At 65.9% G+C, this 57,671-nt stretch carries 44 protein-coding genes and 1 pseudogene (1 of these 45 running past the window's edge); 18 read left to right on the forward strand and 27 right to left on the reverse strand.

What is annotated here, in order from left to right; genetic code table 11:
* The 11 genes and pseudogenes from NJF35_RS10945 to tssB form a co-directional block, all read right to left on the reverse strand.
* Positions 1-217, reverse strand: a pseudogene (locus NJF35_RS10945) (type VI secretion system tip protein VgrG); the annotation flags it as partial.
* A 73-nt stretch (positions 218-290) separates the two neighbouring features.
* A complete protein-coding gene (locus NJF35_RS10950) occupies positions 291-806 on the reverse strand; it encodes an Hcp family type VI secretion system effector (RefSeq protein ID WP_225789118.1) in 516 nt (171 codons plus the stop codon).
* A 133-nt stretch (positions 807-939) separates the two neighbouring features.
* Complete coding sequence (gene icmH, locus NJF35_RS10955; RefSeq protein WP_253101602.1) at positions 940-1,788, reverse strand: type IVB secretion system protein IcmH/DotU; 849 nt, start codon at positions 1,786-1,788, stop codon at positions 940-942.
* A 1-nt stretch (position 1,789) separates the two neighbouring features.
* Complete coding sequence (tssK, locus tag NJF35_RS10960) at positions 1,790-3,127, reverse strand: type VI secretion system baseplate subunit TssK (RefSeq protein ID WP_225789119.1); 1,338 nt, start codon at positions 3,125-3,127, stop codon at positions 1,790-1,792.
* 55 nt (positions 3,128-3,182) lie between these two features.
* Positions 3,183-3,989: a type VI secretion system lipoprotein TssJ gene (gene tssJ / locus NJF35_RS10965; protein WP_225789120.1), complete on the reverse strand. Its 807-nt coding sequence runs from the start codon at positions 3,987-3,989 to the stop codon at positions 3,183-3,185.
* On the reverse strand, positions 3,986-4,555 hold the full coding sequence (locus tag NJF35_RS10970) for an FHA domain-containing protein (RefSeq protein ID WP_253091027.1): 570 nt from the start codon (positions 4,553-4,555) through the stop codon (positions 3,986-3,988). Before NJF35_RS10970 ends, tssJ begins: the two co-directional genes overlap by 4 nt.
* On the reverse strand, positions 4,552-5,568 hold the full coding sequence (tssG, locus tag NJF35_RS10975; RefSeq protein WP_225789122.1) for a type VI secretion system baseplate subunit TssG: 1,017 nt from the start codon (positions 5,566-5,568) through the stop codon (positions 4,552-4,554). The genes NJF35_RS10970 and tssG overlap by 4 nt, the downstream gene beginning before the upstream one ends.
* Positions 5,532-7,298: a type VI secretion system baseplate subunit TssF gene (gene tssF / locus NJF35_RS10980; protein ID WP_253091028.1), complete on the reverse strand. Its 1,767-nt coding sequence runs from the start codon at positions 7,296-7,298 to the stop codon at positions 5,532-5,534. Before tssF ends, tssG begins: the two co-directional genes overlap by 37 nt.
* 2 nt (positions 7,299-7,300) lie before the next feature.
* Positions 7,301-7,711 (reverse strand): type VI secretion system baseplate subunit TssE, encoded by a 411-nt coding sequence (gene tssE, locus NJF35_RS10985; RefSeq protein WP_225789124.1) that lies wholly within the window; start codon positions 7,709-7,711, stop codon positions 7,301-7,303.
* Entirely contained in the window at positions 7,708-9,198 is a 1,491-nt protein-coding gene (gene tssC, locus NJF35_RS10990; protein WP_225789125.1) for a type VI secretion system contractile sheath large subunit, read from the reverse strand. Before tssC ends, tssE begins: the two co-directional genes overlap by 4 nt.
* A gap of 50 nt (positions 9,199-9,248) precedes the next feature.
* Positions 9,249-9,752, reverse strand: coding sequence for a type VI secretion system contractile sheath small subunit (gene tssB, locus NJF35_RS10995; RefSeq protein WP_225789126.1), 504 nt, complete (start codon positions 9,750-9,752; stop codon positions 9,249-9,251).
* A gap of 332 nt (positions 9,753-10,084) precedes the next feature.
* On the opposite strand from tssB, the gene vasI reads away from it, so the two are divergent.
* From vasI to tssM, 3 genes are read left to right on the forward strand one after another with little or no spacing between them, the layout of a single operon-like run.
* Entirely contained in the window at positions 10,085-10,735 is a 651-nt protein-coding gene (gene vasI, locus NJF35_RS11000) for a type VI secretion system-associated protein VasI (protein ID WP_253091029.1), read from the forward strand.
* Positions 10,723-12,177, forward strand: a complete 1,455-nt coding sequence (gene tssA, locus NJF35_RS11005; RefSeq protein WP_225789128.1) for a type VI secretion system protein TssA — start codon at positions 10,723-10,725, stop codon at positions 12,175-12,177. The genes vasI and tssA overlap by 13 nt, the downstream gene beginning before the upstream one ends.
* A gap of 8 nt (positions 12,178-12,185) precedes the next feature.
* Positions 12,186-15,776 (forward strand): type VI secretion system membrane subunit TssM, encoded by a 3,591-nt coding sequence (tssM, locus tag NJF35_RS11010; protein WP_253091030.1) that lies wholly within the window; start codon positions 12,186-12,188, stop codon positions 15,774-15,776.
* 75 nt (positions 15,777-15,851) lie between these two features.
* Here tssM and NJF35_RS11015 read toward each other — a convergent pair whose 3' ends face one another.
* The 9 genes from NJF35_RS11015 to NJF35_RS11055 form a co-directional block, all read right to left on the reverse strand.
* Positions 15,852-16,931, reverse strand: a complete 1,080-nt coding sequence (locus NJF35_RS11015) for an autotransporter outer membrane beta-barrel domain-containing protein (protein ID WP_253091031.1) — start codon at positions 16,929-16,931, stop codon at positions 15,852-15,854.
* 316 nt (positions 16,932-17,247) lie between these two features.
* Positions 17,248-18,042 carry an endonuclease/exonuclease/phosphatase family protein gene (locus NJF35_RS11020; RefSeq protein WP_225789131.1) on the reverse strand — a complete coding sequence of 265 codons (795 nt, stop codon included), beginning with the start codon at positions 18,040-18,042 and terminating at the stop codon, positions 17,248-17,250.
* A gap of 96 nt (positions 18,043-18,138) precedes the next feature.
* The gene (glgX, locus tag NJF35_RS11025; protein ID WP_225789132.1) at positions 18,139-20,292 is read right to left on the reverse strand and encodes a glycogen debranching protein GlgX; all 2,154 of its coding nucleotides are present in this window, start codon (positions 20,290-20,292) and stop codon (positions 18,139-18,141) included.
* Between the two features lie 189 nt (positions 20,293-20,481).
* On the reverse strand, positions 20,482-20,748 hold the full coding sequence (locus NJF35_RS11030; RefSeq protein WP_225789133.1) for a DUF2934 domain-containing protein: 267 nt from the start codon (positions 20,746-20,748) through the stop codon (positions 20,482-20,484).
* Positions 20,749-20,762: 14 nt separating this feature from the next.
* The gene (locus NJF35_RS11035) at positions 20,763-23,537 is read right to left on the reverse strand and encodes a malto-oligosyltrehalose synthase (protein WP_253091032.1); all 2,775 of its coding nucleotides are present in this window, start codon (positions 23,535-23,537) and stop codon (positions 20,763-20,765) included.
* Positions 23,534-25,603 (reverse strand): 4-alpha-glucanotransferase, encoded by a 2,070-nt coding sequence (malQ, locus tag NJF35_RS11040; RefSeq protein WP_253091033.1) that lies wholly within the window; start codon positions 25,601-25,603, stop codon positions 23,534-23,536. Before malQ ends, NJF35_RS11035 begins: the two co-directional genes overlap by 4 nt.
* Positions 25,600-27,342 (reverse strand): malto-oligosyltrehalose trehalohydrolase, encoded by a 1,743-nt coding sequence (gene treZ, locus NJF35_RS11045; protein WP_225789136.1) that lies wholly within the window; start codon positions 27,340-27,342, stop codon positions 25,600-25,602. The genes malQ and treZ overlap by 4 nt, the downstream gene beginning before the upstream one ends.
* A gap of 15 nt (positions 27,343-27,357) precedes the next feature.
* Positions 27,358-28,917 carry a glycogen synthase GlgA gene (glgA, locus tag NJF35_RS11050; RefSeq protein WP_253091034.1) on the reverse strand — a complete coding sequence of 520 codons (1,560 nt, stop codon included), beginning with the start codon at positions 28,915-28,917 and terminating at the stop codon, positions 27,358-27,360.
* A gap of 501 nt (positions 28,918-29,418) precedes the next feature.
* Positions 29,419-29,586, reverse strand: a complete 168-nt coding sequence (locus NJF35_RS11055) for a DUF6026 family protein (RefSeq protein WP_225789242.1) — start codon at positions 29,584-29,586, stop codon at positions 29,419-29,421.
* A gap of 201 nt (positions 29,587-29,787) precedes the next feature.
* Here NJF35_RS11055 and gnd point away from each other — a divergent pair, with 201 nt between their 5' ends.
* From gnd to NJF35_RS11075, 4 genes are all read left to right on the forward strand, one after another.
* Positions 29,788-30,768 (forward strand): phosphogluconate dehydrogenase (NAD(+)-dependent, decarboxylating), encoded by a 981-nt coding sequence (gene gnd, locus NJF35_RS11060; protein WP_225789138.1) that lies wholly within the window; start codon positions 29,788-29,790, stop codon positions 30,766-30,768.
* The gene (zwf, locus tag NJF35_RS11065; RefSeq protein WP_225789139.1) at positions 30,765-32,273 is read left to right on the forward strand and encodes a glucose-6-phosphate dehydrogenase; all 1,509 of its coding nucleotides are present in this window, start codon (positions 30,765-30,767) and stop codon (positions 32,271-32,273) included. Before gnd ends, zwf begins: the two co-directional genes overlap by 4 nt.
* 109 nt (positions 32,274-32,382) lie before the next feature.
* Entirely contained in the window at positions 32,383-34,179 is a 1,797-nt protein-coding gene (locus tag NJF35_RS11070; RefSeq protein ID WP_253091035.1) for a glycoside hydrolase family 15 protein, read from the forward strand.
* A 117-nt stretch (positions 34,180-34,296) separates the two neighbouring features.
* Positions 34,297-36,492: an OsmC domain/YcaO domain-containing protein gene (locus NJF35_RS11075; protein ID WP_253091036.1), complete on the forward strand. Its 2,196-nt coding sequence runs from the start codon at positions 34,297-34,299 to the stop codon at positions 36,490-36,492.
* A gap of 27 nt (positions 36,493-36,519) precedes the next feature.
* Here NJF35_RS11075 and NJF35_RS11080 read toward each other — a convergent pair whose 3' ends face one another.
* The 3 genes from NJF35_RS11080 to NJF35_RS11090 all read right to left on the reverse strand — a co-directional run bounded on the left by NJF35_RS11080 (position 36,520) and on the right by NJF35_RS11090 (position 39,342).
* Complete coding sequence (locus NJF35_RS11080) at positions 36,520-37,224, reverse strand: SDR family oxidoreductase (RefSeq protein ID WP_253081446.1); 705 nt, start codon at positions 37,222-37,224, stop codon at positions 36,520-36,522.
* Between the two features lie 112 nt (positions 37,225-37,336).
* On the reverse strand, positions 37,337-38,224 hold the full coding sequence (locus NJF35_RS11085) for a LysR substrate-binding domain-containing protein (protein WP_225789143.1): 888 nt from the start codon (positions 38,222-38,224) through the stop codon (positions 37,337-37,339).
* Between the two features lie 209 nt (positions 38,225-38,433).
* The gene (locus tag NJF35_RS11090; RefSeq protein ID WP_225789144.1) at positions 38,434-39,342 is read right to left on the reverse strand and encodes a LysR family transcriptional regulator; all 909 of its coding nucleotides are present in this window, start codon (positions 39,340-39,342) and stop codon (positions 38,434-38,436) included.
* A gap of 366 nt (positions 39,343-39,708) precedes the next feature.
* On the opposite strand from NJF35_RS11090, the gene NJF35_RS11095 reads away from it, so the two are divergent.
* Genes NJF35_RS11095 through NJF35_RS11105 form a run of 3 tightly spaced genes read left to right on the forward strand, consistent with a single transcriptional unit; the run spans position 39,709 to position 43,307 of the window.
* A complete protein-coding gene (locus NJF35_RS11095; RefSeq protein WP_225789145.1) occupies positions 39,709-41,013 on the forward strand; it encodes an MFS transporter in 1,305 nt (434 codons plus the stop codon).
* 30 nt (positions 41,014-41,043) lie between these two features.
* Positions 41,044-42,285, forward strand: coding sequence for a Zn-dependent hydrolase (locus NJF35_RS11100; RefSeq protein WP_253091037.1), 1,242 nt, complete (start codon positions 41,044-41,046; stop codon positions 42,283-42,285).
* Positions 42,285-43,307: a histone deacetylase family protein gene (locus NJF35_RS11105; protein WP_253091038.1), complete on the forward strand. Its 1,023-nt coding sequence runs from the start codon at positions 42,285-42,287 to the stop codon at positions 43,305-43,307. The genes NJF35_RS11100 and NJF35_RS11105 overlap by 1 nt, the downstream gene beginning before the upstream one ends.
* A gap of 197 nt (positions 43,308-43,504) precedes the next feature.
* On the opposite strand, the gene NJF35_RS11110 is transcribed toward NJF35_RS11105, so the two are convergent.
* Positions 43,505-44,929, reverse strand: a complete 1,425-nt coding sequence (locus tag NJF35_RS11110) for a PLP-dependent aminotransferase family protein (protein WP_253081739.1) — start codon at positions 44,927-44,929, stop codon at positions 43,505-43,507.
* Positions 44,930-45,313: 384 nt separating this feature from the next.
* On the opposite strand from NJF35_RS11110, the gene NJF35_RS11115 reads away from it, so the two are divergent.
* Positions 45,314-46,726, forward strand: a complete 1,413-nt coding sequence (locus tag NJF35_RS11115) for an amino acid permease (RefSeq protein ID WP_225789149.1) — start codon at positions 45,314-45,316, stop codon at positions 46,724-46,726.
* 157 nt (positions 46,727-46,883) lie between these two features.
* Positions 46,884-47,660, forward strand: a complete 777-nt coding sequence (gene tam / locus NJF35_RS11120) for a trans-aconitate 2-methyltransferase (protein WP_253091039.1) — start codon at positions 46,884-46,886, stop codon at positions 47,658-47,660.
* On the opposite strand, the gene NJF35_RS11125 is transcribed toward tam, so the two are convergent.
* Positions 47,650-48,021 (reverse strand): DUF2784 domain-containing protein, encoded by a 372-nt coding sequence (locus tag NJF35_RS11125; protein WP_225789151.1) that lies wholly within the window; start codon positions 48,019-48,021, stop codon positions 47,650-47,652. The genes tam and NJF35_RS11125 overlap by 11 nt on opposite strands.
* A 121-nt stretch (positions 48,022-48,142) precedes the next feature.
* Complete coding sequence (locus NJF35_RS11130; RefSeq protein ID WP_225789152.1) at positions 48,143-49,012, reverse strand: LysR substrate-binding domain-containing protein; 870 nt, start codon at positions 49,010-49,012, stop codon at positions 48,143-48,145.
* Positions 49,013-49,271: 259 nt separating this feature from the next.
* On the opposite strand from NJF35_RS11130, the gene NJF35_RS11135 reads away from it, so the two are divergent.
* From NJF35_RS11135 to NJF35_RS11155, 5 genes are all read left to right on the forward strand, one after another.
* On the forward strand, positions 49,272-50,588 hold the full coding sequence (locus NJF35_RS11135) for an MFS transporter (RefSeq protein ID WP_225789153.1): 1,317 nt from the start codon (positions 49,272-49,274) through the stop codon (positions 50,586-50,588).
* Between the two features lie 14 nt (positions 50,589-50,602).
* A complete protein-coding gene (locus tag NJF35_RS11140; RefSeq protein ID WP_225789154.1) occupies positions 50,603-51,994 on the forward strand; it encodes an FAD-dependent oxidoreductase in 1,392 nt (463 codons plus the stop codon).
* Between the two features lie 163 nt (positions 51,995-52,157).
* Complete coding sequence (locus NJF35_RS11145; protein ID WP_225789155.1) at positions 52,158-52,862, forward strand: YebC/PmpR family DNA-binding transcriptional regulator; 705 nt, start codon at positions 52,158-52,160, stop codon at positions 52,860-52,862.
* Between the two features lie 222 nt (positions 52,863-53,084).
* Positions 53,085-54,029 (forward strand): LysR family transcriptional regulator, encoded by a 945-nt coding sequence (locus NJF35_RS11150; protein WP_253091040.1) that lies wholly within the window; start codon positions 53,085-53,087, stop codon positions 54,027-54,029.
* Between the two features lie 173 nt (positions 54,030-54,202).
* A complete protein-coding gene (locus NJF35_RS11155) occupies positions 54,203-55,615 on the forward strand; it encodes a DOPA decarboxylase (protein ID WP_253091041.1) in 1,413 nt (470 codons plus the stop codon).
* A 131-nt stretch (positions 55,616-55,746) separates the two neighbouring features.
* Here the strand turns inward: NJF35_RS11155 and NJF35_RS11160 are convergent, their stop codons facing one another.
* Positions 55,747-57,120, reverse strand: a complete 1,374-nt coding sequence (locus NJF35_RS11160) for an MFS transporter (RefSeq protein ID WP_225789158.1) — start codon at positions 57,118-57,120, stop codon at positions 55,747-55,749.
* Positions 57,121-57,619: 499 nt separating this feature from the next.
* Between NJF35_RS11160 and quiC the strand changes: the two genes are divergently transcribed.
* A protein-coding gene (gene quiC, locus NJF35_RS11165) for a 3-dehydroshikimate dehydratase QuiC (RefSeq protein ID WP_225789159.1) crosses the window boundary here: on the forward strand, positions 57,620-57,671 show its 5' portion. Its footprint extends 1,856 nt past the window's final position; 52 of the gene's 1,908 nt are visible here — the first part of the coding sequence; it begins with the start codon at positions 57,620-57,622; the stop codon falls past the right edge of the window.

Below are 57,671 nucleotides of genomic sequence, written 5' to 3' on the forward strand. Positions count from 1 at the left end.
GCACGTAGCGCAACGGGCGTTCGCCGCGCCAGAGGGTGAACAGGACGGGTTTGTCGAGCAGTTCGCCGAAGGCGACATCGTCGTCGAAGCTGACCAGCTCCAGGTGCAACGTGAAGGGTGTGCTGAGGGCTTCGTGGAGCTTGAACGACACCACCTCGAACAAGGCGTTGCCAACAAGGGGTTGGAAGCTGTAACGCAGATCGGATTGGCTTGGCATACGCATTCCTTGTCTGCCGTCTGTGAGATAGAAAGCCAGGCAGGACGAGCCTGCCTGGGGCATTTCTGCTAGGTCAGACGATTGGTTTGCGCCAGTCGTCGGATCCCTCGGTACCCGCCGTGACATGGGTCCAGGAAATCTTGCGGTACGACATCGACACCTCGATCAATTGGGTAAAGTTCTCGTTTTCCTTGTTTTGTGCGTGCGGCAGGACGGTATTGATCTCCACGATGGTCGCGTCCTCAAGCTTGGTGGTGAAGAAGTGTTCCTGTTTGCCCTCCACAGAGGTGCGGTACCAGTTGACTTCAACGGTCGGCAGCATTTCGCCAGCGGCTAGCGCCTGATACATGAGCGGCGTGGCCTTGTTCAGCGCGCTGGTGAAGATAAAGGGCTTGTGCACACGTTGGCCTGATGGCTGGCCGCTTTGTGGGTCGGTCGGAACGGTTACCTGGTGCTTGATTTCCTGCACCAGGATCTCGTCTTCATGGCCCTCGACAAACACATTGCCGACGGAGTCGGAGGTGAAGGCACCGGCGGTGATCTTGCCTTGGGTTTGGCCTTCGATACTGATATAAGCGGGTGTTGGCATGGCAGATACTCCTGCGTCCAGGTGGATAAACACGCACACCATCGGCGGCGCGGCCATCGGAAACGATGGGCTTTCTGGCGAGGCGTGAACCTCGCGGATTCTTTGGGTTCAGTGATGTCAGGCCACGTGCGCGCTACTGCTGCAAAATGCCGTTCAGCGACTCCAGCACCTCGGTGGTGATCAGGTGCAGGCGATAGCTGTACACCCCGTAGATCACCGCCATGACCACCGCGGAAATCACCAATGGGCTCCACCACGGCCATTGCCGGTGCATGCGGTAGTTGCGTGGGGCGACATTGCTGAGTGGGTCGCAGAGCTGCTCCGGCACCGGGCCGCGAAGTTCGCGGATGACCCCATACAGTTTGTTGATAAGGGCCTGCAGCGCTTCGTCGCCCTTGGGCGCGATGGCGTACTTGCCTTTCAGGCCAAGGCAAAGGCACAAGTACATGAACTCCAGAACGTCCTGGTAACGCTGTGGCTCCTGCATCAATCGCGAGAGCACCGTGAAGAACTTCTCTCCACCCCAGGTCTCGTGATGGAAGATGCTGAGCAGCGGTTCATGGCTCCAACAGGAGTTCTTGCCCCAGGGGCGGTGCATCACCGCTTCGTCCAGGTACAGGCACAGGGCATAGGAATAGGCCAGCAGATGCGCGGGCTCATAGGCGTGCTGGCGCATTTCTTCCAGGATGTTGGTGATCTGGTTGCGCACTTGCTTGTGCACGTCATCGATATTGGGCAGCGCATCGAGCGTGCGCAGGCGCATCACCAAGCCGAACAGCGGCATCGCGGCATCGACCATCGGGTTGGCATAGCCGCCGCGCAATCGGAACTCCGGGTCGGCGGGGTAGCCTTTTTTGAACAGGGGATCGATTTTGGGCTCTGCTTGATCCGTGGAAGGCTGTTCGCTGCCCTGCGTCCCTTGAAGTCGCGTCAGCAAGGGACCCTCGGTCGCGCCCTCGATAGTGTTCCGCGTGTTTTCCATTTCATTCGCTCCTGATCGCCCAGAACTGCAGTTCAAGGCCTGGGAAGTCGCCGGCAATATGGAAGCCAAACCCGTTGCTGCCCTGCATGGCCTGCCAGGCGGGGTTGCGCCGGTCCAGCTCGAAGTAGCTGAAGCCGGCATGGAAGGGCAGCTCCCGTGGTGCCACCGGCAATGGCAGCAGCGGGATACCAGGCAGTTGCAGCGGCACGAGGTCGTTCAGCGCTTGCAGCGAGGTGACCTTGGCCTTTTGCACGAACTGCTGGCGCAAGGTGTCCGGTGGCAGGCTGGCGCGCACGGCGAGGATGAAGTCCGCTTCATCGATCAAGCGCCGGTCTTCCAATGTGCTGGTCATGACGCCGAACTCGAGTGACTCCAGCGCCAGTGAGATCGCGCGAGGCTGCAACACCGTGCTCAGGGCGCGGCGCAGGGTCTGCTCCAACGGTTTGAAAGAGGTGTGCAGGGCGCTGTGGTGGTACGCCGGATAGTCCTGCGGCAGCCGGTTTTCATCGGTGAAGGTCACCAGTTCGCCGCAGGCCTGGCTCAGGCTGAGGTAGAGCTGCTCGGGGTGGGTATGGGGCTGGCGTGCCAGGTGTTGAAAGCACGGCCACCAGCGATTCATGGCTTGCAGCAGATTGAAGTCGCGAATGTCGGCGACACCGGACTGGCCTGACGCTCCCATGCGCGCCGCGAGGTTGCGGGCGCGTTCGCGTAGGGTGTTGGTGATCTCGTCGAGAAAGCGCTTGAGTGCCGGCACCGCCTGGAGCGAAACACTGGTGGGGTAGAAGGCTTCGTCCAGTTGCAGGCTGCCGTCTGGGCGCTTTTCCCGGATACGAGCCAGGGCCAGGCGGGTATAGGCGCTGCTGTCCTCGGCCTTGCGCTTGAGTTGCAGGTTGGGCACGGCCAGGTCCACGTGCACCAAGTCACCGTCGGCGGTGTGGGTGTCCTTGATTTCCTGCGCCTGGGCGACATAGCGAAAGTTGGCGGCATTGTCTGGCCAGCTCACCTCGCGGCCACCTTCGGTACGCAACGGCAGGCACAGGTACACCTCGCTGTCCTGTGTCGCGTCGTCGTCGATTTCCAGCGGCGCAGGTGGTGGCAGATCACCAGGAATGTCGAACACCGTGCCATCCGGCATGATGCCCCGTGCCCGTGTGATCGCGATCCTGCCCAGGCTCAGGTACTCGTCGTTCAACTGCAGTTCGCTGAAGCCGTAGAAGGCGGCATTGAGGCTGCTCAGGCGCTGGTGGAACGCCGCTTCGCTGGCCCGCGCCGCTTGTTGGAAATGCTGCGGCTTGACGAACAGGCCTTCAGGCCAGATGACGGGGTTGCGTGAACTCATGGGCGCTCCGGGTTTGCAGAGGAAAGGGGGGAGGGGCAGGTGCAAGGAGAGCGCATCAGTCTTGCTCCTTGAGTACGATCTGCGTGTCGTTGACCAGCACCGAGAGGACGATCTGGCGGCCGCGCGGTGCGATGCGCAGCACCTGCTGCCAAGTGGCGTTCTCCTGGCTTGCGTAGTCGCCGATCACCGCGATGAAACGGGTGTCGGCGTGGAGAGGCTCGAAGGGCACGAACTTGAACTGGCCAGGGAACAGCAGGTAGTCGTCGTCGCGGATATAGGTGCTGCGCAGTGTCTTGGCCGGGTCTTGCGCGAGCAGTTGATACACGCTGTTGCGCAGCAGGGAGTCATCGCGCAGCTGCAAAATCTTGATGGCGATGGGCGTGGCGATCTGCTCTGCCGCTACCGGGGCAGGATTCGGCAGGTCGAGTATGACCGTGGGGTCGTCGTAGCTACCGGGCGCGCGTTCCTCCATGGGCGAGCGAGCCAAGGCCTGCGCTGCATCCTCGTCCTCCGGCAGGTCCTGCAGGGGGGACATGGCCGGAAACTGCGCTTGCAGGTATTCGAGCAAGGTCCCGACCTTCTCGGTCAGCGCGTAGGGATCGCCTGCGGCGAGACTCACCGCGTAGGGGCTGGGCTCCAGGGTGCCGGCTTTTTCAACCGTGGTATCGAGGCTGTTGGGGTTGCCGTTGAGCGTAGGGCTGGCGTTCATGCTGAAGGCGACTTCGGTTGGCTGATCGTTCGGGGCTCCGACAGGCACGGAAGGGTCCATGAGCACCTTGCCCACCTTGCCCAAGGCCGTGCAGCCAGAAGCACCAACGAGTGCAAGCGACAGTGCGACGGTCATCAATGGCCGACGTTTCATGACGGCTCTCCGGTGATGAGGCGTTGCACGGCGTTCTCGTCGGCGGTCGCTGTTCGATGCAGCGCATCCAGTGCCGCTAAAGGGTCGTGTCCGATGCCTGGCTCGAACGCCTCGCGGATATCGGCTACAGGTGAGCCCGCCAGGTCGGGTTCGTCATGCCAGGTACTGGCCGCATCGGCCAGCAAGGCGTCGAGCACCTGCTGCCCAGGGGTGAACAACGCCTCCAGGGAGCGTCGGCTGTCCGGGTCGTGTTGCAGGTGAACCTGCACCCGGTAGGCCCCGATCCGTAGGCAGCTCCCTTCCGGCAGGCGCACAGGCGGGCGTTGTCCCAGGCTCAGCGGGCTGTCATTGAGAAAGGTCTGGTTGCAATGGTCGATGACGCAGAAGCTGCCCTCGATCCAGCGAATTTCACAGTGGATCGGCTGGATGCCTCGGGCACGGTCCCAGAGCAGCCAGTCGGCACCTTGGCTGCCGATGGTGCCGCCGTTGCAGTCGAACCGATGACGGGCGGTGACGCCGTGCTCCAGCTGTTCGAGGTTGCCGATGCTCAGGGTCAATGTGCTCATGAGCGCCCTCGGATACGGACGACGGGGCTTTTGGTGCCATGCCTGTCGTCGATGAAGCTGGTCCAGCCCAGGTGGGCGCCTTGGCTGCGGTGCAGACAGAAGGGCGAGAGCGCGTTGTGCTTCAGGCGCAGCTCCAGGTCGTAGGCCAGGCCGTCTCGCAGAAGGAAGTCGATCAGTGCGCGCAAGCGGCCAAAGTTGACGCCGCTCGGCAGCAAGTCGCGCAACTGCGCCTGGTCGAGGTCGCTGATCATGAGGGTGAACTTGCTGCTACGGGTGCGTGTGCGGCTGCCGACCACGAAGGTGCTGCCCAGGCAGCCATTGGCAAGGCCCAGGCTCACGCGCTGCGGGGCGGCGGTGGGCACCGAGCGGGCCTCGAACTCGCGGATGTGCACACTTTCCAGGTCGAAACAATGGGCGATGATGCCGGCCACCGTACCGGGCGCACGGCTGCGGCTGGCGATCACACCGGCAAAGCTGAGCAGGCGGCTCCAGGGCAGTGCCGTGTCGCCTCGCAGATGCTTGTCATTGAGGCCGATCAGGGCGAAGACGTACTGCGAGAACTCGTCGCGGGCGCCTGTCTGGAAGCGGATGTAATAGCGGTACTTGCGCCAGATGCGGTGCAGCAGGCTGAGCAGGTAGTGGTTGAAGAAGTCGAAGAATGCCGGGCGTACACCGAGGCCTTGCGCATGCTCGTAGGCCAGTTGTTCGAGGTAGTAGGTGGGCAGCGGCGAGTCGGTGCCGTGCAGGCCCATGAACGTGGTGCAGACGCGATAACGCGCGTCCTGGCCTGGGAGGCGTTGCGCGTTCAGCACGTCCGAGGCTGGAAAAGCCAGCCGTGGATCGCTGGCAAGCCGCACCCGCAGCCGTGTGCGCTCATCCGGCCAGCGTGGCTCCAGGTCGTCACCATGCAAGCCATGCAGCCTCTCCAGCAACTGGAAGAAGTTGTGCCGGTGCGCCTCGGCGAGCAGCGTGTCGGCTAGATCACAGGTTGTTTGCCGGTCAGCAATGGCCATGTGTAGTGCTCGTTGTTGGTGGTGTTGATCACTTCCAGTTGGTGGAAGGCGTTGATGCTGGCGTACAGGGCGAAGAAGCGAGAGAGCACGCAACTGAACAGGTAGAGATCGCCCTCGCAGAGGAAGGCGTCCTGGTCGAGCTTCAGTCGGGTGCGCAGGCCACGAATGGGCAAGCCCTTGATCAGCCAGTCCAGCGGTTCGGTGCGTACCTCGCTGATCCCGTTCAGGCGCTTGCGGGTGGCGCGCGCTTGCTGGATGTCATGCAAGGCAGCGAAGTCATAGGCACCGATGAGTGCCTTGAGGGGTTCTGCCGACAGCAGCGACAGGTAGTTGAGCGACAGGTTGGAGATCAGTACCCATTGCAGTTGGCCATCCAGCACCGGTCGATAGGGGCGGGTAGGGCGGTAGATGTTGCGGTAGCTGGCCAGGGGCGGCGTGACTTCGGTGATCACGCTGATATCGCCGATGCCCAGGGCCAGCGGCAGATCCCGATTGGTGCAGGTCAGGTCGATGGAGGCTGTCTCCAGCTCGCCGATATAGGCACTCTCGTCGGCGCGGACGAAGGCTATGCGGTGAAGGACGCCATCACCGCGCAACGAGTTCTCGATCTGGCACTGGTAGTACAGCGTGGTGCGGCCCTGGACATGCTCGATCTCATGGGCGAACGACTCGAAGGGGCGGAATGCCCGCAGCGGTTCACCGGGGCTGCCATCTGCCGTCGTTCGGGTGCTGATCACCTGGTCGACGCTGAATATTTCGTAGGCATGCGATGGCTTGCCGCTGGGTTTCAACTGAACCTGGGCGTCATGGCCAGACAGGTCGATAGGCTCGGCGCTGTGCTTGAACAGGTTGACCGCGGGCGTGCAGAACAGGCTGAAGTCGTCTTTGCCGACCCGTATCGAGTCGGGCAGCTGGCGGGTGAAGTGGAACGCGATGCAGACGTTCTGGCTGCTCTGGTCGGGCCAGAGCCGGCCCAGGCCCGTCAGGCTGAAGAAGTGGAAACGCTGCGGGAAAACGAAGTACTCCTGCAGGATCCGGTAGCCATCGAAGACATTCGGCGGATAGGGCAACAGCGCTTCGTCTGGGCTGAAACCGGGAAAGGCCACGCTGCTGGCCGGCAGCCGGCGAACCTCGCCGTCGATGGTCACGCTGATGTGCTCGAGGTAGTGCGACAGCCACAGGTAGAGCGTGCGGGCGCAGCGGTCCTCGCCGCTCAGGTGAATGTCCAGGCTGTCGCATCCCAAGGTGTTCAAGGGGCGCTCAACCAGCGGATTGAGTTCGAGGCGAACGATCGAACTGTCCAGTGTCTGGGTCGCGTCCGCGCCGCAGATGGCGAACGGGTACAGTTTCACCTCGGTACAGGTGCGGTATTCGCAGGCGATGCCGTCCACGGGGTGGGAGAACAGCCGCGAACCCTTGGGCACGCTGTGCGACTGGCTGAGCGACTGCTCCAGCGGGGTGAACTGGATGATCGTGGCGCTGGGTAGCGGGCGCAGGTAGTTGGGCCAGAGCAACTGCAGCATGGGGTGCGTCAGCTCTGGCAGGTCGTCCTCGAGCTTGAGCCGCAGCTTGGCGGTCAGGAAGGCAAAACCTTCCAGCAGGCGCTCGACGTCGGGGTCGCTGCTGTCCTTGCCGAGAAAGCGGGCAAGCTGTGGGTTGTCCTTTGCGAAATCTGTCCCTAGCTCGCGCAGGTAGCGAAGTTCTTCGCTGAATCGGTCCTTTAACGACATGGCTACCTTACTCGGGTGTAACGGTTGTGGCCATTGACCAGCAGCTCGATCTGCAACTGCTCCATGCGGTCGTTCACCTGCACCTGGCAGTCCAGCCGCAAATGCAGCTCCAGCGGGGCATGGGCATCAGGCACGGCCTTCAGCGCACATACTTGGATGCGCGGCTCAAAGCGCAGAATGGTGCGGCGAATGTCGGCGCTCACCTGCTGCAGCAAGTCGCCGCTGTTCAGGGCATGCCCGTTGAAGTCGCGCAGGCCCAGGTCAGGGCTGCTCTGCGAGCAACCCTGGCGGGTGTTGAGCAGCGTTTCGAGGTGGCGCTTGATCACCTCGAACCGGTGCCCAGCCGGTTCCTGTCGGGCGTGGCTCCGGCAGGTCGGCGCCTGCGCTGTCAGGCGGTCGAAGAGGCCCGTCATGGCGTGTCGAGGCGGCCGACCAGGGAGATTTCGAAGTTCGCGCCCATGTACTTGAAGTGGGGCCGCACGGCGAGCGAGACCTGGTACCAGCCCGGGTCACCTGCCACGTCCGACACTTCGACCCTGGCGGCTCGCAAGGGACGGCGGCTGCGTACATCGGCCGAGGGGTTTTCCTGGTCGGCGACGTACTGCTTGATCCACTTGTTGAGTTCGGACTCCAGGTCGCGCCGTTCCTTCCAGCTGCCGATCTGCTCGCGCTGCAGCACCTTGATGTAGTGGGCCAGCCGGTTGACGATGAACAGGTAGGGCAACTGGGTGCCGAGCTTGTGGTTGGTCTGGGCCTGCAGACCTTCGGGCGTCTTGGGGAAGGTCTTGGGTTTTTGCACCGAGTTGGCGGAGAAGAACGCGGCGTTGTCGCTGTCCTTGCGCATGGTCAGGGCAATGAAGCCTTCCTCGGCCAGTTCGAACTCCTTGCGGTCGGAGATCAGCACTTCGGTCGGGATCTTCGCTTGCAGTTGCCCCAGCGACTCGTACAGGTGGACGGGCAAGTCCTCTACGGCGCCGCCCGACTGCGGGCCAATGATGTTCGGGCACCAGCGGTAGCGGGCAAAGCTGTCGTTGATGCAACTGGCCAGCAGGAATGCGGAATTGCCCCACAGGTAGTTCTGATGCTGGCCGTCGATGTTCTCGTCATAGTTGAAGCTGTCGATCGGCTGCTGCTGATGGTGGTAAGCGGATCGGAGCATGAAACGAGGCCCGACCAGTGCGATATGACGGGCATCTTCGCTGTCGCGCAAGGCGCGCCACTTGGCATGCCGTGGGCCGGCGAAGATGTCTTTGATCTCCTTCAGGTTGGGCAGGTCTTCGAAGCTGCTCAGGTTGAAGAACTCAGGTGCGGGCGCGCTCAGGAAGGGCGCATGGGACATGGCGCCTACCGACGCCATGTAGCTCAGTAGTTTGATGTCGGGAGAAGAGGGGCCGAAACTGTAGTTGCCCACCATGGCCGCGACCGGCTCGCCACCGAACTGGCCATAGCCGGCGGTATAGACATGTTTGTAAAGTCCACTGCAGGTGATATCGGCGGCATTCTCGAAGTCGTCGAGCAAGTCTTCTTTGCTGGCATGCAGGACTTCAAGCTTGATGTTCTCGCGAAAGTCCGTACGGTCGACCAAAAGTTTGAGGCTGCGCCAGGCGGCTTCAAGTTTCTGGAAATCAGGCTGGTGCAGAATGGCGTCCATCTGCTTGCCGAGCACCCGGTCGACTTCGGCAATCATTTGATCGACGCGATGTTTGTTGATGCGTTGATCGGGGTCATCACTCTTGAGTATTTCCGTGATGAAGGCTGCCACGCCTTGCCGGGCAACTTGATAGCCTTCTTGAGTCGGCACCAGCATTGTTTCGGCCATGAGCTGGTCGAGCAATGTGGTGTTGCTTGAAGCCTCGGTTACAACGTCAGTTGCAAGGGGTGTGCTGTTCTGGGTTGGCATCGGGGGGCGCTCCGTTGTCTTGCTCGACCCTGTGTGGGGCCACGTTTGGTTCAGGCTTCTTTCGGCGCTTCAAGCACCCGTTCCAGTTCGTGCGCAAGCTGTCGACGGGCGCCTTCATCGTTCAGGAGCTGCTGTAACCGTTTGCGGAAGGTGGGGACGTTGCCCAGCGGGCCCTTCAGGGCCACCAGCGCTTCGCGCAGCTCCAGCAGCTTGTTCAGCTCCGGTACCTGGCGCGCGATGTGATCCGGCCCAAAGTCGTCGATCGACTTGAACTGCAGGTTGATCGCCAGTTCGCTGTCGGCGGCTGGGTCGAGCATGGAGGGGACCGACAGGCACAGGCCGACACCTGCGTCTCTCAACACATCGTTGAAAGTGTGCTTGTCGATGCGCATGACCGGGCGGTCTTCGAGCGCGCGGGCGTCATCCAGCCCGAAGTCGCCCAGGGCCAGCATCTTGTGAGGCAGCTCTATTTCGGCCTGCACGTCTCCTGCGGCCGGTACATATTTGATGTTGATGCGCTCTTTAGGCGCGACGGAACTTGTACTTCTGGACATCGGCGCGTAACTCCCCGTTTTGTGTAGGACGTTTCGCGCAAGGCATATTAACTTGGGTTATTAGTTTGTAGGAATTTTCCCAAGTTTCTTTCTTGTCATAATCGTTATGTTGGGTTGCTTGTCGTTGCTCTAAAAAACCATGCATGGAAATATGGCGTCTGGTCGAGTTTAAAAATGTAAGGGAATATTTATTTGTATGCGCTTGGGTCTGTGTAATAGTCTCGTGCCCATTCTGCCGGGCTTCTTTGATCGCTGTCGTGGCGCATGAGTGTCGGAGAACACTTTCGCCCTATGTAGGGCATTTGTACTTTTGGGAAAAGAGTGAACTTACGATGATTACCCGCTATGTCTATGGCGCTGGTCTTTCGTTGCTGTTTTGTATTGGGCCCGTGCTGGCGGGCACGGCGCGGGATTGCCCTACGATCGTGTCCAACCTCGAGCGTTTGGCTTGCTTCGATCAGGCCGCCGGGACGCCGGTGCGCCTGCCGAGGTCGACTTGGTCTGCACCTGAGCAGGATTCGCCGACCTTGCGCCGCGTGATGGCCAACGAGGCCCAGCGAGCGTCAGACGACCTGACGTTCCGCCTGAGCGCCGAGGACGAAGGGCTGGCAGGGCATAGGCGGGTATTGATCTCGGCGCCCGCGATAGCCTCCCCCGAGCCGCGCCCCTACCTCGCTATCAGCTGTGTGCAGAACATCTCGAGATTGCAGTTGATCGTCGGGCAACCCCTCGAGGCCAAGTGGGTAAAGGTGCAGTTGCAAGGTGAGCGAGGGGCGACGAACGCGACGCCCTGGCAGGTGATGGAGAATGGCCAGGTACTCGATGCGGGCAGGGGATTGCCGGCCATCGAGCAGATCAAGCCGGTGATCGGCGCGCACCGTATCCATGTCGTCAGCGATCATCCCGTCGTCGACGGGCTGAGCTTCGACGCCCAGGGCCTGGACCCGCTGATCGAGCAGGCGCGTCAAGCATGTCGCTGGTAGCGCAGGTCTCGGCGCAGGAAATCGCCCTGCTGCTGGCGCCCATCGACCCAGAGGCGCCTGCGGGCCTGTTCGATGTCGAGGATGAAACCTACCAGGCGATCGACCAGGAGATGGTCAAGCTGGGTGGCCTGCAGGAGGCCTCCATCGACTGGTCCTACATCGAGGAAGCCTCCCGCCAGTACTTGAGCCAGCAGTGCAAGCACCTGCGGATCGTCGGGCATTTGAGTGTCGCCTGGTTGCGCAGCGGTTGCTGGGAGCGTTGGGGGTTCACCCTGGAACTGCTGGCTGGAATGGTCGAACGCTACTGGGAGTCCGCTCACCCAAAGCCAGGCCCCAAGGGGTTCTTGGCCAAGCGCAAGTGGGTGGGCTTGGTCACCGGTCGCTTGGCCGAAGCGTTGCCCCGGCTGGACCGCTTTACCTACACGCCGGCCCACGCGGCGGCCGCCCAGCGCGCATTGACGCGCCTGCAGCAGCAGGCGGATACGGCGCAGCTCGACTCGGCTGCCTTGGGCGAGCTGGAGCGCTCGCTGCTCGCGCAGGTGACGCTCGCCAACGGCAGTGTGCAGGCCTGCACGGCCAAGACGGCAACGCCCAAGGCCGAGTCGGCACCCCTGGTCGATGCCTTCGCCCCGGCCAAGACCAGCATCTCCCTGGGCAACGAGCGCGAGACGCGCCGAGCCGTGTTGAGCATGGCCGAGTTCATCAACCAGCAAGACCCATACGACCCCACCGGCTACCAACTGCGCCGTTTCGGTTTGTGGGCCCATATCCAGGCGGCGCCGATGGCCAGGCACGAGCACCGCACGGAGCTGATGGCGGTGCCGGCGGATATCGCCCTGGGCTACGAAGAGGCGATTACCGGCACGGCGATCGACCCCGCCTTGCTGCTGCGCATCGAAAAGAGCGTGACCGCCTCGCCGTACTGGATTCGCGGCAGCTTCCTGGCGGCAACCGTCGCTACCCGTTTGGCGATGGGTGAGGTGGCCGAAGCCATTCGTAGTACCTGCGCCCGGTTCGTGCAGCGCTTGCCCGCGCTGCAGCAGTTGCGCTTCAGCGATGGCACGGCCTTCGTCGATGACCAAAGCCTTGCGTGGCTCGCAGGTGGGCAGGCCCAGGCTGGCCAAGGGGCGCCTTCGCACGCGTTCGGCGGCCTGCGCGAGGAACTGTTCAGCCAGCTGGAATCTGGCGGTGTGGAACCCGTGCTGCTGCGGCTACAGGGCATGCAAGCGGACTTTCGCGCGCCTCGCGAGCGCTGCCACAGCACGGTGATCGCCGCCGACCTGCTCGCCGCGCGGGGCCTCTCGTGGCTCGCCCAGGACCTGTGCGCCAGCGTTGCCCGGACCATGCAGCAAACGACCGCCGATGCGTGGGAGCCGGAGGTCTTCCAACGGCTCCAGCAATACAGCGCCGCTTCGGTGTTGATCGATCAGGACAAGGACTAGGAGCCCTCATGAATCGACTCTGGACATCATTCAAACGTTGGGGCTTGCCGCTGGCCACGCGCATCGGCGTGGCGATGCCGCTGCTGCTCGGGGTGGGGGCCTTGCTGATGCTGGTCGCCATCTGGTGGCTTGGCCCGCACTGGACCTGGCGTGGGCAACAGCTACTGGCGAACGTGGCGCAGCGCAGCGTGGCCAGCCTGGTGCTCGTCCTGGTAGCGCTGCTGTGCTGGTCGCTCGTTCTGCGCGTGCGGTTTCGTCGGCTGCAAGCGGAGCGTCGGCAGGCGCTCGCGGCCGAGGCCGATCCTTGCCTGCCGTTCGTCATGGCCCAGGAGCAGGCACTGAACCGGGGGCTGGCGAACTACCTCGAGCATGCGGGTGGGCGTCGGGCGCTGTATCGGCTGCCTTGGTACCTGCTGCTGGGCGAAGAGCAGGCCGGCAAGAGCCGTTTCATCGAGCACTCGAACCAGTGTTTTTCCCTGACCCGTATCGACCAGGCCCAGGCCCGTGGCCGCCACGCCGAAGACGTCCCCTATCCGGTGCAGTGGTGGATCGGCAATGAGGCCGTCATTCTCGACCCGCCAGGCGAATTCCTCACCCAGGCCTCCTTGGGGAATCACGTGCCCGGTGGGGCAGGCGACACACAACCTGCAGTGCCAGCCGCTACTCCATCCAAGCTCTGGAACCACTTGCTGGGCTGGTTGGTGCGCAACCGAAGCCGCAGGGCCCTCAATGGCCTGCTGCTGGTCGTCGATCTGTCATCGCTGTTGCACGCCACGCCCGCCCAACGCACCGCGCTCGCCCATGTGCTGCGCACGCGCTTGCATGAAGTGAGCAGCCAGCTGGGTTCACGCCTGCCGCTTTACGTGGTGATGAGCAAGGTCGACTTGCTGGACGGTTTCGAGCCGTTCTTCGCTCGCCTTTCGGACTCGCAACGCGAGCAAATGCTGGGGTTCACCTTCAAGCTGGAGACCATTGGCACGTTCGACGCCTGGTTGGACGAGTTCGCCGATCATTACGATCAACTGATCGTCCGGCTGTATGAGCAGATGCTGGAGCACCTGTGTGTGTTGGGCTGCCCGCGACAGCGCGAGGGCCTCACGTCGTTGCACGCGCAGTTGATGGGCCTGCGCCCGACCTTGCTGAACTTTCTGCGCGAGGTGCTGGCGAGCGACCGCTTCACCACGCCGGCATTGGTGCGAGGGGTGTACTGGTCCTCGGTGCTTCAGCAAGGCGAAACGCGCAATGCGTTCGTCCGCGAGGCGGCACAGCCCTACGTGGCCGATCCCCCCTTGCGCGAAGGCAAGCCGCAGGGCAAGGCATCGGTCTATTTCACCCAGCAGGTCTTCCAGCGCGTCATCTATCAAGAAGCGGGCCTTGCCGGCGACAACGTGAAAGTGGCACGCCACAAGCGCCGCCTGTTGTGGGTCGGTTCGGGGGTAGGCGCCCTGGCGATCGCCATTGCCGTCGCCAACTGGCAGCGCTACTTCGATATCAACGGGGCCAAGGCGACCAGCGTGCTGGCCAAGAGCCAGGCATTCAGCCTCCAGCATGTGGACCAGCAGGTGGACCCGACCGGGCGGAACCTGTTGGCGCCGTTGGATCAGATTCGCGATGCGGTTTCCGTATTCGGTGACTACCGTTCGGCATGGCCGGGCGTGGCCGATTTCGGCCTTTATCAAGGGCGTGACATTGGGCCAAGGGTCGATGAAGCTTACCTGAGCCTGTTGTCGCGACGCTTCCTGCCGGCCATTGCCAGTGGTGTCGTCGATGCCATGAGTGCCGCCCCCGAGGGCAGCGAACGACAGATGGCTGCGCTCAGGGTCTATCGAATGATCGAGGAGCGCCAGAACCGTCGCCCTGGCTGGGTGGAGGACTGGATGGCCCGGCAGTGGCAGCTCGCGTTCCCTGGGCAAGGGCAACTGCAGCGAGACTTGATGCGCCACCTGGAGTACGCCTTGGCCTATGCCGATGCCGACTTGTCGCAGTATCGCCAGCGCGTCAGTGAAACCCAGCAATCGCTGCGCAAGGTCCCGCTGCCGCAGCGCGTGTACGCCAGCCTCAAGCAGCAGGCGCGGGAGCGGTTGCACACTGGCCTGGACCTGCGCAACCAGGTCGGGCCGGCATTCGATATCGTCTACCAGCCGGCCGCCGGTGCCGCGCACGGGTACGACGGCATCCGGCTGGCCCCGCTGCTGACGGCCAAAGGCTTGAAGGACTACTTCGAGCCACGCAGCCAACAGCTCACCGAGATGGCGATGATCGACCAGTGGGCGTTGGGTGAGCGCGACCAGGCGCACTACACCGATGCCGACCGCGAAGCCTTGACCGAACGCATTGGCAACCTGTACAGCAGCGACTACATCGACAGCTGGCGGCGGGCCTTGAATGCCTTCGCGGTGGCGGACTTCCATGACCTGAACCATGGCGTCTCGATACTCGAACAACTGACGGGGCCTGCGGCGCCGTTGCAGCGGCTGCTGGAAACCGTGCGGGACAATACCGTCCTGTCCTCGGCGCCGGCTGCAGCAGAGCAGGGCGAGGCCGCCGTGCTCAAGCGTGTCGGTGGTGCATTCGAGCAACAGCAGGCCATGGGGATTCAGCGGGCGTTCGCGGGCTTGAATGCCCTGTTGCAGCCAAAAGGAGAGAGCCCGAGCTACTACGATGAAACGCTCGACGCCATCATCGCCGTCCACGGCTACGCGAAAGCGGTGCAGGACAGCCCGGACCGAGGCAAGGCCGCATTGCACGCGGTACTCCAGCGCTTCTCGATGACGGCGCCCGACCCGATCGGCAACCTGCAACGCATCGCCACCGGGCTGCCCGAGCCCATCAAGCAACAGGTCAGGAAAGTCGCCGAGCAAACCGCCTACGTACTGAATGTCGAGGCACTGCGCGAGTTGGAACGGCGTTGGGATGCCGAGGTGTACAGCTTCTTCCAGCAGCGGCTGGCGGGGCGCTATCCCTTCGTCGTTCGGGCGCCCGATGCTTCGCTGGATGACTTCGAGGCGTTCTTCGGGCCCAAGGGGCGCTTGCAGCAGTTCCAGGACCAGTACCTCAAGGTCTTCCTGAAGGACAATCTCGAGGCGCTGCAGCCTGGCCAGCACGGTGAGTCGCTGATCCGTAGCGACCTGATCGAGCAATTGGCAGCGGCAGACCGCATCCGCGAGACCTTCTTCGATCAACGCGGCAACCTCAGCGTGCAGTTCAGCATCGAGCCGCTGGGGCTCAGCGCGAACCAGCGCACCAGCCTGCTGGACCTGGATGGCCAATTGATTTCCTACACCCACGGCCCGAGCCAGATCACGGGTGTGGTTTGGCCCAATACCCTGGGGCAGCAGGTGCGCAGCAACCTCACATTGCTCAGGCGCAATGGCAACAGCAGCAGCCTGGAGTATCGCGGCCCCTGGTCGATGTTCCGCCTGCTCAGCCGGGGTGCGCTCAATGGCCGGACCGCGACCAGCGTGGACCTCGGTTTCAAAACGGGGGATGGCGTGATGCGCTATCGGCTGAGCGCCGAAAAAGCGTTCAACCCCATTACCCAGCAGCCCTTCAAGGGCTTCAGGCTGCCGCGTACCCTGCTTGGGCAGGTCCATCCCTGAGGGTGATGAAGCCCGCTTGATGAGTCGATCGTACCGGCCCCTTGGCGGCGAACCGCGCGAAGGGGCCGGTACAGGCTACCAACGCATCCTGACCCCGAGGCTGCCGATCAGCCCATTGAGGTCATTGTCATCCACATCGCTGCTGTAGTCGGCACTGACGAACAACGCCACCTTGGGCGTGACCCGCGCCACCAGCCCCAACCCCAGCTCGACGGTGGTGGAATTGCGCGAGCTGGAGATCTTGTCCACCTGGTCCAGCTTCACCGGCTCGGCATTGTTGAAGTCATACCAGACGTTGGTTCGCACATAGGGCTCGATGGGCATGCCGCGCACTTCGTAGCGCCCCGACAGCCTGGCGCCCACCCGGCCGCTCCAGCTCGGTTGGCTGTCGAAGGCCTGCAGGGTTTCTTCCTGTACCTGGTTGCCAGGGAAGAACTGCTGGTTGATCAACTGTGCCTGGGGCTCGATCACCCAGCCGCCACCCAGACCGATGGGGTAGCCGCCTTCTACCGAGAAGGTCATCGCATGGCCGCTGTCGTTCAGGCGCTGGCCGCTCTCGCCGCGGCCATTGACGTCGATGCGCGTGCCCATGGCCACGGCATCGAGGTGCCAGCCTTGCTCGTGAGTCATGCTCCAGTACACCCCCAAGCTCTCGCCGCTGAGGTTGACGGCGTTCTTCTGCTTGTCGCCCAGCAGCCTGCGCGTGCCGTTTAAGCTGCTTTGCAGGTTGTTGTGGCCGACGAATATCCCCGCGCGATGGACATTGCCACTGGCGGTTTCACGCACGAACAGGTCCGGGCCGATCATCAGTTGCTGGCTGGGCGCCTCCAGTTGCTCCGGCGCCTGCGCACCGAGGCGGGGGCTGCCGGGAAAGAACTGCGCCCATTGGCTGGTGACCAGGTCCGGGGCTGCCTGCCCGTGGCGCTCGACCATCTGCTCGGAGAAGGCGTACAAAGCGCTCAGGCCCAGGCCGCTGGCGCTGACCGGGTCCAGGGACAGTTGCGGCATCGTCGGCTGCTGCAGCAGGGCGGCGAAGGGCGCCTCCTCCTCCTGCAGGTCGAGCGCGAAGGTTTCCACCGGGGTTGCCAGGAGCAGCGACGTGGAAACCGCGCAGAAAATGCAGTCGAAACGCACAGGATTCGAGGTTCTTTTCATGGCGGATCTCCTCTGTTGTGTGTACAGCCCAAGGACCTGGCCTGATGTCACGAGCTGTACGACCGAACAGAGGGCGACTCAAACCAGCACGCAAGCCGGCCCGAGCGCGCACGAAAGGCGCGAGCTAGAGGCCCGGCGCGAGTTTTTCACGACTGGTGATAACGTTCAGCTAAGGAGAGGTCGGCGCCTGCGTCAAGAAAACGTGGAAACGCCGACAAGGTGGCAGGACAAGGTGCAACTCATTGAATACATGAGTAAATGATGCGTCTATAGCGAGGAAGGTTCTTTGCCGCTGCCCGGCTATGCCGAATCATTGCTAGAGCCGGACTTCCACCGCCAGCGGCAGGTGATCGGAGAGGTGTGTCCAGGGCCTGTGGCCGAGGATCTTCGGGGCGTGGCTCTCGGCGTTGCGCAGGTAGACGCGGTCCAGGCGCAGCAGCGGCAGGCGCGCCGGGTAGGTGCGGGCGAGCAGGCCATGGTGGCGTTCGAAGGCCTCGTGCAGGCCGCGCTCGCGGCCCAGGGTGCGGTTGCCGCGCAACTGCCAGTCGTTGAAGTCGCCGGCGATGATCACCGGGGCATCCGCCGGCAAGGCGTCGAGCAGCTTGCGCAGCAGGCGCAGCTGCTTCTGCCGGTGACGCTCGAGCAATGACAGGTGCACGCAGATCGCATGCACCTGGCGCTGCCCGGGCACATCGAGGATGCAGTGCAACAGGCCACGGCGCTCGGGGCCGGTGATCGACACGTCGAGGTTGCGGTGCTCGATGATCGGGTATTTCGACAGCAGGGCGTTGCCGTGGTGGCCATCGGGGTAGACGGCGTTGCGCCCGTAGGCGAAGTCGCTCCACATGCTGTCGGCGAGGAACTCGTACTGGGAGGTCTGCGGCCAGCCGGGGTAGCGTGCGGCGTGGCGGTCGTGGCTGCCGAGCACTTCCTGGAGGAAGACGATGTCGGCCTGGGTGCTGCGCACCGCTTCGCGCAGTTCCGGCAGGATGAAGCGCCGGTTGAAGGCGGTGAAACCCTTGTGCGTGTTGACCGTCAGGACCCGTACCCGGTGTACGGCCGGGGCCTGGCTGACGGTGGCGAAACCTGGACTGCCGGCTTCGAGGTTCACGGTGGCTCCTGGTATCCATCTGCGACGAGAAGCATCGCCACCCCTGTGGGCGCGGCGGCCGATCTACAGTCTAGGACCGAACCATGCCGCTCGGGTTCACTCCTCCTCGCGTTGCAACACCATCAGCAGCAGCGAGCGCCCCTTGACCTCGAACTGGGTGTCGAACGCCAGGTGCTGCGGCTTGCGCATCTGTGGCCGGTCGGTGTCGACCAGGCAGCTCCAGTAGTCGCCTTCCGGCACCGTCGGCAACTGGAAGGGCACGGTGTCGTGGTAGGCATTGACGATCAGCAGCAGGGTAGCCTCGCCCCCGGGGCGGGCGATGCCGCTGACCTGGGCACGGCCGTCCATGAGCATTCCCAGGCAGCGGCCATGGGGATCCTCCCATTGCTCCACGGTCATCTCGCTGCCATCGGGCGCCAGCCAGGTGACGTCCTTGACGCCGATCGCCTCGTTGTAGTCGCCGACCAGAAAGCGCGAGCGCCGCAGCACCGGGTAGGCCAGGCGCAGGCGGGTCAGGCGCTTGACGAAGGCCAAAAGCTCGGCGCCGTCCTGGTCCAGGTCCCAGTTGATCCAGCCGATCTCGCTGTCCTGGCAGTAGGCATTGTTGTTGCCATGCTGGGTGCGGCTGAACTCGTCGCCGGCGACGATCATCGGCGTGCCCTGGGCCAGCAGCAGGGTGGCGAAGAAGTTGCGCATCTGGCGCATGCGCAGGGCATTGACCTGTGGGTCGTCGGTGGGGCCCTCGACGCCGCAGTTCCACGACAGGTTGTTGTCGGTGCCGTCCTGGTTGTTCTCGTCGTTGTCCTCGTTGTGCTTGTCGTTGTACGAGACCAGGTCGCGCAGGGTGAAGCCATCGTGGGCGGTGACGAAGTTGACCGAACTGTAGGGGCGCCGGCCCCGGTTGTTGAACAGGTCGCCCGAGGCGGTCATGCGCGCGGCGAAGTCTGCCAGTTGGCCTTCGTCGCCTTTCCAGAACGCCCGCACGGTGTCGCGGAAACGGTCGTTCCACTCGGCCCAGCCGGGGGCGAAGTTGCCGACCTGGTAGCCGCCCGGGCCGCAGTCCCAGGGTTCGGCGATCAGTTTGACCTGGCGCAGCAGCGGGTCCTGGCGGCAGGTCACGAGGAAGCTGTGGCGCTCGCTGTAGCCGTCATGGTAGCGGCCGAGGATGGTCGCCAGGTCGAAGCGAAAGCCATCCACGTGCATCTCCCCGGCCCAGTAGCGCAGCGAGTCGGTGACCAGTTGCAGCACGCAAGGGTGGCTCAGATCGAGGGTGTTGCCGGTGCCCGAGTCGTTGATGTAGTAGCGTCGGTCGTCGGGCATCAGGCGGTAGTAGGAGGCGTTGTCGATGCCGCGCATGGACAGGGTCGGGCCCAGCTCGTTGCCCTCGGCGGTATGGTTGTAGACCACGTCGAGGATCAGTTCGAGCCCGGCGTCATGCAGGTGCGCGACCATCTCCTTGAATTCGGCGATCTTGCCACTGGCCAGGTAGCGCGGGTGCGGGGCGAAGAAGGCGATGCTGTTGTAGCCCCAGTAGTTGTTCAGGCCCTTGTCCAGCAGGTGCTGGTCGTTGACGAAGGCGTGGATCGGCAGCAGTTCGATGGACGAGACGCCCAGCTCCTTGATGTGCTTGAGCAGCTCGTCGTTGGCCAACCCGGCGAAGGTGCCGCGATGGGCTTCGGGCACCGCCGGGTGGCGCATGCTGATGCCGCGGGTGTGGGCCTCGTAGAGGATGGTGCGCTCCCAGGGGATCTGTACCCGCTGGTCACGGCCCCAGGTGAACGCCGGGTCGATCACCTTGCACTTGGGTACGAAGGGCGCGCTGTCGCGTTCGTCGAAGGAGAGGTCGCCGTCGGGGTGGCCGATGGTGTAGCCGAACAGCGCCTCGGACCATTTCAGCCCGCCCACCAGTTGCTTGGCGTAAGGGTCGATCAGCAGCTTGTTGGGGTTGAAGCGGTGGCCGTTCTCCGGCTCGTAGGGGCCGTGGACGCGGTAGCCGTAGACCAGCCCCGGGTGCGCGTCGGGCAGGTAGCCGTGGTAGATCTCGTCGGTGTATTCGGGCAGTTCGATGCGTTCGAGCTCTTGCTCGCCGCTGGAGTCGAACAGGCACAGCTCGACCTTGGTGGCGTTGGCCGAGAACAGGGCGAAGTTGACCCCCAGGCCGTCCCAGGTGGCGCCCAGGGGGAAGGGCAAGCCTTCGCGGATGCGCGAGGGGGCGACGGAGCGGGTTTTCTTCGGAGTGCGGGGGCTCATGGTAGTCCTCGTATGGCCGGGTCAAAGGGGCATGGGGGCTGCTGTGCAGCCCGTCGCCGGCAAGCCAACGCCCACGGTGTCCTTTGCATGACACCTGCTTCGGGGGCACCGCAGCCCCCTGTGGGAGCCGGCTTGCCGGCGATGGGCCGCACAGCGGCCGCAGAGGCGGCTGGACGATTACGCAGGGCCTCAGCCCGCCGTCGGCTTCTTCACCGCACGTGGCTTTTTCGCCGCCGCCGGTTTCGCCACCGGTGCGGCCACGGCCTTGGGTTCGGCCGTCGCCTTCGGCTTGGCCGGCGCCCGCTTGCGCGGGGCCGCCTTGGGGGCCAGGGCCTCGGCTTCGGCGAGCTTGCGTGCCATGTCCCAGTGACGCTCTTGCTGGCCTACGGGTTTGCCTTCCGATTCCCAGATCTGGTAGGCGAATTCGCGAATACGCTTTTCATCGACACTCATCATGACGCTCCTGATGCTCAAGATTGTTGTATCAACACGTTGACCGGAAATTGCGCCAGCACGGTGCTCAACATCAGCTCCCTTGAAGGGCTGACAGCACCGCCGGCGAAAAGTCCCGAGCACGTGGCAGACGACAAGGCAAACGGCAGGATCAGCCGGGTATCGTCCCAGTTCTGCGCCGGGATCAGGGGTAGGGGGGCGGTGCCGAGCAATTCACTGGCCAGGCGCGGCACCACGACGATGGCGCGCGCCTGGTCGCCGAGGCGGGCGAAGGCCAGCACCTTGTCGGCATGGCGCCCCAGCACGGTCAGCGGCAGGTAGGCGCCGCGGCCGAACAGCTCCGGGTGGGCCTGGCGGCAGTCCAGCATGCGGGCGATCAGCGCCTGCTTGACGCGGCCATCGCGCCAGTGCTCCAGCAGCTCGGCCAGCGGTGCGTTGTCGTCCAGGCTGGCCCGCCTCACAGCGTAGTCCACCGGGCGGCGGTTGTCTGGGTCGACCAGGCTCAGGTCCCAGTATTCGTTGCCCTGGTACAGGTCTGGCACGCCGGGCGTGGTCATGCGCAGCAGGCACTGGACCAGGCCATTGAGCGCGCCGGGGCAGGCGATCCGTTGCGCGGCGGCGTGCAGGGAGTGGCGCAGTTGCTGGTGCTCGCGGGCCAGCAGCAGGCCGTCCACGTAGGCCGCGCAGGCCGCCTCGAACGCCTCGTTGGGCGCGCTCCAGGTACTGCGCAGCTTGGCCTCGCGCAGGGCCTTGCACTGCCATTGGCGGATGCGCCCGGCGTAGTGGCGCAGGGCCGTTTCGTCGTCCGGGTCGAGGTCCAGGGGCCAGCTGCCGAGCAGGGTCTGGTACAGCAGCAGTTCGTCGCCGGGGCCAGGCGCCAGGCCATCGTCCAGTGGCTGGCGCAGCGGTGCGGCCAGTTCGCGCCAGTGTTCGACCCGGCTGGCCAGCCAGGGGCCGCGCTCGCTGAGCACCGCCAGGCGCGCGCGGCAGTCCTCGCCACGCTTGTGGTCGTGGGTGGCGGTGGCCAGCAGGTTGTCGGGGAAGTCCCGCAGGCGGCGCTGGGCCTCGTTGTGGAAGTGCTCGGGCGGGGCGCTGAAACGCTCGGCGTCGAAGCCTACGTCGTTGCGCGACAGCAGCCGTGCCGAGCGGTAGAAGGCCGTGTCCTCGACGGCCTTGGCCGCACTCGGCGCGGTCAGTTGCTGGAAGCGCACGCAGGCGTGGCGCAGGTGCTTGCGCGGTCGCCCCGGCGGCAGCTGACGCCAGGGCTGGCCACCGAGCCAGCGCTGCAGGTGATCGAGCAGTGGCCAGTCGGCTTCGCCCAGGCGCTGCCGTGCACCGGCCAGGGCCTGCTGGAAGAACCCTTCGTCTTCGACCGGGCGGCCGCAGGCATTGATGTAGGTGCGGTACACCGGGTAGTGCTCGACCAGCGCCTGCAACGCACGGCGGATCGCACCGAGGGTCAGGTCGCGGGTCATCAGGTCGTCGCGCGCCACCTGCAGCAGCGCCTGGGCCACCGACTCGCAGTCGCCGGCCAGGCTGGCGTTGAGCACCAGGTGACGGGCCTGGCACACCTCCTCGGGGAAAGGCGGGCGTTCGCTGAGGCTACTCCACAGTTCGGTCAACGGCGCCTCGCCGGCAGGGTCGTGCTGCAGCAGCGAGACCTGGTTCATGAACTCGTAGCCGGTGGTGCCGTCGGTGAGCCAGTCGCGGTGCAGTTGCTCGCCGGCACCGAGGATCTTCTCCACGTAGATCGGGAAATGCTCGATGCCAGCCTGCAGCGGCCGCTTCGCCAGCAGGCCATCGACCCGCCTGCGCAGCTTGCGGCAGTAGCGGCGTGGGTCGGCCAGGCCGTCGATATGGTCGATGCGCAGGCCATCGACCAGGCCGCGCTCGATCAGCTCGAACAGTTTGGCGTGGGTGGCCTCGAACACCACCGCGCGCTCGACCCGCAAGCCACCGAGTTCGTTGATGTCGAAGAAGCGCCGCCAATTGATGTCGTCCGCCGCGGTGCGCCAGCTGGCCAGGCGGTAGGTCTGGCGCTCCAGCAGCAGGTGCAGGCGCTTGAAACCGGCCTCTGTGCGGCTGTCGAAGGCGGCCAGGGCCTCGTCCAGGCGGGCACCGCCCCGGGCCAGGCGTGCCAGTTCCGCGTGCAGGGGCAGGGCATCGGCCAGCGGCTCGGCAGACTCGTGCAGGGCGCTGAAGTGCTGGGCCAGGGCGCGCAGCGCCGGGTCTTCGCTCTGGCCAAGGATGCGCCCATAGTCCAGCGGGCAGATCGGGAAACGGTGTTCGTAGTGGGCGATCTGCAGCAGGCCTTGGCCTGCATCGAAGGTCAGCGGGATCTCGCCGTTGCGCAGCGCCACGCCATAGTCGTTGGCCAGGAACGGCAGCAGCAACTGGCCGGCCAGCAGCGGGTCGCTGGAATGCCACTGGATATCGAAGAACTCGGCATAGGGGCTGCGCCGCCCCCAGGCCAGCAGGCTCTGCCACCAGGGGTTGTCGGCGCCGCCCACGGCCATGTGGTTGGACACGGTGTCGAGGATCAGCCCCATGCCATGCTGGCGCAGGGCAGCCACCAGGCGCTCCAGCGCCGCCTCGCCGCCCAGTTCCGGGTTGACGCAGGAAGGGTCGACCACATCGTAGCCATGCCGCGACCCTGCGCGGGCCTTGAGAATCGGCGAGGCGTACAGGTGGCTCACCCCCAGGCGGGCGAAGTAGGGCACCAGCGGCACCGCGTCGTCGAGGGTGAAGTCACTGTGCAATTGCAGGCGCACGGTGGCGGTCAAGGGCTTCATCGATCACGCTCCCAGGCTTGTTCGCGGGCCTGGGCCAGCAGTTCCAGGCGCCGTGCGGCATCGTCGTCGTCGAGCAGTTCGCGCACCGGCCGGGCGAAGCGCCGACGCCAGTTGGGGTGGCCATCGGTGGTGCCAGGCAGGTTGGGCTGTTCGTCGCAGCCGAGCAAGTCTTCCAGGGGGATCAGCACCAGCGGCGAGCGGGTGTGGCCGACGTAGCGGATCGCTGCATCGATCAGGGCGTTGTCGTCGTGCAGCGGGCCGTAGTTGTGTTCCAGGGTGCGGCGCAGGCCTTCGCGCTCCCGCTGGCGGGTGTGCCGCCAGTGCAGCTCGGCGGCCGCGTCGATCAGCTTCAGGCGGTGGCTCCAGTCGATGTCACGGGCCTGCAGCCAGCCGGCCAGGGGCGCCAGGTCATGGGTGCCGGTGGTGGCCAGGGCGTCGTCCGGCCAGTCGAGGATCGGCTTGAAATGCCCGGGCGGGTCTTGTTCGAAGGGCAGCACGCGCATGCCCAGCACGGCCCTGTCCGCCAGGCGCTCGCGCAGGCCCTCGGGCACGGTGCCCAGGTCTTCGCCGAGGATCAGCGCCTGGTGGCGTACCGACTCCAGGGCCAGCAGGCGCAGCAGGTCTTCCAGCGGGTAGTGCAGGTAGGCGCCTTCGCTGGGCCTGGCTCCGCGCGGGATCAGCCACAGCCGGCGCAGGCCCATCACATGGTCGATGCGCAGGCCGCCGGCATGCGCCAGGTTGGCCCGCAGCATCTCGATGAAGGCGCGGTAGCCGTTGCGCCGCAGGCCCTCCGGGGAGAAGGCGCAGATCCCCCAGTCTTGCCCGGAGCGGTTGAGGATGTCGGGGGGCGCGCCGACCGTGAGTTCGGCCAGCAGCTCGTCCTGGCGGCTCCAGGCCTGGCTGCCGGCACCGTCGGCGCCCACCGCCAGGTCGGCGATCAGGCCCACCGCCATGCCATTGCCGCGCGCCGCGTCCTGGACCCGTTGCAGACCGCGCTCGGTGAGCCATTGGCAGAAGGCATGGAACTCCACCTGGGCCGGGTGGGTGCTGGCGAAGGCCTCCACCTCCGGGTGGTAGGGGTCGTGCCAGGCGGGCGGCCAGGTGCGCCAGTCGGCGCCCAGGCCACGGGCCATGGCCTCGGCCTGCAGTACCTGGAAGCGGCAATGGTGCTCCAGGGCCTGGCCGCAGGCCTCGCGGAAACTGTCGAAGTCCTCGCGCAGTGGGTGCTCGCCCTGGCTGAAATCGTGGTACAGGGCCTGCAGCAGCCGGTGCCGGGCATCGGCGGCACGGGGCCAGTCGACCAGGTGCTGGTGTTCCAGTTCGTCGAGGGTCGCTTGCAGGTCGCAGGCCTCGATGGCCATGCGCACCGCCCGCTCGCCGAGCACCACCGCGGGGCTGGCATACAACGTATTGAGCAGCAGCCGGCTGGAGGGCGAGTAGGGGCTGTAGTGCAACTGGTCGGCAGCGGACAGCGCGTGGATCGGGCTGATCGCCAGGGCATCGGCGCCGCGCTCGGCGGCGCTGCGTGCCAGTTGTTCCAGGGCCTGGCAGTCGCCGTAGCCGCCATCGCCCGGCCGGCGCAGGCTGTAAAGCTGCACCGCGAGGCCCCAACAGCGTGGTGGCGGTTGTTCGACGGCATCGTGCAGCGCATGGCAGCGCGGGGGCGCCACGGCGACGGTGAAGCGACGCCCGTCGATGTCCAGCCGGTGGTAGCCGATGGGCAGCTCGCCGGGCAGGCGGGCCAGCCCATCGAGGGCCAGCGACCCTTGGCTGCCGTCCTCCAGGGTGCAGTGAACCGGGCTGCCAGCGGCGAAGTAGCGCTCCAGCGCCAGGGGCTGGCCCTGGTCGGCTGTCAACAGTGGTGGCAGGTGGTCGGCGTCTTCGGCCTGGTCCAGGGCCTGCAGGCTGGCCTGGATGGCGGCATCGTCGTCGGCGGGGTGGCCCAGGCCTGCCAGCACCCGGCGCAGGACTTCGTCACTGACCTGCTGCGGGCGGGCGTTGGCGTCGATCCAGTCGCGGGCCAGCCCCACCCGGGCGGCCAGACGGTGCAAGGGCAGTTCGCTCATGGCGTCTCCTGGCCAGGGGGCAGCAGGCTGACCACGCAGCTGTACGCGGGCAGGGTGGTGGCGAGGTGCGCGGTGTCGCTGCTGTCGAACAGGCAGCGTTCGAGCGCGGGCAGTGCCACAGGTTGCGCTTCGGCGCCCAGGTTCAGGTCGATGCGCAGTTCGCTGCCATCGCCCAGGCGCCAGCGCGCGGTCAGTGCCCGCTCGCCCAGTACCTCGGCACCGAGGGCACGGCTGCCGGGCAGGTGCGGGACGACATGGCGACGGCGCAGTGCCAGCAGGCGCTGGTACAAGCCGTGCCAGCCGGCCAGCACGTCCTGGGCGTCGAGGCGTGAGGCTTCGAAGGTGTCCGCGGCGTTAGGGTCGGGAATCCGCGCGCGCTGCTGCGGGTCGGCGAAGGCGGTGAAATGGGCGAATTCGTTGCGGCGGCCTTCGCGCACGGCGTCGGCCAGCTCGTCGTGGTGGTCGGTGAAGAACAGAAAAGGCCGCCGGCTGCCTTCCTCGTCGCCCATGAACAGCAGCGGGATCATCGGCGCCAGCAGCAACAGGCCGGTGGCCGCGCGCAGGGCCGGGGGCGGGCAGAGGCGGCTCAGGCGCTCGCCCAGGGCGCGGTTGCCGATCTGGTCGTGGTTCTGCAGGAACAGCACGAAGGCGCTCGGCGCCAGGTGCCCACTGGGTTCGCCCCGGGGGATGCCGTGGCGGTTGGCCTGGCCCTGGAAGGCGAAGCCCTCGGCCAGGCAACGGGCCAGCTTGGCGATCGGGCGGTCCTGGTAGTCCTGGTAATAGCCTTCGGTCTCGCCGGTCAGCAGCACGTGCAGGGCGTTGTGGCCATCGTCGTTCCACTGCGCATCGAAACCCTGTTCCAGCAACGCGGCTTGGTTGTGCTCGTTCTCCAGCACCAGCCAGACCTGGCGGCCAGGCGCCACGGCGGCGCGTACCCGCCTGGCCAGCTCGACGAGGAAGTCGGGCTGGTCGATGGCATGTACCGCGTCCAGGCGCAGGCCGTCGAAGCGGTAGTCGCACAGCCACATCAGGGCGTTCTGGATGAAGAACTCGCGCACTTCGGCGCGGCGAAAATCGATGGCGGCGCCCCAGGGGGTCTGCCGGTCTTCGCGCAAGAAGTGGCTGGCGTACTGGTGCAGGTAATTGCCGTCGGGGCCGAAGTGGTTGTAGACCACGTCGAGCATCACCATCAGGCCATGGCCGTGGGCCTCGTCGATCAGTTGGCAGAGCGCTTCGGGGCTGCCGTAGCTGTGTTGCGGGGCGAACGGCAGTACGCTGTCGTAGCCCCAGTTGCGCTCGCCGGGGAACTGCCCCACGGGCATCAGCTCGATGGCCGTGATGCCGAGTTCGGCCAGGCGCGGCAGCTGCCGGGCGACCCCGGCGTAACCGCCCAGCAGGCCGACGTGCAGCTCCTGAATCACCGCCTCGGGCCAGGGCCGGCCTTGCCAAGGGTGGCGCCAGGGGTAGCTGCCCAGGTCCAGCACCTGGCTGGGCCCGTGCACGCCCTCGGGCTGCAGGCGCGAGGCCGGGTCGGGCACCTCCAGTTGTTCATCGATGCGATAGCGATAGCGGTCGCCGGCCCGGCACGGGGCGATGGCGGCGAACCAGCCATCGCCCTCGGGCAACAGTTCGATCGGTGGTTGTCGTTCCAGTTGCAAGCTCACGCTGCGCGCATCCGGCGCCCAGAGGGCGAAGCGCGCCGACGTGGCGTCCAGCAGGTGTGCGCCATGCCTGTGCATCTTCGACCCCCTTGCTCAGTAGTGGCTGACGTGCGCCTGGCAGACCAGCTCCTCGTACAGCTGGGCGTAGGGTTCCACCGCCTGGCACCAGTTGAACGGCTGGGTCATGGCCAGGCAGCGCATGGCGTTGAGCAGGTCCTTCTTGCCATAGACATAGAAGGCACGACCTAGCGCCTCGCGGTAGCTGTCCACGGTCGACTCGTCGAACAGAAAGCCGGTGACGCCATTCTCGATGGTGTCCGCCAGCCCGCCGGTGTTGCGCGCCACCGGCAGCGAGCCGAAGCGCTGCGCGTACATCTGGCTCAGGCCGCAGGGCTCGTAGCGCGACGGCATGAGCAGGAAGTCGCTGCCGGCGAACATGCGCCGGGCGTCGGTCTCGTTGAAACCGATGCGCACGCCGATGCGGCCCGGGTAGCGTAGGGCCAGCTCGCGCATAGCCTGTTCTTCCTCCGGCTCGCCACGGCCGATGATGGCGATCTGGCCGCCCTGGCTGACGATGTAGTCGGCCACGCCCAGGGTCAGGTCCAGGCCCTTCTGGTAGACCAGGCGCGAGACCACGGCGAACAACGGGCCGTCGCAGGCGTCGAGCTGGAACAGCTCGCGCACCTCGTCGGCGTTGCGCGCCTTGCCATCCCAGTCATTGATGCTGAAGTTGTGGAGCAGGTGCTTGTCGGTGGCCGAGTCCCAGCTTTCATCGATGCCGTTGGGGATACCGCTGAGCAGCTCTTGTTGGGCCTTGCTGGCAAGGAAGCCGTCGAGGCCGCAGCCGAATTCCGGGGTGGTGATCTCCCGGGCGTAGGTGGCGCTCACCGTGGTGATGTGGCTGGAGTAGGCAAGGCCTGCCTTGAGGAACGAGAGCTTGCCGTAGAACTCCATGCCTTCCTGCTGCAGGGCGTGGTCGGGGATCGCCAGTTCCGGGCAGCAGCCACGGCTGAACACGCCCTGGTAGGCCAGGTTGTGGATGGTGAACAGGGTCGGGGTGTTCAGCCCGCGCCAGTGCATGTAGGCCGGGGCCAGGCCAGCCGGCCAGTCATGGGCGTGGACCAGGTCCGGGCGCCAGTGGGCCATGCCTTCGCCGGCGGCGATCTCCGCGGCGGCGAGCCCCAGGCGGGCGAAGCGGATGTGGTTGTCGGGCCAGTCGCGGCCATTGTCGGCGCCGTAGGGGGTGCCGTCGCGCTGGTACAGCTGCGGGCAGATCAGCACGTAGATGACCAGGCCGTCGGCCAGGTCCATGCGGCCGATCCGGCAAGGCGGCAGGGCCGCGTGGCCACCCAGTTCGCCGACGATATGGATGGGGTTGTCGCTCTCGACCACCTGGCGGTAGCCGGGGATCAGCAGGCGCACATCGTGCAGGTGGGCCAGTGCCCGTGGCAGGGCAGCGGACACGTCACCCAGGCCGCCGGTCTTGACCAGGTCGGCGATCTCGGAGGTGACGAACAGGATCTTGCGCTTGTGCGGGTTGTGGCGGCGCTGGGCGCCGGGTGCCTTGGCTGTCGGGGCGAAGTCCGGCGAGAGCGGTTCGCGATTGTCCGGGTTGAATGCATCTACGTGAGGTTCGACAGCGGCACTGATCATACTTCTCTCCGTCCCTTGTGTCGGGTGCTTGCACCCGTTGCGTTATGTCGTGTTGGTTCTCTCTGGCTCGTTCGTATCGTGTAGTGCGGTCCATGCCCCTTGGGTCGTGCGCGCAGGCACCATGCGATCGGCATTCCGGCCGAAGGCGAATGGACTGGTTGGGGTCGGTGGGCCTAGGCTGGGAGGTCCCGTTGCACTGGCCTACTTAGTTCCTGACCTGCCGGTGTGCGGGAAAGTTTCGACTTTTTTCCGTCGCGTTTTCCGAGCGGTTCGGCGGGCAGAATCCTGAGTGTAGGAGAGCTGGCGGTGGAAATGTGACCCGCTGGTCACTTTTGTTCGGGCCGCAGATCGCGCAAACGTTGGCGGGTTGTCACAAGATGTGAAAGCTTGATTCAAGCTTGCGGGGATGCTGTGGGAGCGGGCTTGCCCGCGAAGAAGGCACCGGGGTGGATGGCACGGGCTTCGCCCGTGTTCGCGGGCAAGCCCGCTCCCACAGGTTTCTCAGTGGCTCAGGGGCTTGTCGCCCGAGCGGGCCTGCTCCAGCAGCAGGTTCAGTTGCGCGACCTGCTGGCGCAGCTGGTCGCGTTCGTCCTTCAGGCGGCGCAGCTCGTCACGACGCACAGTGACATAGAGGGTCTGGGTTGGAGTGGCAGGCATCAAGGTCCCCATGAACACACCTCGCAGTTTGGGCTGGTGACAGTGGTAAGCGTAGTCGCTCGCGGCGCGCATTCTGAATTCTTTCGCCGTGCAAGGGAACTTTTTTGTTTATCGTTGTCAGCCCGTTCGTCGCTGAACCCTCGGACGACGCACTGGACTAACCTGAAAACCTGAACCGCCTTGTCATCTATTTCGTAAGGGGAGCATCGGCACATGCAACTGGGAATCGTCGGGCTGGGCCGCATGGGCGGCAACATCGCAAGACGGCTGATGCGCGCAGGGCATCGCACCGTGGTCCACGACCGCAACCGTGACGCGGTGAGCGCACTGGAAGGCGAGGGCGCCCAAGGGGCCCATGACCTCGGTGCCCTGGTCCAGAAACTCAAGGCACCGCGGGCGGTGTGGGTGATGCTGCCGGCCGGCGCACCGACCGAGCAGACCATCGCCCAGCTGGCCGAACTGCTGGAGCCGGGCGATGCGATCATCGACGGTGGCAACACCTTCTATAAGGACGACATGCGCCGCGCCGCCGAACTGGCCGGGCGCGGCCTGCACTACCTGGACGTCGGCACCTCCGGTGGCGTCTGGGGCCTGGACCGTGGCTACTGCATGATGATCGGTGGCGAGAAAGACGTGTTCGAGCGCCTGGAGCCGCTGTTCAAGGCCCTTGCCCCCGGCGTTGGCGACATCCCCCGCACCCAGGGCCGCGAGGGCGAGCATGGGCGCGCCGAGCACGGCTATATCCATGCCGGCCCCGCCGGGGCCGGGCACTACGTGAAGATGGTGCACAACGGCATCGAGTACGGCCTGATGCAAGCCTACGCCGAAGGCTTCGACCTGCTGCGCAGCAAGGGCGGTAGCGAGCTACCCGAGGACCAGCGCTTCGACCTGGACCTGGCCGAGATCGCCGAAGTCTGGCGCCGTGGCAGCGTGGTCACCTCCTGGCTGCTGGACCTGACCGCCGACGCCTTGGTGGCCGACCCACAACTGGCCAGTTTCAGCGGCTCGGTGTCCGACAGTGGCGAAGGGCGCTGGACCATCGACGCTGCCGTCGAGCAGGCCGTGCCGGTACCGGTGCTGTCCAGCGCGCTGTTCGCCCGCTTCCGTTCGCGCCAGCAGCAGGGCACCTATGGCGACAAGATCCTCTCGGCCATGCGCCTGGGCTTCGGCGGCCACGTCGAGAAGCGCGAATGAACGCACACAACGGCAGCTCCGCCGCGCCGCCTTGCACGCTGTTTCTGTTCGGTGCCAACGGCGACCTGGTCAAGCGCCTGCTGATGCCGGCGCTGTACAACCTGAGCCGCGACGGCCTGCTGGACCGCAACCTGCGCATCGTTGGCGTCGACCACAACAGTGCGACCGCCGAGACATTCGCCGAGCGCCTGCATGCCTTCATGGTCGAGCGCGACAAGGGTGGCGAGGGCGTCGGCAAGTGCCTGGACGAGAAGGTCTGGGCGCGCCTGGCCAAGCGCCTGGACTACCAGACCGGCGACTTCCTGGACCCGGCCACCTATGCCGCGATCGCCCGGCGCATCGCCAAGACCAGCCACGGCAATGCCATCTTCTACCTGGCCACCTCGCCACGCTTCTTCCCTGAAGTGGCCCAGCGCCTGGGTGACGCGGGCCTGCTCGACGAGTCCCACGGCGGCTTTCGCCGGGTGGTGGTGGAAAAGCCCTTCGGCACCGACCTGGCCAGCGCCGAGACCCTCAACGCCTGCCTGCTGGGGGTGATGAGCGAGCGGCAGATCTACCGGATCGACCACTACCTGGGCAAGGAGACGGTGCAGAACATCCTGGTCAGCCGCTTCTCCAACGGCCTGTTCGAATCGTTCTGGAACAACCACTACATCGACCATGTGCAGATCACTGCCGCCGAGACAGTCGGCGTCGAGACCCGAGGCGCCTTCTACGACCACACCGGCGCCCTGCGTGACATGGTGCCCAACCACCTGTTCCAGCTGCTGGCCATGGTCGCCATGGAGCCGCCGGCCGCCTTCGCCGCCGATGCCGTGCGCAGCGAAAAGGCCAAGGTGATCGGCGCCATCCGCCCCTGGTCGCAGAAGCTGGCCCTCAAGCACTCGGTGCGCGGCCAGTACGTGGCTGGCAAGCAGGGCCGCAAGCGCCTGCCCGGCTATCGCCAGGAGGCCAATGTCGACCCCGCGAGCCGTACCGAGACCTACGTCGCCCTCAAGGTGATGATCGACAACTGGCGTTGGGCTGGCGTGCCGTTCTACCTGCGCACCGGCAAGCGCATGAGCGTGCGCGATACCGAGATCGCCATCTGCTTCAAGCCCGCGCCCTATGCGCAGTTTCGCGAGTCCGAGCTGGAGCGGCCCAAGCCCAACTACCTGAAGATCCAGATCCAGCCCAACGAAGGCATGTGGTTCGACCTGCAGGCCAAGCGGCCCGGCCCGGAACTGGTGATGGAGAACGTCGAGCTGGGGTTCGCCTACAAGGACTTCTTCAAGATGACCCCGGCGACCGGCTACGAGACCCTGATCTACGATTGCCTTACCGGCGACCAGACCCTGTTCCAGCGCGCCGACAACATCGAGAACGGCTGGCGCGCCGTGCAGCCGTTCCTCGACGCCTGGGCCCATGGCGGGGAGGTCCACGAATACCCCGCAGGCCAGGACGGCCCCGAGGCGGGCAACGAGCTGCTGGCCCGCGACAAGCGCGAGTGGCATCCCTTGGGGTGACGCGGTGCTGGCACCGGCCATTCGCGGGCAAACCCGCGCCCAGGGGCCGAGTCGATCGCCGATGAGCCCGGGAGCGGCCTGTCATCCGCAGTGCAACAGAGGAGGCGCCATGCCAGCCCCGATCGAAGACTACGCCCTGCTGGGCAATTGCCGCAGCGCCGCCCTGGTCAGCCGCGACGGCTCCCTCGACTGGCTCTGCCTGCCACGCTTCGACGCCCCCGCCGTGTTCGCCGCCCTGCTCGGCAACGAGGAAAACGGTCGCTGGCGCCTGGCCCCCAGCGACCCTGTGGAAGCCACCCAGCGTCGCTACCTCGATGACACCCTGGTGCTCGAAACCACCTACATCACCGCCACCGGCCGCGCCCGGGTCATCGACTGCATGCCCCTGGGCGAGCACAACGCCGTGGTGCGCATCGTCGAAGGCCTGGCCGGCGAAACCGCCTTCGAGATGGACCTGGTGCTGCGCTTCGACTACGGCCGTAGCGTCCCCTGGGTGGAAAAGCTCGACCCCTTGACCCTCAGCGCGGTCGCCGGCCCCGACCGCCTGATTCTGCGCAGCACCGAGGCCGTGCACTCTCGCGATCACCACAGCGTCAGCCGCTTTCGCGTGTGCGCCGGCGAGCGCCAGGTCTTCAGCCTGCGCCACCAGCCTTCGCACCTGCCCCCGCAACCTGACTTCGACATCGACCAGGCCCTGGAGCGCAGCATCAGCCAATGGCAGGCCTTCGCCGCGCGCTGCCCGGACGTCGGCCCCTGGACGTCGCTGGTGCGCCGCTCCCTGTTGACCCTCAAGGCCCTGACCTACGCCCCCACCGGTGGCATCGTCGCCGCCGCCACCACTTCGCTGCCCGAGCGCGTCGGCGGCGAGCGCAACTGGGACTACCGCTACTGCTGGCTGCGCGACGCCACCATGACCTTGCTGGCCTTGATGAACCTGGGCTACTTCGACGAGGCCCAGGCCTGGCGCGAATGGCTGCTGCGCTCGGTGGCCGGCAACCCCGAGCAGATGCAGATCATGTATGGCTTGGCAGGCGAGCGGGACCTGCACGAGTTCACCTTGCCCTGGCTGGCCGGCTACGAGCACTCCCAGCCGGTGCGTGTCGGCAATGCCGCCGCGCAGCAGTTGCAGCTGGATATCTATGGCGAGCTGGCCGACGCCATGACCCAGGCTATCCGTGGCGGCCTGCCACGCCACCCGCGCAGCTCCGCCATCGCCCGGCTGATCCTGCCGTACCTGGAGAAGATCTGGCGCGAGCCTGACGAAGGCATCTGGGAGGTGCGCGGCGGGCGCCAGCACTTCGTGCATTCCAAGGTCATGGCCTGGGTCGCGTTCGACCGTGCGGCGAGCCTGTCGGACACCACCGAAGAAGACCGCGAGCGTGGACGGCACTATCGCCAGGTGGCGAACGAGATCCACCGGGACGTCTGCCAGCAGGGGCTGGACCCAAGCCGCCAGTGTTTCGTCCAGGCCTACGGCTCGAGCGAGGTGGATGCCAGCCTCCTGCAGATCGCCCTGACCGGTTTCCTGCCGGCCGATGACCCGCGTTTCCTGCGGACCCTCGAACAGATCGAGCGACGCCTGCTGCGCAACGGCCTGTTGCTGCGCTACGACAGCGACCGTTGCAGCGACGGGCTGACGCCTGGGGAGGGGACTTTCCTGGTCTGCTCGTTCTGGTTGGCGGACGTCTACGTGCTGCTCGGGCGGCATGCGCAGGCGCAGGCGTTGTACGAGCGGCTGACTGGGTTGTGCAATGACGTGGGCTTGCTGGCCGAGCAGTACGATCCCTTGGGCAAGCGCATGCTGGGCAACTTCCCGCAGGCGTTCAGTCACATCGGCATCATCAATACCGCGTTGAACCTGCACCGGGCGCAGTGTCCGGTGCGAGACCGGGCCAGTTGCGGTTGAGCCCGGTAATCCTCTGGGGCGCGAAGCGGCCGCAATTGGCATCACGCTTGGCTTAGCGGGACAGCATCAGGATAATGGCGGCCATTTCGTTCTGCTCGCTCTCTCTGGTGCCCCCGCATGGAAATCAAGGTCAATTTTCTCGACAACCTCCGTCTCGAAGCCAAGTTCGACGACTTCACGGTGGTTGCCGACCAACCTATCCGCTACAAGGGCGATGGTTCGGCACCAGGGCCGTTCGATTACTTCCTGGCCTCGTCGGCGTTGTGTGCCGCCTACTTCGTGAAGCTGTACTGCAACACGCGCAATATCCCCACCGACAACATCCGCCTGTCGCAGAACAACATCGTCGACCCGGAAAACCGCTACAACCAGATCTTCAAGATCCAGGTCGAGCTGCCCGCGGACATTTCCGAGAAGGACCGCCAGGGCATCCTGCGTTCGATCGACCGCTGCACGGTGAAGAAAGTGGTGCAGACCGGCCCTGAGTTCGTGATCGAGGAAGTGGAGAATCTCGACGCCGATGCCCAGGCCCTGCTGATGCCAGACGCAGACGCGCACGCCAGCACCTACATCGTCGGCAAGGACCTGCCGCTGGAGCAGACCATCGCCAACATGTCGGGCATCCTGGCGGGCCTGGGCATGAAGGTCGAGATCGCCTCGTGGCGCAACATCGTGCCCAATGTCTGGTCGCTGCACCTGCGCGATGCCCACTCGCCGATGTGCTTCACCAATGGCAAGGGCGCCACCAAGGAAAGCGCGCTGGCCTCGGCCCTGGGCGAGTTCATCGAGCGGCTGAACTGCAACTTCTTCTACAACGACCAGTTCTGGGGCGAAGACATCGCCAATGCGGCGTTCGTGCACTACCCGGACGAGCGCTGGTTCAAGCCCGGGCGCAAGGACGCTCTGCCGGCCGAGATCCTCGACGCCCATTGCCTGGCGATCTACAACCCCGACGGCGAGCTGCGTGGCTCGCACCTGTACGACACCAACTCCGGCAACGTCGAGCGTGGCATCTGCTCGCTGCCGTATGTGCGCCAGTCGGACGGTGAGGTGGTGTATTTCCCGTCCAACCTGGTCGAGAACCTGTTCCTGAGCAATGGCATGAGTGCGGGCAATACGCTGGCCGAAGCGCAGGTGCAGTGCTTGTCGGAAATCTTCGAGCGTGCGGTGAAGCGCGAAATCCTCGAAGGCGAGATCGCCCTGCCCGATGTGCCGCACGAAGTCCTGGCGAAGTACCCCGGTATCCTGGCCGGTATCCAGGGGCTGGAAGAGCAGGGTTTCCCGGTGCTGGTGAAGGATGCGTCGCTGGGCGGGGCGTTCCCGGTGATGTGCGTGACCTTGATGAACCCGCGTACCGGCGGTGTGTTCGCCTCGTTCGGCGCCCACCCGAGCTTCGAGGTGGCGCTGGAGCGCAGCCTCACGGAGCTGCTGCAGGGCCGCAGCTTCGAGGGCCTGAACGACCTGCCGCAGCCCACCTTCGAAAGCCAGGCGGTGACCGAGCCGAACAACTTCGTCGAGCACTTCATCGACTCCAGCGGCGTGGTGTCGTGGCGTTTCTTCAGCGCCAAGGCCGACTTCGAGTTCGTCGAGTGGGACTTCTCCGGCCAGGGCGACGACTCCAACGCCGAGGAAGCCGAGACCTTGTTCGGCATCCTCGAAGACATGGGCAAGGAAGTCTACATGGCGGTGTACGAGCACCTGGGGGCAACCGCCTGCCGCATCCTGGTGCCGGGCTATTCGGAAATCTACCCGGTGGACGACCTGATCTGGGACAACACCAACAAGGCGCTGCTGTTCCGTGCCGATATCCTGAACCTGCACCGCCTGGACGATGCCGCCTTGCAGGCGCTGCTCGAACGCCTGGAAGACAGCGAACAGGATGACTACACCGACATCACCACCTTGATCGGCATCGAGTTCGACGACAACACCGCCTGGGGCCAGCTGACGATCCTGGAGCTCAAGCTGCTGATCCATCTCGCCCTGCAGCAGCTCGAAGAGGCCAAGGAACTGGTGGAGGCCTTCCTGCAGTTCAACGACAACACCGTCGAGCGCGGCCTGTTCTACCAGGCCCTGAACGTGGTGCTGGAGGTCGTGCTGGACGACGAGCTGGCGTTGGAGGACTACGAGGTCAACTTCCGCCGGATGTTCGGCAACGAGCGGATGGACGCGGTGCTCGGCTCGGTGGACGGCAGCGTGCGCTTCTACGGCCTGACGCCCACCAGCATAAAGCTGGAGGGGCTCGACAGGCACCTGCGGCTGATCGACAGCTACAAGAAACTGCACGCGGCGCGGGCCCGGCTCGCCTCGTGACCGGGCCCTGCGGGGGCGGGGTGGCGGTCAGACGCTGCGGGTCAGGCCGCCATCGACGCGCAGGTTCTGCCCGGTGATGTAGGCCGCGCCCTCGCTGGCCAGGAAGGCGATGGTGGCGGCGATCTCCTCGCTCGTGCCGTAGCGCTTGAGCGGCACGCTGTCGCGGCGTTGCTCGGTGGCCGGCAGGCTGTCGATCCAGCCCGGCAGCACGTTGTTGATGCGGATGTTGTCCTTGGCGTAGGTATCGGCAAAGAGCTTGCTGAACGCCGCCAGGCCTGCGCGGAACACGGCCGAGGTGGGGAACAGCTCGCTGGGCTCGAAGGCCCAGGCCGAGGAGATGTTGATGATCACGCCGCCTTGCTGGCGCTGCATGACCGGCGTGACCAGGCGGGCAGGGCGGATCACGTTGAGCAGGTAGGTGTCCATGCCCTCGTGCCAGTCGTCGTCGCTGAGCGCCAGGATCGGCGCACGCGGGCCGTGGCCGGCACTGTTGACCAGCACGTCGATGCGCTGCCATTGCTGCAGGGTGGCGTCGACCAGGCGCTGCAGGTCGTCGTTGGACTGGTTGCTGCCGGTCACGCCGATGCCGCCCAGCTCCTTTGCCAGCGCTTCGCCTTTGCCCGAGGACGAGAGGATCGCCACCTTGAACCCCTCCGCGGCCAGGCGTCGGGCCGCCGCTGCGCCCATGCCGCTGCCGCCGGCGGTGATGATCGCTACTTTTTCTACTGACATAAGGCCTCCCTTGGGGCTGTGGTCCGGTGAATGGCCACCAGACTAGCACCGGCCAATACGTGGGCGGGAGGCAGGTGACCTTCGTTGTAACAGTAGAAAAACTACTGGGTTGTCAGCGCGCCTGGCGTAGCAGCCACTGGCGTACGGTCTCCAGCGCCGCCGGCATGCCGCCCTTGCGCGGCCATACCAGGTAGAAATGCTTGTCCAGGTGCAGGGCATGGTCGAAGACCAGGGCCAGGCGCCCGGCCTCCAGGTCGCTCTGCACGAAGAAGTGGCTCGACAGCGCCAGCCCCTGGCCGGCGATGGCCGCCTCGATGGCCAGTGAGGTCTGGTTGAAGCGCACGTTCTTCGGCATGGGCTGCGCCGGTTGCCCGAACAACCCGGCGATGAATTCAGGCCAGAAATTGTGGGCGTCGTGCAGCAGCAGGAAGTGCTGTAGCTGCTCGAGGTTCTGCGGCCTGCCCCTCTGCGCCAGCAGCGTTGGGCTGGCCACCGCGACCACGCGCTGCTCCAGCAGCCGCTCGGTGTTGAGCCCAGGGCCGAACGGTGGCTGGCCGTAGCGCACGGCGAGGTCCACGCCATCGGCATGGAACTGCGACAGGCGGTCGGTGGCCAGGACCCGCAGGTCGATCTCGCCATGGGCCTTGGTGAAGGACGCCAGCCGCGGGATCAGCCATTTCGAGGCGAAGGTAGGGGTGACGCTCACCGTCAGGTGGCTGTTGCCTGGGCGCAGGGCGCTGGTTGCCTCGCTGATCAGGGCGAAGGCGTTGCGCAGAGTCCTGCTGTAGCCCAGGCCCGCGTCGGTCAGCCTGAGCCCGCGCGGCAGACGCTCGAACAACTTGATGCCCAGGTTCGCTTCCAGGGCGCGGACCTGCTGGGCCACGGCAGCCTGGGTAACCCCCAGCTCCTCGGCCGCGAGGCGGAAGTTCAGGTGTCGGGAGGCGACCTCGAACACACGCAGGCCGTTGAGTGGGGGGAGGGTGGCTGGGCCGTCGGTCATGAGGGGGCGCTTGTCGACAGGGAGCGGTGAGGATAACAAAGCGCGTGGGCCGAGCCGACCACGAATGGGCTGGCTTGAGTTTTTCTCAAGCAGATGCGTTCTTCATTAGAAACGGGCGGGACCTTGGGGTTGGAAGAGACTGAGGAAAACTCGACGAACGGTATGGCTGGAGGGAGAGGGCCGGGTACTGAGGCAAGCCCCAATGGCACTCAGGCAAGGCTCGCCTGCAGGGCTTCGATGAACTCACGCTCGGCACGGCTCATGCGCTGGTCGCGGTTCCACAGCAGGTGGATGTCGACGTCGGCGATCCCTTCGTGGGGCGGCAGCCGCCACAGCAGCCCGGCGTCCACGTCGGGGGCGACCACATGCTCGGGCAGGCAGCCGATGCCGAACCCCGCGATCACCAGGCGACGCACTTCCTCAAGGCTCGGCGAGGACGCGACGATGCGCCCGGAAAACCCTTGCTGGTCTCGGAAGATGGTGAGCGGCGAGAGCATGCCGCCGATCTGGTCGCTGGTGAAGCTGACGAAGTTCTCCCGTTGCAGGTCGCCCTCGGGCTTGCCGAACAGGGCGTGGTGCTTGCCGCAGAAGAACGCATAGCGCTGGCGCAGGAACAGGCGTTGCTCCAGGCGCGGCTGGGGCCGGCGATTGAGGCTCAGGCCGGCGGTGGCGGTCTTTTCCTGCAGGGCCGCGACGATGTCGGAGCTGCGCATCACATCGATCTCCAGCTCCACGCGCGGGTGCTGGCGGTGGAAGTCGGCGAGGAAGTCGTCGAAGCGTGTCGAGCAGATGCGGCTGATCATCAACAGGCGCACCTTGCCCACCAGCTCGTCGGTAGGTTGCTCCAGCAGGCCACCGATCTGCGACATTTGCCCGTACACCTCGCCAGAGAGCAGGAACAGCTGTTCGCCCACTTCGGTGAGGACGAAGCGTGGCCCGCGGCGGGCGATGAGCTGGCGGCCGAGCTGTTCCTCCAGGCGCTTGAGTGCCTGGCTCACCGCTGGCTGGGTCAGGTGCAGGCGGGCGGCGGCGCGGCTGATGGAGAGTTCCTGGCCGATGACCCGGAAGGTGCGCAGCAGGTTCCAGTCGAGGCGGTCGTTGAGCAGGCGGTCGGGCATGGCGGGCTCGATAATAATCAGGGCTAATAGTTCGAATAATAAATAGAAAATTGACTAATCATAGCCCTGAGCCGATAAATCGTAGCCAGGGCAAGGCTGTCGCAGGTTTGCCCTGATGCCAGTCAGTCCAGCCTTGCAAGCGCCCCTTCGCGGGCAAGCCCGCTCCCACAGGGGCCGAGTCGACCACGAAAGGGGCGGTTTGCAGGGGCCTTGTGGGAGCGGGCTTGCCCGCGAAGGGCGGTAAGCACCGCCTGGTTGACCGGCACAGTATTCGAGCACCACCCAACAGCTTGACCAGGCGCCGACAGAGCGCCGCCGTGAGCCCCTAATCACTCCTGCCAGAACAAAAGCAAAGGAGCCAGACCCATGAAGCCTTCCGCTTCGCCCCAGCCGCGCCGTGCCGCCGCCGCCGCGTTCATCGGCACCATGATCGAGTGGTACGACTTCTATATCTACGCCACCGCCGCCGCCCTGGTGTTCGGCGCCTTGTTCTTCCCCTCCGACAACAGCCTGTTCAGCACCATGGCCGCCTTCGGCACCTTCGCCGTGGGTTTCTTCGCCCGCCCCCTGGGAGGCCTGGTTTTCGGCCATGTCGGTGACCGCATCGGGCGCAAGAAGTCCCTGGTCATCACCTTGCTGATGATGGGCGTGGTCACCGTGGGCATCGGCCTGCTGCCGACCTATGCGCAGATCGGCGCCACCGCGCCGGTGCTGCTGGTCCTGCTGCGCATCGTCCAGGGCATCGCCGTGGGCGGTGAGTGGGGTGGGGCGGTGCTGATGGCCGGCGAGCATGCGCCCAAGGGCCGGCGCAACTTCTTCGCCTCGTTCGCCCAGCTCGGCAGCCCGGCCGGCCTGATTCTCTCGCTGCTGGCCTTCGGCGCGGTGACCCGCCTGCCCGAGGAAGAACTGATGAGCTGGGGCTGGCGTGTGCCGTTCCTGGCCAGTGCGCTGTTGCTGCTGGTGGGCCTGGCGATTCGCCTGGGGGTCAATGAGTCGCCGGAGTTCATCGCCAGCCGCGAGCAGGCCGAAAAGACCCGGCGCAAGGAACAGGCGCCAGTGCTGGAGGTGCTGCGCACGGCCTGGCGGCCATTGCTGCTGTGCATCGGTGCCAACACCCTGGGCATCGCCGGGGTCTACTTCACCAACACCTTCATGATCAGCTACACCACCCAGCAACTGCACCTGGAGCGTGCGCTGATCCTCGAGTGCCTGTTCTTCGTGGCGGTCATCCAGTTCTGCGTGCAGCCGCTGGCCGCCTGGGTGTCCGAGAAAGTGGGCGCCACCCGCTTCCTGTGCCTGGTGTCGTTGCTGGCCATGGCCTCGCCGTACCCGATGTTCGTGCTGGTGAGCTCCGGCCAGGGGCCGCTGATCGTGCTCGGCATCGCCCTGGCGGCGGCGTGCATGGCCTCGTTCTACGCGGTGATCGCCGGCTACGTCAGCGGCATGTTCGAAACCCGCGTGCGCTATACCGCGATCTCCATGGCCTACCAGGTCTGCGGCGCCATCGCCGGCGGCCTGACCCCGCTGATCGGCACCTGGCTGGCCCATACCTTCACCGGGCAGTGGTGGCCGATGGCGCTGTTCTACAGCCTGATCGCCACGATTTCCCTGATCTGCGTCCTGGCCCTGGCGCGCCAGTACGCCCGCAGCCAGCACCTCGAGCTGGCCTGATCCACACCGATTCGATTGGAGTACCCGTACATGTTGAAAAGCAATGGCGAGCGCCTGTGGGCGAGCCTGATGGCCATGGCCGAGGTCGGCGCCACCGCACGTGGTGGCAGCTGCCGTCTGGCGCTCAGCGATGAAGACAAGGCCGGCCGCGAGCTGTTCGCGGCCTGGTGCCGGGAGGCCGGGTTGAGCCTGTCGGTGGATGCCATCGGCAACCTGTTCGCCCGCCGCCCAGGCAGCGACCCGGATGCCGCGCCGGTGATGATGGGCAGCCACCTGGACACCCAGCCTGAAGGCGGCCGTTTCGATGGCGTCTACGGGGTGCTGGCGGGCCTGGAGGTGGTGCGTCGTCTCAACGACCTCGGCATCCAGACCCGCAAGCCCCTGGAGATTGCCGTGTGGACCAACGAGGAGGGCGCCCGCTTCACCCCGGCGATGTTCGGCTCGGCGGTGTTCACCGGCACCCTGGCGCTGGACGAGGCCCTGGCCATTCGCGATGCCGAGGGCGTCAGCGTGGCCGAGGCGTTGCAGCGCACCGGCTACGCGGGTTCGCGCCCATTGGGCGGCAAGGTCGATGCCTACTTCGAGGCGCACATCGAGCAGGGCCCGATCCTCGAGGACAACGCCAAGAGCATCGGCGTGGTCAGCGGCGGCCAGGCGATCCGCTGGCTGGACGTGACCGTCGAGGGCATGGCGGCCCACGCCGGCACCACGCCGATGAAGCTGCGCAAGGACGCCCTCTACGGCGCCGCGCGGATGATCCAGACGGTGGAGCAGTTGGCCGCCGACTTCGCCCCCGAGGGCCTGACCACCGTGGGCGAGCTGTCCATCGCCAAGTCCTCGCGCAACACCATCCCGGGGGTGGTGCGCTTCACCGTCGACCTGCGCCATCACCGTGACGAGGCCATCGAGGCCATGGAGCGCGACCTGGGCCGGCACCTGCAGGCCATCGCCGAGACACGCGGCTTGCAGGTGCGTATCGAGCGCCACTGGGTCAGCCCGGCCACGCCGTTCGATCCTGCATGCGTGGCGGCGGTGCAACAAGCGGTGGATGGCCTGGGCTATGCGCAGCAGCCGATCGTCAGCGGCGCCGGCCACGATGCCATCCTGCTGGCGCGCTACTGCCCGACGGCGATGGTGTTCATCCCCTGCGTCGGTGGCCTGAGCCACAACGAAGCTGAGGACGTGCTGCCCGAAGACGCCCGCCAGGGCGCGGATGTACTGCTCAACGCCGTGCTGGCCCGTGCCGGTCGTGTAGAACAAGGAGACGCCTGATGCGTTGCTACTTCCACCCCGAACAGCTGTTGCACTATCCACGCAGCTACTACTCCCGAGGCGCCATGCGCACGCCCCAGGAAGTCCCCGAGCGCGCCCTGCGCCTGCTGCAGGCGGCCAAGGACCTGGGCTTCGACATCCGCCAGCCCGACGATGCCGGCCTCGGCCCGCTCAAGGCAGTGCATGGCGAGGCCTACCTGGCCTTCCTCGAAGAGGCCCATGCACGCTGGAAGGAGGTGCCCGAGGACTGGGGCGACGAGGTCATGTCGAACATCTTCGTGCGCGAGCCCAACGCTCTGCGCGGCATCCTCGCCCAGGCCGGGCGCTACCTGGCCGACGGCAGTTGCCCGGTGGGCGAGCAGACCTGGCGTTCGGCGTACTGGTCGGCGCAGAGCGCGGTGGCGGGCGCCAAAGCCATCCTCGATGGCGAGCCCGCGGCCTATGCCCTATGCCGCCCGCCAGGGCACCATGCGCGTTTCGATGCCGCCGGTGGCTTCTGCTACATCAACAACGCCGCCGTCGCCGCCCAGGCCCTGCGCAGCCGCTACGGCCGCGTGGCGATCCTCGATACCGACATGCACCACGGCCAGGGTATCCAGGAGATTTTCTACGAGCGCAATGACGTGCTGTATGTGTCGACCCATGGCGACCCGACCAACTTCTACCCGGGTGTCGCTGGGTTCGAGGATGAGCGTGGCAGTGGTGCGGGGGAGGGGTACAACCTCAACCTGCCGATGGCGCACGGGGCCAGTGAAGCCGACTTCATGGGGCAACTGGAGATCGCGCTGGATGCGGTGAAGGACTTCGGTGCCGAGGTGCTGGTGCTGTCGCTGGGCTTCGATATCTACGAGCTGGACCCACAGAGCAAGGTGGCGGTGACGACCGAAGGGTTTGCGGCGTTGGGTGAGCAGATTCGGGCGTTGCGTTTGCCGTGTCTGATCGTGCAGGAAGGGGGGTATCACCTGGAGAGCCTGGAGGCGAATGCGCAGGCGTTCTTTGCGGACAAGGGGGATTGGCGTTAAGCGGGCAAGGGCCGGCAGTTGCGTTGTCGCTGCTGGCCTTTTCGCGGGCAAGCCCGCTCCCACAGGGTGTCGAGTCGGTCACGAATGATGTGGTTTGCAGGGCCTTGTGGGAGGCCTTGGCGGGGCGCCGGACCGGTCGGGCAAGCGCCCCCCAAATGACAAAACGCTATCTTCCGCAAGCCCCTGTAGCACTACCCCTACAGGCCACCCCTACGTACATGCTTGACCAGCACCTTCTCGAGCAACTCCCACATCGCCGGATCGGTACTGAACGCCACATTGAAGCGCATCCACCCAGTCGCCTGGGCATCGACCATGAACAACTGCCCGGGCCCGAGCATGATCCCTTGCTCCAGTGCATCGTCGAGCAGCGCGGCGCTGTCGGGGATCGCGGGGTGCCGGGTCCAGATGTACATCCCTTCGTCCGACTCGGTGAACAACTCGAAGCCCAGCCGATGCAGGTGCCGGCCCACCTCCTGGTGCGCCTCGGCCAGGCGCTGGCGCAGGCGCTTGAGGTGCTTGCGCCAGCGGCCATCGATGATCGCCGCGTACACCACCCGCTCCATCACCTGCGAGGTGGTCAGGCCCGAGCGCATCTTCAGGTGCAGTAACTGCTGCATCAGCTCGGAGTTGGCCACCAGGTAGCCGACCCGCACGTTGGGCGAGATGCTCTTGGAGTAGCTGCCCACGTACACCACCTGCTGCAGGTGGTCGAGGCTGGCCAGGCATGGCTGGGGCTCGGCCACCATGTCGGCGTACAGGTTGTTCTCCACCAGACGAAAGCCATGCCGGGAGGCCAGTTGCAGCAGGCGGTGCAGCTGCGCCAGCGGTGTGCGCGAGCAGGTCGGGCTGTGCAGGTGCGGTTGGGTGAAGAAGGCTGTCGGACGCTGGTGGGCCAGCAGGCGCTCCAGGTGATCCAGGTCGTAGCCGGCCGGGGTGCGTGGCACGCCGACCAGGGTGGCGCCCTGGGTGCGCAGGATGCTCATCAGGTTGGGGTAGCCAGGGTCGTCCACCAGCACCACATCGCCGGGGCGCACCAGGGTGCGCACGGCCAGGTCCAGCGCCTGGCTGGCACCGTGGGTGAGCATCAGTTGCGCCGGGTTGGCGACGATCGACAGTTCCTGCTGCAGGTTCTGCGCGGTCAGCGCGCGCAGCTCCGGCAGGCCCATGGGGTCGCCGTAGCCGGAGAGTTCCAGCGGGCTGCCAGCCACCTGGCGCAGGCCACGGCGCAGGCCGTCCTCGTACATCCAGTCGTTGGGCAGCCAGCCACAGCCAGGTTTGAACGGTAACTGGCGGATCTCGAAGATCTGCTGCAGGTACCACTCGGCGTTGAACGTTGGCCGGGTGGTGTCGGCGTCCTGGTTGTGGTTGTCCAGCAGCTCGCCCACCGCGCGATTGACGAAGAACCCCGCATTGCCCCGGCTGACCAGCAGCCCCTGGGCCACCAGGCGGTCGTAGGCCTCGACCACGGTGAAGGTGCTCACCGAGTACGTCGCGGCGAAGGCGCGGATCGAGGGGACCTTGGCGCCGGGCTTGAGGGTCTGGTTGTCGATCAGCTCGCGCAGCCCGTCGATGATCTGGTTGACCAGCGGGGTAGGGGAGTCTGGATGTAGTTCGAGCATTCGGGTGCCTTCAGGTGTGCGTAACGCCAAGCGCCTGCAGGGTGTCGCGGGTGTATTGCATTGGCGGCCTGTACAGTGCAGTGCGGATTTCATGCCACTGTGCATGGCTCTCTGTGTCCGACATTTTTACATTAGGTGTCAGATATCGCCAGACAAAGCATTTCAGTTCACCCGGGAGGCAACCCCCGGGCACGTCAGCAGGCCGCCATGGAAGGCCTGCGTGTGTTTTCGCACACCTCCTGCCCGTACGGGTGGCCGGCAGGTTGAATTCGAGCAGTCGGGTTCAGCACGCCGGCCGCCGGCGCTGATGTACAGGTGAGACCGATAGCCATCGGGGTTTCACAGTTTTTCCTTGGATAAAAAGAAGCACGGGGTACACAACTGATGGACGCAACATCCCTATCCACCACGGCCGCGAAAGGGGAGCACGAGAGCAAACTCAGTGCTTCGCTCAAGTCGCGCCACCTGACGATGATGTCGATCGCTGGGGTCATCGGCGGCGCCTTGTTCGTCGGTTCCGGCAGCGTGATCCACAGCGCAGGCCCCGCCGCGGTCCTCGCCTATCTCGCCGGCGGCATCCTGGTGGTGTTGATCATGCGCATGCTCGGCGAGATGGCGACCTCCTCGCCGGACACCGGCTCGTTCTCCACCTACGCCGACCGCGCCATCGGCCGCTGGGCCGGTTTCACCATCGGTTGGCTGTACTGGTGGTACTGGGTCATCCTCATGGCCTGGGAAGCCTACGTGGCGGGCAAGATCCTGCATGGCTGGTTCCCTGGTATCAGCGTCAACGTGTTCGTGCTGGCCACCACCTGTGTGCTGATCACGGTCAACTTCTTCAACGTCAAGCACTACGGTGAGTTCGAGTTCTGGTTCGCCTTGATCAAGGTGGTGGCCATCGTCTGCTTCCTGATCGTCTGCACCGCGGCCGTGTTCAACATCTGGCAGTTCGGCGAGGTGCGTGGCATCAGCCACTTGACCAGCGAAGGCTTCATGCCCAACGGCCTCACCACGGTGATCGGTGCGCTGCTCGGGGTGATGTTCGCCTTCCTCGGCGCCGAGATCGTCACCATCGCCGCGTCCGAATCCAAGGACCCGTCCACCCAGATCGTCAAGGCCACCAACTCCGTGGTATGGCGTGTGTGCCTGTTCTACGTGGGCTCGATCTTCCTGATCGTCTGCCTGGTGCCGTGGAACGACCCGCACCTGGGCGAGTCCGGCTATGGCGCCTACCGCCGCACCCTGGAGCTGCTGGGCGTGCCGTATGCCGAGCTGCTGATGAACTTCGTGGTGCTGACCTCGGTGAGCAGTTGCCTGATCTCCGGCCACTACACCGCCTCGCGCATGCTGTTCTCGCTGTCCCAGCGTGGCGACGCGCCGTCGTTCTTCAAGATCACACGTGCCGGTACCGGCGTGCCGGTGTACGCGATCATGGGGTCGTGCGCCGTGGCCATCTTCTGCGCCCTGATCAACTTCAGTGAGACCCTGCGCCCGAAGGACGTGCTGGAGACCCTGATGAACACCACCGGCATGATCGCCCTGCTGGTGTACCTGGTGATCGCTTTCTCGCAGCTGCGCATGCGTCGCAAGCTGGTGGCCGAAGGCAAGGAAGTGCGCCTGAAGATGTGGCTGTTCCCCTGGCTGACCTACCTGGTGATCGCCTTCATCATCGTCTGCCTGGTGGTCATGGCGTTCATGCCTGACTACCAGATCCTGGTGATCTCCACCGGCATCGCCGCAGCCATCGTGGTGGCGATGGGCGTGGTCCACCAACTGCGCACCTCCCGGCAGCACTGAGGTTGCCTTCCCGCATGACCGAGCCCTCGCTGGGCCGGCCATGCGGCTGCAGATGGCTTATGCTGGAGGCCAGTGTGGCGGATGCCTGTGCTCGATTGCGAGTACAGGCATCCGCCACACTGGCCTCCAGACATTCAGCCTGCCGAAGGAACCCGCCATGGCTTGGTCCGCCACCCAGTATTCACTTTTCGAAGACGAACGTACCCGCGCGGTGCGCGACCTGCTGGCGGCGGTACCGCCGCGGCCGGTGCGCCATGCCACGGACCTGGGCTGCGGCCCGGGCAATTCCACCGAAGTGCTGCGCCAGCACCATCCCGATGCCCTGGTCGTCGCTCTGGACAGCGACCCGGACATGATCGACAAGGCTCGCCAGCGGCGGCGCCTGTGCGTGCCCCAGGTGCGCTGCGAGATCGCTGAGATTGCCGGTTGGTCGGCCGCCGAGCCCCAGGACCTGATCCTGGCCAACGCCTCGCTGCAATGGGTCGCAGACCACGGCGCCCTCTATCCGCACCTGGTCCGCCAGTTGAGCGAGGGTGGCAGCCTGGCGGTGCAGACCCCGGACAACCTCGACGAGCCCGCCCACCGGCAGTTGCGCGAAATCGCCAGCCAGGGGCCCTGGGCGGCCAGGTTCGCCGACTTCTCGTTGCCGCCCCGGCACAACGCGGCGTTCTACTACGACCTGCTCAGCCCGCTGTGCACCCGCGTGGATGTATGGCGCACCACCTATCACCACCCCTTGGCCGGTGGCGCCGAGGCGGTGGTGGAGTGGTTCAAGGGCTCGGCGCTGCGCCCGTACCTGGCGCGCCTGGACGAGCGGGAGCAGGCGGACTTTCTGCAGCTGTACCTGCAGGCGATGCAGCATGACTATCCGCCGGCCAGCGACGGCAAGGTGCTGCTGGCGTTTCCGCGTTTGTTCGTGGTCGCTACGCGCTAGTACGCCGCCAGCGCCAGAGCACGTAGCCATACACGCCGAGGTTGAGCAGCAACACGAACAGGCCCAGCAGCACCTGGACCTGTGGCGTCAGCCCGGGCGGGTAGATCAGCGGCCAGATGTAGTGCTCGATGAAGCCGCCCTGGTAGCCGGCCACGCCAGCGGCAGCGCGCATATGGTTCTCCCAGTCGGTCAGTGGGCATTCCAGGTGCAGGCACTCCACCGCCAGGCCCCAGGCCAGGGCGGGCAGGTGGATGAGCAGGGCGGGGCGCCACCGGAGCACCCACAGGCCGCCGAACAGCACCAGCAGGATGAAGGCCAGGTGCAGCAGGACCAGGGCGTCGGCGGCCAGGCGGTAGAACATGGCGGACCTTCGCAGGGGGCAGTCATCTGAGCATAGGCGGGTGGGTATGGCTTGGTTGGTTGTTGCGCCTGCCTCCACCACTGTGCGGGTAACTTCCAGCCAATACCTGGCCTGTGTGTTCTCAAAGCCCTTCCTGCACCATCTGCAGGAACGTCGCCACCACCCGCCGTGTGCGCTGCTCGCTCAGGCACACCAGCGTCTCGGTCAAATGCCGCTGGCAATCGACGATCGGCAATGCACAGACGCGCGCATCGGCGCCGAACTCCGCCGCCGACACCACCCCCACGCCGATCCCCACCACCACCGCCTCACGCGCCGCCTCGCGGCCTTCGACCTGGATCGCCGGACGGATACGCAGGCCCGCACGTTGCATCTCTTCCTCGAGGGTCTGGCGCGTCACCGAGCCGGGTTCGCGCAGCACCAGCGGCGTGTCGTCCAGGTCGGCCAGGCTGATCGAGCCACGGCTGGCCCAAGGATGGTCATGGGACACGAAGGCCACCATCGGGTCGCGACGCATGGGCACGCAGTAGAGCCGCTCATCGTCGACATCACGGCCGAGCAGGGCCAGGTCGGCCTGGTAGCTGAACAGCCGGGCCAGGGACTCGTCGGTGTTGCCGGTCTCGATCTTCACCTGGATGCCAGGGTAGCGCTGGCAGAAACGGGCGATCTGCGGCAGCACGTGCACCGGCGCGTCCACCGCCAGCACCAGGCTGCCGGTGTGCAGGGCACGGGAGTCCTGCAGCAGTTCGACAGCCTCGGTTTCGCAGGCGAACAGGCGCTGGGTGATGCCCAGCAGGCGCTCGCCCAGGTCGGTCAGCCGTACCGAGCGTTTGTTGCGGTGGAACAGCAGCACGCCGAAGCGCTCTTCGAGCTTGCGTACCTGGTCGGAAACCGCTGGTTGGGTGAGAAACAGTTTATCGGCGGCGCGGGTGAAGCTGCCGTGTTCGGCGACGGCGTGAAACGCCTTGAGTTGAGCGTGTGAGACCGACATGAGCGCTCCGGTAACAAGTTGGGCTTATGTGTGAAATACGATAAATCGATTTTATTTATCAGTCATCAACTGGTTCCATAACGACCAGCCCGGTGGCCCTTTACAGGCTGCCAGCGGCCATGGCGCCGCCCCGGTCACGCCAGACCCGCGGTGCCATCTGACCAGATGACGGCCCTCCGTCATGCAGTGCGCAACACAACAACAAGACAGGCGTTTCTTCACATTCTGCCGGCACACTTGAGCAAGAGGTCAGAGTCAAATGAATCAATCCCTAGCCGCCATCAAGCGTTGGCGCATCCAGATCTTCGCGATCACCTGGCTGGCGTATGCTGCCTTCTACTTCACCCGCAAGGCGTTTTCCGTCGCCAAGCTGGGCATTGGTGAAGACCCCGATTTCATGCTCGACAAGGCCGCCATGGCCAACCTCGACGCCATCTACCTGGCCGCCTACGCGGTGGGCCAGTTCACCTGGGGGATGCTCGCCGACCGCTTCGGCCCGCGCGTGGTGGTGCTCGGCGGGCTGCTGATCTCGGCGGCGGCGGCCGTGGTGATGGGCAGCTATGCGACCTTCCCGATCTTCGCCACGTGCATGCTGGTCCAGGGGCTGGCGCAGTCCACCGGCTGGGCGGGGTTGTGCAAGAACATCGGCAGTTTCTTCCCGGCCGTCCAGCGTGGCCGGGTGCTGGGCCTGTGGAGCTCGTGCTACGCCTTCGGCGGCCTGGTGGCCTCGCCCTTCGCCGGCTGGTGGGCCTACACCCTGGTGGGTAGCTGGCACGCGGCATTCTTCTCCAGTGCCGCGGTGGTGGCCGGGGTGGCGGTGCTGTTCTTCATCCTGCAGCGCAACAAGCCCGAGGATGTCGGCCTGCCGGCGGTGGAGCCGGAGCCGCAGAGCATGGCGCCGGCGGCGAACCTGTGCAGTGTCTGGGCGCCGCTGCGGGAGATCCTCAGCAACCGCACGGTGCTGACCCTGGGCCTGGCCTATTTCATGCTCAAGCCTGCGCGCTACGCCATCCTGTTCTGGGGCCCGGTGATCGTCTTCGAACAAATGCCCTCGGTGGGCAAGGTCGGCGCGGCCATCATTCCCACCGCCTTCGAGCTGGCCGGGCTGCTCGGGCCGATCATCATCGGCCTGGCCTCGGACAAGCTGTTCGGCGCCCGGCGCATGCCCGCCTGCGTGATCAGCCTGGTGCTGCTGACCGCCACCCTGGCGGCGTTCATGGCGGCGATGCACAGCGGCAGCGTGATCCTGGTGGTGGCCTTGCTGTTCGTCATGGGCCTGACCCTGTACGGCCCGGACTCAATGATCAGCGGCGCTGCGGCGATCGACTTCGGCACGGCCAAGGCCGGCGCCACCGCGGCGGGCTTCGTCAATGGTTGCGGCTCGGTGGGAGCGGTGCTCGGTGGCCTGCTGCCGGGGTATTTCGACAGCGTCACGGTGTTCATCATTTTCTCCGGCACCGCGCTGTTCTCCGCCCTGGTCCTGCTGCCGCACTGGAACAGCCGCCCGGCCAGCGCCGTGCAGGCCAACGACGTGGCACCCAATACCGGCATGGCGATCAAGCCGGCCCGTACCTAAAGGAAAGTGAGCAGATGAGACCCTTTTGGCTGCAACAGGCCCTGGACCAGGAAGACGAGGCGGTATGCCCGCCGCTGGATGCCGACGTGCGCTGCGACGTGTGCATCGTCGGCGGCGGCTACACCGGGCTGTGGACCGCGCTGATGCTCAAGGAGCAGGCGCCGGCGCTGGATGTGCTGTTGATCGAGGCGGACATCTGCGGTGCCGGCGCCAGCGGGCGCAACGGTGGTTGCGCGCTGTCATGGTCGGCCAAGTACTTCACCCTCGAGCGCTTGTTCGGCATGGCGGAGGCCGTGCGCCTGGTGCGCGAGTCGGAGCGCAGCATCGGCGCCATCGGCGAGTTCTGCGCGGCCAACGGCATCCACTGCGACTACCGCATGGACGGCACCCTGTACACCGCCACCAACGCCGCCCAGGTCGGTGGCACCGATGCGGTGATCGCCGCGCTGGAGCAGAGGGGCATCAATTCGTTCCAGCGCCTGGCGCTGGAGCAGGTGCAGCGCCTGGCCGGCTCCGCCCGCCACCTGGAAGGCTGGTACTCGCCGGCCGCCGCCACCGTGCAGCCGGGGCGCCTGGTGCGCGGCCTGCGCCGGGTGGCCTTGCAGCGGGGCGTGCGCATCCACGAGGGCACGGCGATGACGGGCCTGGAGCATGGGGCGCCGGTGCAGGTGCGCACCCGGGGCGGGACCGTCCGTGCCGACCGGGTGGTGCTCGGCCTCAATGCCTGGATGGCGCGGGCCTTTCCCCAGTTCGAGCGCAGCGTGGCGATCGTTTCCAGCGACATGGTGATCACCGAGCCCTGCCCGGAACTGCTGCGCGAGATCGGCCTGGACAGCGGCATCAGCGTCCTCGATTCGCGCATCTTCGTGCATTACTACCACAACACCAGCGACGGTCGGCTGATGCTCGGCAAGGGCGGCAATACCTTCGCCTATGGTGGGCGTATGCTGCCGGTGTTCGACCAGCCGTCGCCGTACCAGCCACTGTTGCGCGAAAGCCTCGGCGAGTTTTTCCCGACCCTGGCGCAGGTGCCGCTGGCGGCCAGCTGGAACGGCCCCTCGGACCGCTCGGTGACCGGCTTGCCGTTCTTTGGCCGGCTGGATGGGCAGGGCAACGTGTTCTATGGCTTCGGCTACTCGGGCAGTGGTGTCGGGCCCTGCCACATGGGTGGGCAGATCCTCTCGTCGCTGGTGCTGGGCCTGGACAACCCCTGGACCCGCTCGCCGCTGGTCAAGGGCCCGCTGGGGCAATTCCCGCCGGAGCCGATCCGCTACCTGGGCTCGCTGATGGTGCGCAACGCCATCCGCCGCAAGGAGCGCGCCGAGGACCGCGGCGTGCGCCCGCGCCGCCTGGATGTGCGCCTGGCACGTTTCGCCGCGGCGGCGGGCAAGGCCGACAAGGCCTGATGGCCGGGAGGGCCGCGCGGCGGCCCTTGCGCGGGTGCAAGGCCATTTCCAGCGGCCGTGCTGCATGAGATTTCTTGTCGATCAGGTGGGCGAGGGCGTATAAACTGCTCCCACTTTTGGCCGGTCGCTTCCTGAACCGGCCGCTGGAACAAAGAGAGTCGACATGGGCGCACAGTGGAAAGCCAAACATAAAGAAGCCGCAGCCAATGCCAAGGGCAAGATCATGGGCAAGCTGGCCAAGGAAATTCAGATCGCCGCCAAGTCCGGCGCCGATCCGGACATGAACCCGCGCCTGCGCCTGGCGATCGAGCAAGCCAAGAAAGCCTCGATGACCCGCGAGACCCTGGAGCGCGCGATCAAGAAGGGCGCCGGCCTGGATGGCGAGTCGGTGCAGTACAACGCGGTCACCTACGAAGGCTACGCCCCGCACCAGGTGCCGCTGATCGTCGAGTGCCTGACCGACAACGTCAACCGCACCGTCGCCGAGATCCGTGTGCTGTTTCGCAAGGGCCAATTGGGCAGCGCCGTGGCCTGGGACTTCAACCACGTCGGCCTGATCGAGGCCACCCCGAACGGCGACGCCGACCCTGAGCTGGCGGCCATCGAAGCCGGCGCCCAGGACTTCGAGGAAGGCGAGGAAGAGGGCTCGACCCTGTTCATCACCGATACCACCGACCTGGATGCGGTGCAGAAGGCCCTGCCGGAGCATGGCTTCACCGTCACCTCGGCGAAGATCGGCTATACCCCGAAGAACCCGGTGAGCGCCGCCAGCCTGAGTGCCGAGGCCCTGGCCGAGGTCGAGGCGTTCCTCGAAGCGATCGACAACCACGATGACGTGCAGAACGTCTATGTCGGCCTGACTGACTGATCTGTGCCATTGGGGGCGCCTTGCGCCCCATTCGCGGGCAAGCCCGCTCCCACAGGGGCCCTGCCAACCGCATCATTTGTGGTCGACTCGGCCCTGTGGGAGCGGACAGTTGGTCCCACATGGCCCTGCGAACCGCATCCTGTGTGGCCAGCGCGGTCCCTGTGGGAGCGGGCTTGCCCGCGATCGAGGGCGTAGCCCTCGCCAGGGCCCTGGAGCCGACCGATGAACCCGACCTTCGCCTCCCTCAGCCTCGCCCACCTGCGCACCCTCGACTGCCTCCTGCAGTTGAAGAACCTCAGCCACGCCGCCGAGCGCCTGGGCTGTAGCCAGTCAGCCCTGAGCCGCCAACTGGCTCACCTGCGCGAGGCCTTCGACGACCCGTTGCTGGTGCGCCAGGGGCGCGGCTATGTGCTCAGCGAGCATGCCGAAGCCTTGGTCGAGCCCCTGCGCCAGGTCTTGGAGGAGCTACAGGCCCTGCGCCAGCCGGCAGCCTTCGACCCGGCGCGTTGCGAGCGGCGCTTCTGCCTGGCCGCCTCGGACTATGTGGCCGAGCACATGCTGCCGCTGCTGGTGGCAGCGCTGGAACGCGAGGCGCCGGGCGTGTCCCTGGAGTACCGCACCTGGCAGGCCGGCCAGTATGCCCTGCTGGCCAGCGGCGAGATCGACCTGGCCACCACGCTGTTCGACGAGTCGCCACCCAACCTGCACGGTCGCTTGCTCGGCGAGGACCGGGCCGTGTGCCTGATGCGCCACGACCATCCGCTGACCGCCCGTGACGGCTTGAGCCAGGACGACTACCTGGCCTTCAAGCACGTGCGCATCTCTGGCGGCGGCGACAAGGACAGCTTCATCGACCGCCACCTGCGCTCCCAGGGCCTGCAGCGGCGGATCGGCCTGGAAGTGCCGTTCTTCTCCGCCACCGTGCAGGTACTGGGTAACGGCCAGGCCCTGGCCACTGTGCCCGAGCACATCGCCCGCCAGCTTTGCCGCCTGCACCGGCTGGCCTGGCGGCCGCTGTGCTTCATCGAGCATACCCAGCGCTACTGGGTGGTCTGGCACCAGCGCCTGCAGGCGTCGGCCGAGCACCGCTGGCTGCGCAACCGGGTATTCGAGCTGTGGCGCCAGTCGCAGTTCGGTGTGCAGGGCGGGCATGCGCCTTCGCCATAGCAGCTATGCGCGAAGCGGGGTTCTTCGGCGACGGATCGGTCCCTAGACTGGCCAGGTGGCGCGGGTTGTTCGAGAGTAGTGGGGCCGCTTTGCAGCCCATCGCCGGCAAGTCCCAACCCACCGTCCCGAACGACCACCGCCATCCCCCCGACCGCTCGCCAAGGAGACCGCCCGTGACCCCGGAACAATTCCGCCAATATGGCCACCAACTGATCGACCTGATCGCCGACTACCGCCAGGGCGTCGCCGAGCGTCCGGTGATGGCCCAGGTCGAGCCCGGTTACCTCAAGGCCGCCTTGCCGGCCGGTGCGCCGCAGCAGGGCGAGCCGTTCGAGACGATCCTCGCCGACGTGGACACGCTGCTGATGCCGGGCCTGTCCCACTGGCAGCATCCGGATTTCTATGGCTATTTCCCATCCAACGGCACCCTGTCGTCGGTGCTGGGCGATTTCCTCAGCACCGGGCTTGGCGTGTTGGGCCTGTCCTGGCAGTCCAGCCCGGCCCTGAGCGAGCTGGAGGAAACCACCCTCGACTGGCTGCGCCAGTTGCTCGGCCTGTCGGCGCAGTGGAGCGGCGTGATCCAGGACACGGCCTCGACCAGCACGCTGTTGGCGCTGATCTGCGCCCGCGAGCGCGCCAGCGACTACGCCCTGGTCCGTGGCGGCCTGCAAGGCCAGGCCAAGCCGCTGGTCGTCTATGTCAGCGCCCATGCCCACAGCTCGGTGGACAAGGCCGCATTGCTGGCGGGCTTCGGCCGCGACAACATCCGCCTGATCCCCACCGACGAGCGCTTCGCCATGCGCCCCGAGGCGTTGCAGGCCGCCATCGAACAGGACCTGGCCGCCGGCAACCAACCCTGCGCGGTGGTCGCCACCACCGGCACCACCACCACCACGGCCCTCGACCCGCTGGGCCCGATCGGTGCCATCACCCAGGCCCACGGGTTATGGCTGCACGTCGACTCGGCCATGGCCGGCTCGGCGATGATCCTCCCCGAGTGCCGCTGGATGTGGGACGGCATCGAGCAGGCCGACTCGGTGGTGGTCAATGCCCACAAGTGGCTGGGCGTGGCGTTCGACTGCTCGATCTACTACGTACGCGATCCCCAGCACCTGATCCGGGTGATGAGCACCAACCCCAGCTACCTGCAATCGGCGGTCGATGGCGAGGTCAAGAACCTGCGTGACTGGGGCATCCCCCTGGGCCGCCGCTTCCGTGCCCTGAAGCTGTGGTTCATGCTGCGCAGCGAAGGTGTCGAGGCCCTGCAACAGCGCCTGCGCCGCGACCTGGACAACGCCCGTTGGCTGGCCGAGCAGGTCGAGGCGGCACCGCAGTGGGAGTTGCTGGCACCGGTGCAGTTGCAGACCCTGTGCATCCGCCATCGCACGGCAGGGCTGGACGGCGAGGCGCTGGATGCCCACACCCGTGCCTGGGCCGACAGGCTCAATGGCTCCGGGCAGGCCTACGTGACCCCGGCGACCCTGGAGGGGCGCTGGATGGTACGGGTATCGGTGGGGGCGCTGCCCACCGAGCGTGAGCATGTGCAGCGGTTGTGGGAGCGGTTGCAGGCTGTCGTCGCTGCTTGACAGCGCCTGGGGCCGCTGCGCGCCCCTTCGCGGGCCAGCCCGCTCCCACACAGACCGCGCCATGCCTGAGAGCGGCGCCAACCAGGGAGCCGGCTTGCCGGCGATGGGCTGCAGCGCAGCCCCGGGGAAACTCAGTGGCTCATCGCCTGAAAGCTGCTCTTGCGGCTGGCCTCGTAGGCTTCCTTCTCCATCGGCTTGGCCTGCGGGTTGCCCAGGTCTTCCATGGCCAGGCGATGGGTCTCCGGCGCGATGTAGGCCGCCAGGGCGCACAGGCAGGTGATGAAGAACGCCAGGCCGCCGACCACCAGCGGGATGTTGCCTGAACCGGGCGGGGCGACGGTGGCGAACAGCGCCGGCAGCATCGCCGTGAGCATGGTGCCGATGTTCTGCGCGATGGCCATGGCCGATACCCGGTAGCGGGTCTGGAACAGCTCCGGATAGAAGCTGGGGAACACGGCGTTGTAGCCCTGGTAGACCATGCCCCACATGAGGATCGAGGTGACGAAGGCCAGGGGCACGCTCTGGATGCTGATGGCGTACAGGTAGACGAACGCCAGCAGGCCCGAGCCCAGGCAGCCGGCGATCATGGTCGGGCGACGGCCGATCCTGTCGGACAGGTTGCCGACGAAGGGGATCACCAGCACCGCGACGATATTGCCCACCACCGGGATCCACAGGTACACGCTCTTGTCGAAGCCCACGCCGTAGGCCGGCTGCACCGCGTAGGCCGCGCCGAAGATGGTGGCGACCACCGGGATCACGTTCATCAGCGACATGAACATCACCAGCACCATGCACTTCCAGCTGTGGCGGAAGGCTTCGCTGATCGGCGACTTGGCCACTTTGTCTTGCTGCTCTTCCTGGACGAAGGCCGGCGTCTCGTGGACTTCCCTGCGGATGATGAAACCGGCCACCAGCACCAGCGCACTCAGCAGGAACGGAATACGCCAGCCCCAGTCGTTGAACGCTTCGCTGGGCATGAAGTAAGCCAGCGGCAGGAACACCGCCGCCGCCATCACCTGGCCGGCCTGCACGCCTTGCAGGGTGTAGCTGGCGTAATAGCCACGGCGCCCGAACGGTGCGTGCTCCATGATCATCGAGCTGGCCCCGGAGATCTCGCCGGCCACGGCGAAGCCCTGGACCAGGCGCAATACCACCAACAGGGCCGGGGCGAGGAAGCCGATGTCCTCGTAGGTTGGCAGCAGGCCCACGGCCATGGTCGACAGGCCCATCAGGAACATGCACAGCAGCAGCACGTTCTTGCGGCCGCGGGTGTCGCCCCAGTGGCCGAGCACGAAGGCGCCCAGCGGGCGCGCCAGGTAGCCGACGCCGTAGGTCGCCAGCGAGGCGACGATAGCCATTTTCGGGTCGCTGGACGGGAAGAAGATCTGCGGGAAGATCAGCGCCGCGGCCTGGGCATAGATGAAGAAGTCGTAGTACTCGAGTGCCGAGCCTATCCACCCGCTGGCGGTCGCTTTCTTGGCTTGGGAGCTGGAGTGGGCCATCGTTGTCTCCGTTTGTTCTTGTAGGTCACCGGGCGGGGACGTCGGGCGCCGTTCTACGGGCCGGCGAGCGTCGCTGCACGAGCGGTTGCAGGAGTGGGTCAGTGCCGGGTGGCGAACGGTCGCAGGCCAAGCCCGCCTGTACAGGACGAACGAGCAGGGGCGGGGCGCAGGGCGAGGGAAATGTGCATAGGTCGGTACCCGTTTTATTGAACTTATTATGTCGTGACGCTGGGCTTCTCGGCACAGGGCCCGCCGAACGTGGGGCAGGGGAGGTGGGCCTGTGCTGGAAATCATGGTTGCCCACGGCTTGGCACCGAATCAATTCGTGCAACCCGCTTTTGTTCGATAATCGAACACAAAACTAACTGTTCCGTACAAAATAAATTGCTGGGGTGACTTTACCTGCCAATAATCGATCATGCCAGGAGCCTGCCCAGGTTTTCGGCATTGTCGTGCGCGCAGGCCCAAGGCCGCGCTCCAATAACAAGGAACTCCAGCCATGCAGCGTTCGATCGCCACCGTGTCCTTGAGCGGTACCCTGCCGGAAAAGC

This window comes from Pseudomonas guariconensis (genome assembly GCF_024127895.1).
Lineage (GTDB): Bacteria > Pseudomonadota > Gammaproteobacteria > Pseudomonadales > Pseudomonadaceae > Aquipseudomonas > Aquipseudomonas guariconensis_B.

What these genes read in the sequence shown, in the direction of transcription:
- NJF35_RS10950 (WP_225789118.1), bottom strand. Translation starts at nt 806, where the DNA reads ATGCCAACACCCGCTTATATCAGTATCGAAGGCCAAACCCAAGGCAAG.
- icmH (WP_253101602.1), bottom strand. Translation starts at nt 1,788, where the DNA reads ATGGAAAACACGCGGAACACTATCGAGGGCGCGACCGAGGGTCCCTTG.
- tssK (WP_225789119.1), bottom strand. Translation starts at nt 3,127, where the DNA reads ATGAGTTCACGCAACCCCGTCATCTGGCCTGAAGGCCTGTTCGTCAAG.
- tssJ (WP_225789120.1), bottom strand. Translation starts at nt 3,989, where the DNA reads ATGAAACGTCGGCCATTGATGACCGTCGCACTGTCGCTTGCACTCGTT.
- NJF35_RS10970 (WP_253091027.1), bottom strand. Translation starts at nt 4,555, where the DNA reads ATGAGCACATTGACCCTGAGCATCGGCAACCTCGAACAGCTGGAGCAC.
- tssG (WP_225789122.1), bottom strand. Translation starts at nt 5,568, where the DNA reads ATGGCCATTGCTGACCGGCAAACAACCTGTGATCTAGCCGACACGCTG.
- tssF (WP_253091028.1), bottom strand. Translation starts at nt 7,298, where the DNA reads ATGTCGTTAAAGGACCGATTCAGCGAAGAACTTCGCTACCTGCGCGAG.
- tssE (WP_225789124.1), bottom strand. Translation starts at nt 7,711, where the DNA reads ATGACGGGCCTCTTCGACCGCCTGACAGCGCAGGCGCCGACCTGCCGG.
- tssC (WP_225789125.1), bottom strand. Translation starts at nt 9,198, where the DNA reads ATGCCAACCCAGAACAGCACACCCCTTGCAACTGACGTTGTAACCGAG.
- tssB (WP_225789126.1), bottom strand. Translation starts at nt 9,752, where the DNA reads ATGTCCAGAAGTACAAGTTCCGTCGCGCCTAAAGAGCGCATCAACATC.
- vasI (WP_253091029.1), top strand. Translation starts at nt 10,085, where the DNA reads ATGATTACCCGCTATGTCTATGGCGCTGGTCTTTCGTTGCTGTTTTGT.
- tssA (WP_225789128.1), top strand. Translation starts at nt 10,723, where the DNA reads ATGTCGCTGGTAGCGCAGGTCTCGGCGCAGGAAATCGCCCTGCTGCTG.
- tssM (WP_253091030.1), top strand. Translation starts at nt 12,186, where the DNA reads ATGAATCGACTCTGGACATCATTCAAACGTTGGGGCTTGCCGCTGGCC.
- NJF35_RS11015 (WP_253091031.1), bottom strand. Translation starts at nt 16,931, where the DNA reads ATGAAAAGAACCTCGAATCCTGTGCGTTTCGACTGCATTTTCTGCGCG.
- glgX (WP_225789132.1), bottom strand. Translation starts at nt 20,292, where the DNA reads ATGAGCCCCCGCACTCCGAAGAAAACCCGCTCCGTCGCCCCCTCGCGC.
- NJF35_RS11030 (WP_225789133.1), bottom strand. Translation starts at nt 20,748, where the DNA reads ATGATGAGTGTCGATGAAAAGCGTATTCGCGAATTCGCCTACCAGATC.
- NJF35_RS11035 (WP_253091032.1), bottom strand. Translation starts at nt 23,537, where the DNA reads ATGAAGCCCTTGACCGCCACCGTGCGCCTGCAATTGCACAGTGACTTC.
- malQ (WP_253091033.1), bottom strand. Translation starts at nt 25,603, where the DNA reads ATGAGCGAACTGCCCTTGCACCGTCTGGCCGCCCGGGTGGGGCTGGCC.
- treZ (WP_225789136.1), bottom strand. Translation starts at nt 27,342, where the DNA reads ATGCACAGGCATGGCGCACACCTGCTGGACGCCACGTCGGCGCGCTTC.
- glgA (WP_253091034.1), bottom strand. Translation starts at nt 28,917, where the DNA reads ATGATCAGTGCCGCTGTCGAACCTCACGTAGATGCATTCAACCCGGAC.
- NJF35_RS11055 (WP_225789242.1), bottom strand. Translation starts at nt 29,586, where the DNA reads ATGGGGACCTTGATGCCTGCCACTCCAACCCAGACCCTCTATGTCACT.
- gnd (WP_225789138.1), top strand. Translation starts at nt 29,788, where the DNA reads ATGCAACTGGGAATCGTCGGGCTGGGCCGCATGGGCGGCAACATCGCA.
- zwf (WP_225789139.1), top strand. Translation starts at nt 30,765, where the DNA reads ATGAACGCACACAACGGCAGCTCCGCCGCGCCGCCTTGCACGCTGTTT.
- NJF35_RS11070 (WP_253091035.1), top strand. Translation starts at nt 32,383, where the DNA reads ATGCCAGCCCCGATCGAAGACTACGCCCTGCTGGGCAATTGCCGCAGC.
- NJF35_RS11075 (WP_253091036.1), top strand. Translation starts at nt 34,297, where the DNA reads ATGGAAATCAAGGTCAATTTTCTCGACAACCTCCGTCTCGAAGCCAAG.
- NJF35_RS11080 (WP_253081446.1), bottom strand. Translation starts at nt 37,224, where the DNA reads ATGTCAGTAGAAAAAGTAGCGATCATCACCGCCGGCGGCAGCGGCATG.
- NJF35_RS11085 (WP_225789143.1), bottom strand. Translation starts at nt 38,224, where the DNA reads ATGACCGACGGCCCAGCCACCCTCCCCCCACTCAACGGCCTGCGTGTG.
- NJF35_RS11090 (WP_225789144.1), bottom strand. Translation starts at nt 39,342, where the DNA reads ATGCCCGACCGCCTGCTCAACGACCGCCTCGACTGGAACCTGCTGCGC.
- NJF35_RS11095 (WP_225789145.1), top strand. Translation starts at nt 39,709, where the DNA reads ATGAAGCCTTCCGCTTCGCCCCAGCCGCGCCGTGCCGCCGCCGCCGCG.
- NJF35_RS11100 (WP_253091037.1), top strand. Translation starts at nt 41,044, where the DNA reads ATGTTGAAAAGCAATGGCGAGCGCCTGTGGGCGAGCCTGATGGCCATG.
- NJF35_RS11105 (WP_253091038.1), top strand. Translation starts at nt 42,285, where the DNA reads ATGCGTTGCTACTTCCACCCCGAACAGCTGTTGCACTATCCACGCAGC.
- NJF35_RS11110 (WP_253081739.1), bottom strand. Translation starts at nt 44,929, where the DNA reads ATGCTCGAACTACATCCAGACTCCCCTACCCCGCTGGTCAACCAGATC.
- NJF35_RS11115 (WP_225789149.1), top strand. Translation starts at nt 45,314, where the DNA reads ATGGACGCAACATCCCTATCCACCACGGCCGCGAAAGGGGAGCACGAG.
- tam (WP_253091039.1), top strand. Translation starts at nt 46,884, where the DNA reads ATGGCTTGGTCCGCCACCCAGTATTCACTTTTCGAAGACGAACGTACC.
- NJF35_RS11125 (WP_225789151.1), bottom strand. Translation starts at nt 48,021, where the DNA reads ATGTTCTACCGCCTGGCCGCCGACGCCCTGGTCCTGCTGCACCTGGCC.
- NJF35_RS11130 (WP_225789152.1), bottom strand. Translation starts at nt 49,012, where the DNA reads ATGTCGGTCTCACACGCTCAACTCAAGGCGTTTCACGCCGTCGCCGAA.
- NJF35_RS11135 (WP_225789153.1), top strand. Translation starts at nt 49,272, where the DNA reads ATGAATCAATCCCTAGCCGCCATCAAGCGTTGGCGCATCCAGATCTTC.
- NJF35_RS11140 (WP_225789154.1), top strand. Translation starts at nt 50,603, where the DNA reads ATGAGACCCTTTTGGCTGCAACAGGCCCTGGACCAGGAAGACGAGGCG.
- NJF35_RS11145 (WP_225789155.1), top strand. Translation starts at nt 52,158, where the DNA reads ATGGGCGCACAGTGGAAAGCCAAACATAAAGAAGCCGCAGCCAATGCC.
- NJF35_RS11150 (WP_253091040.1), top strand. Translation starts at nt 53,085, where the DNA reads ATGAACCCGACCTTCGCCTCCCTCAGCCTCGCCCACCTGCGCACCCTC.
- NJF35_RS11160 (WP_225789158.1), bottom strand. Translation starts at nt 57,120, where the DNA reads ATGGCCCACTCCAGCTCCCAAGCCAAGAAAGCGACCGCCAGCGGGTGG.